The sequence below is a fragment of the Nitrospira sp. Ecomares 2.1 genome, assembly GCF_965152585.1.
Map to the genome: position 1 here is coordinate 2,592,681 of NZ_OZ224219.1, position 57,671 is coordinate 2,650,351.

The following is a 57,671-nucleotide window of genomic DNA, read 5'->3' on the forward strand; positions in this document are numbered from 1 at the left end:
CCAGGTAGATGTGGTGTAATCATCCTAGCTCGATGGTGTAGGCTATCGACAGGCGGCGGTTAGAGCTAAAGCCATAAATATAGATCCAAAACAGAGTATTTCAAGTTTCCCAAAAATTTCCGCTCACAGACATCAGAGAGACGGTGAGATTTTGAGAAACCAGATCATTCACCTTATCTTTCATCCTTTAAGTATGTCAGAATCAGAAAGGGTTCGGTCGCAATCCATCAAAGACTTTTTCATTGATCGGTGAAGTCGTTTTGAGAACGACAAGGAGGACATCATGGAAGTGATCACATTACTCATTGCTGTCGTCGCGTTAGTGATTGCAATTCTGGCGTTTCAGCGAACGGGCGGGGGGATTCGCGATCTCCGTCGTCAAATGGAAGACCTCAGCGAAAAATCCGAACATGCGACAAAAGGAGCTCGCGATATGACCGCCGATGCCCTCAGTCGCCTGGAAACATTTATTCGTGGACAGCAGAAACCGATCCCAACGGAGCAGGAATCCCGGGAAGGGGAACCTCCAAGCACAGAACCGCATACTTCCCCAACGGACCAACAAATCCGGAAAGAGGAACCTCCAAGCACGGAGCAGAAACCATGAAATCATGGGTCATGCCGGCGGCGGTTTTTTTTCTTGGGTTAGGCCTCGGCTTAAGTGGTCCACTGTTAGCCTCCCGGTATCTGGACCCCTATTTTCCAACTTTTTTGAATGAATCCCTGCATCCACTTGAAGGATCGGTGATACACAAACAACGCGAACAGAATCGATTACTGGTCACAATTACCACCCAGAACGGAACCGTTTTAGCAACCTTTCAACAACAGGTTCAGGAAATTGACCTCCTCATCAAAGAGCGTGATTTGGTAACATTGGACGTGAGGCAATATGAACCTTTTGTGAACGACCCCCCGTTGCTTCGGGTCATCAAATACACAGAGATGTCCGCTGCAAATGCCACAAATCCGAATTCGTCCATTCAATCTGACGCTACACAAGAAATCGGCTCAATACATGATCCCATAGGATCTGTCCCTTAAACTAACGAGGCCGGATTAAACGTCAGTTCTCTTTCAAGTTCACTCACGCATTACCGGACCTTATCAAAAAAAGAGGTGAAAGTGGTTAGGTTAACCGAAGGACGTCAGTGGAATAGGTCCATGATCGATATTCTACAAGTTCTCCTGTTAGTGGGAATACTGACCGGCTGCGGCGCCATGAACGCAATTCCACCACCTGCATCGCCAACGGCAGTCCAACAATTTCTCATGGCTCAGGCTGTAGAGCGCAGCCTGCATGGAGAGAACACCATGCCCATTCCCTTAACCTCTGGAGATACAGTAAGTCTCGATATCTCTGGATTGAGCGTTGAACAAGGATTGGCTGTTGCACAAGAGTTTTTCAAGGGTGCGGTTGGGGGTTGGCTGGGAGAAGGAGGGTTGAAAATCGTCATAGATCCAGCTAAAGCAAAGTACCGGATCCACATTCTTGTCCAGGCCTTTGGGACAGAACAACGGTCCTCCTTGTTCGGGTTACCTCCAATACAGAGTTCTCTCGTCCCAATTGCCTTGCCAGAGATAGCGATATACGCTTCCCAAAAAGTGTCAGGATATACCCGATTCCGTCTGGATATTTACGAATCGGCAACGGGACAATTTACTCGCTCTACGCCATGGTTCCAAGGGTCAACCTACTTCAACGAATATACCGTCTTGTTTTTTTTCGACTTCGAGTTTACCGACTTGATCGCTCCATTTTGATCTCTTGCCCTAATTTTCAACCGGGACCCTTCAAACATCTACGGTTGCTTGAAAAATCAGGACGCATCGCTCAAAACGTGTAATCGTCAAACTAAAGCTGTGGTAAAGAATTTGTAGAACGCCGCAAACCCGACTCACACTGGCTCCCTCAGGAGGATTTCACCAGCACATACAAATGACGGGAGGCTCGAACAAGCACAATCAGTACAACCTTTTCGTTCTTCAACCGTTTATACCAGGAGGAATACTCTCTGACGGATTCCACGGGATGCTTATTCAATTCAATAATCACATCGCCTTCTATGATCCCAGCCAATTCAGCAGCACACCCTTCTTCGAGGAATGAGACCACAGCTCCCTTGGTTGCAGGACTCAACTCATACTCCTGAATGGCCGCCTCATCCACATCGGCCACTTCCACACCGGCAAGCGGATGCTCCACCCGAGGCGTTCGAACACGCCGCACCTGAGGGATCGGTGGTTGCTCACGGATGATTATTCTTACCTTACGCTCTTTTCCATTCTCCATAATACCCAATTCGATCTGTTCTCCAATATTGGCACGTGTCACTCCCTCCAATAGCATCTGTCCATCTTTCACGTGTTTCCCCTGGTACTGGAGAATCACCTCTCCTCTGTGTATGCCGGCTTTATCTGCCGGCCCACCAGGAACCACATCGGTTACTAGAGCACCTTCACTGTTTTTCAGGCCAAACCACGGAGCCAACTCCATCGTCATTTCCTGCACCCCCAGACCTAAATATCCTCGGACAATCTTTCCATTAGTAATCAATTCGTCTAACACAGGTCTTGCCAATGAAGAAGGCACAGCGAACCCCACCCCCTGATACCCTCCATTTTGGGAGGCTATTGCCGTATTAATACCAACTAATTCTCCCCGTGTGTTCACCAACGCTCCACCGGAATTTCCAGGGTTAATTGCCGCATCGGTCTGAATGAAATCTTCAAAGCGGGCTAACCCCATGCCTCCTCGATCAAGAGCGCTGACGATACCAAGCGTCACAGTTGAATTCAGACCAAACGGGTTGCCAACAGCCAGTACATATTGGCCAACAGCTAACGAGGAGGAATTTCCCCATGAAATCACTGGAAGGTTTTCAGCCTGAATTTTAATAACCGCCAAATCTGTTTCCGGATCCGCACCAACCACCTTGGCTGAAAATTCACGCGCATCTGGAAGAGTGACAAGGAGATCACGGCTTTCGGCAATTACATGATTATTGGTCACAATATATCCGTCGGAAGACAAGATGACTCCTGACCCTGAACCCTTTTGACGTTTGCGAATACCCGGTGGCGGTTGGCCCTCACCAAAACCTCTAAACGGGAGTGGCACGCCTCCACCCCGAGAATCAACAATATCAATGGTTGCGGTGATATTGACCACAGACGGGGTCACCGCCTGAGCCACGTCTTCGAATCCTCCTTGCTTTACGGTCCTTTCCTCCGTTCGTTCTATGGCCGACTCTGATGGTTCGCCCGCCCACCCCAGAGTTCCCTCCATTCCGATACTCATGGCAAAAACACCGGCACAACCGATCCACATCGCCAAGGCCGGACTAAAGACCTGTCGGAACCAATGACCCCTCACCTTCCTCTTTTTATTGCCCATTTTCATCCCCATGACTAGTTCTAGATGCCTGTACTGCATTCCCGGAATAGAATCTGCGATGGGGAAATTCCCCGAATGTCCCCAATAATCCATCAGGTAATTTATTCTTACACCCTCTTCACTGTATGCCATCCCCATCCTCAAGCTTTTTTTATATGAGCGGATCGAAGATTTTTTCAAATGAGGGTGACGCCCTCCTCAAGGAACACGACGGCAAAAAAGCATGTGTTTCCCCGAATAGGAGAGCATCGCAACCAGAGGTTAGAAGGCGAGGGAGAGTCTCTACTCAAGCAACGATTATTTAACCCCGGAATAATACCGGATAATATCCGAAACGGAGACGACCCCGACGATCCGGTTACTTTCTGTGACCGCAAGATGGCGTGTCGCTTTTTCTTTCATCAGGCGCACAGCTTCCACAATTGGATCACTGGTCTCAATGGTGACTAACGGTTCACGCATGCAGGTCTTCACCGTAGTTGTCACGGGGTCTGTTCCGGATGCAACAACCTCTCGAGTCAATTCTGTTTCAGTGATATATCCCAAGAACTCATCCCCATTTTGAACCAATACGGAACCGATTTTCCATTTTTGCAAGCATTGTCCGACTTCCTGCAAGGTGGCATCAAGCGATACAGATCGAACAGTTTTTGCCATATAGTCCGCAACGTTTGGACCGGAACCTTTCCGTTTCCTGGATTCCTGTGAGAGAGAGGCCCTCCTGGCCTCAAGATCGGCAATACCGCTTTCCAGAACTCGCTGACGTTGCCGGACCGTTTCGCGTTGGGATTGATGGGTGGTGCCTTCCGGCGCTCCTTCTGGAAGATTCATGAGCCCCGCTGCCTCCCCAAGTTGAGCATAGTCATACGTATCTAATAGCGGGGAAGAACTTCCGAATGCATCGGCGAGAATGTCTTCCGTGGTCGAATCAAATTCGTTCAAGGATGCGGGAGAAGGCTCATCTATCAGAAATCTTTTTATGATCTCTAACTGCTTACGAATTCGAGAAATATCTTGATCCAATGTTCCCACTCGATCCGTTTTAGACGTCTTGGATGATTCCATAAAGCCTCCTCTCCTCAATGATTAAGATAAAAATGAGCGAAAAAACGATACTACCCTACCATTAATGAGTAGGCAATCAGAAGTTTTCCTGGAATGAAAAGCCCCTCCCGAGGCGGAATGGGAGTGGTGGAGCAGAGATGAAGCGGACACCGCCCCCAACCGATCAATGATCAAGTTTCCAACAAACTTGAAAGCAAGGTGGCAAGCCCTAAGAAACTAAAAAACCCAACCACATCGGTGATCGTCGTTAACACAATGGAGGAGGATTGCGCCGGATCCTGTTTGAGTGCCTTCAAAGCGATGGGAATGATCGCGCCGGATAACCCGGCAATGACCATCGAAATAATCATGGACAATCCGATGATGAAGACCATGCCCAGCGACCGGCTCCATAAGCCCACGGCGAAACAGGCTGTGGCAGAGACGGCCAGCCCATTTAAAAATGCGACATAGACTTCTTTTCCACTGACCCGGAGCCATTGGGATGGTCGGATATCCCGTAAAGCCAACCCGCGAATGACTACAGCGAGAGATTGAGCCCCGGTATTGCCTGATTGCCCGGCGACAACCGGAAGCAGGACGGCCAGGGCCGTAAATTTGGCAATCGTTCCTTCGAACATTCCCACCACAAAGGCAGCCGCAAATGCCGTTAACAGGTTGAGCTGCAACCACGGCAATCGTTTTCGGACAGAAAACCATACAGGGGAAAGCGCACGCTCATCCTTATTCGCCCCCACCATCGTGAGTAGGTCCGCACTCGCATCTTCCTGACTGGCTTTAATAATGGCTTCGTTTCGGACAACGCCTAACAGCCGTTTGTCCAAATCCACAACGGGAATCGTAAAAAAATGACGTTCACCAAAGAGTTCGACAATCTCTTCACGTGACTCCAAAGGATGAATGGTGGGAAGATCCTGAACCATGACCGACTGCAATTTTTCTTCGGGATCCACCAGCAGTAAGTCACGAACGGAAATCCGGCCCACAAGCTTTTGAGTTCGATCAATGACATAGACATCGTGAACATCCTTTTGCGCCCTGATCCGCACCTGGACCATGGCTTCCCGAACCGTGCTTTCCTCCTGTAACACAAAAAATTTTGGATCCATAATACGACCGACGGATTCCTCCGGGTAAGTCATATAGGACCGGATTTCCTGTGCATACCGTTCAGGGACTCGGAAAAGAATCGCCCGTTGCAAATCGTCGTCCAATCGTTGAAACAAGGAGGCAGCCAATGACGGCGAAAGATGCGGCACAACCTGCTTCAGGAGATCGGTGGGCATGATCGCCAACGTATCCGCGGCGACGGGAGGAGTGATACAGGCTAGTAGATTCGCGGCATTTTTCGGGCTCGTTCCTTGCAAGACTCGCAGAATATCCTCCACCGGATACCCTTCCAGAATACGTGCGGCTTCCTCATGATGGTTCTGAAAAAATGCCTCGTTGAGAAGATGACCTCTTCCCCGAACCTTTGTGCCGCTCTGCGTGGTCAGATCCCTCACCCCATTTTGTTCCGTTCTTGCAGGGTTTCCGCGACATCGGTCATTAAACGAATGCCGGTTAACGAATACACTTCCCAAAGTTGCATGAGCGAATCACTCACCGAACCCAATGGGGCCTTGCCTCCGACATCTTTCTCAATCCTGCGTAACATTCGATATCGCAAGGCGCCAAAAAAGGTTCCCCATCGATCCACCACCGGCAATGTATGAAACCGGCTCCACTCAGAATGTTTGAGAATTTCTTCCAGATTGGCCTCTGCTGATAACGTGGTGATCTGGGTCTCCATTAATGTTCCGACTAAATGATCAGACCGGTCAATGAGCAGTTGCCTCAATGTGAGGACACCTTCCAATTTGCTATCGCGATCGATGACATAGACATAGTACATGGCTTTCTGGCCATAGGTACGAATACGGTCTATAGCCTCCTCGACGGCAATATCAGGTGGAAGCGTGAACACCTGAGGATCCGCTAAGCTTCCGGCCGTGTTGGGTGAATACCGCAAGGCACGGCGAAGGGTAGCCCCCATCGGATTATCCAACCGGTCTAATATGTCCTGGCGAACAGGTTCCTCAAATTGCCGAAGAACCCCGATAGCAGATGTGGCATTCATGGCGCTTAAGACACCCGCTCCGAGATCTTTCGAAAGCTCTTCGATTATTTTGGCAGTGGACACCGGCAAACAATGCTCTAACACACCAGCGATTTCTTCGCCGGGCAAGGCCTCCAGGAGCGAAGCCGATTCATGAGGATCGAGGGATTCCAAATGACGAGCCGCTTCCACGGGATGGGCCTGCAGATACCCAAGAGTCAGCCGATGTTCGAGTTCCATAGGCTAATGCTCAGTATGGGTGATGACGGCTGTTGATTCGGTGACCTGGGTAGCAGGAACAATGACTCGTCCATCCCTGGTTTCTAACACGACCGAGATGGGTGTCACCGCAACCACGGTTCCCTGGTTCTCCCCGATTTTTACGGTCATGCCCACCCGAACCATTGATCCCAAATAATGAGCAGCAATGAGATTGGCCACGGCAGTTCGTGACCCCAACCCAAACGACAACGCTGCACCTCCGATCAATCCCGCCAATAAGATAACAATGGTATTGTTCAATAATTCTGTATTAATCCCGAGTGCATCAATGGCCGTCACCACGATCAACAGGACCACGGCCACATAGACCGCCTGGGCCACCATCGTCCCGTGGGTAATCCCTGCCGAGCTACACGTCATGGTAATCAATTCACGGACAAAGTTCGCGGCGATCAAACCCAAAACCAGCACCAACACGGCAATACCGACTTTGGGAATATAGTAGGCAATACTCGTCAACGCATCCGAGACCATCGTTAAACTCAGAGTGTCAGACGCTTGAATGAGAAAGACCAGGAAAATAATCCAAAAACCAATCATCCCTAATATTTCGGAACTTTTCTGCTTGGTTCCAGATCGTTCCAACAAGGTTTGCACGGCGGTTCGACTCAGCAACCGGTCAAACCCCATCAATTGCAGCAAGCGGGTCACCACGACAGACACCAGCCTGGCCAGCACATAGCCGAGACCCAACAACATACAGGCCAAAATCAAAGTGGGTAGATAGGCAACTATTTGGGCCAGGCTCGCAGTAACCGCCTCGGCTAAGCCATCCACCCATCCGGCCATCGTCAGTTTTTTCTCTTGCATATGAAGGATCGCCCTCTCTTCCTGATCGCCCTACTTAGAGGAAATACCGTGTTTTCCCAACCAGATTCGATGGTCATGGGAATATTTGACAATCGTTGATCATAGTCCCCTCTTAGACATCACGCAACTGACATTCGGGCGAGATACCCCATTTGATTCAATTGGGTATACAACCTGACTGGCCATCCTTAAAAGGGAAGAGTTCATGAAACCGTTTCCCTGGACATCCGATGCGTACCTCCACCCTTCCTTCGCTCGCGTTGCATAGCCCGAGCAAAACGCAGGATGGCCGGATCTTTCAGCCAGGCAGTCAAGTCTCGACCAATCCGAACCCGCCACGAAGGATAGACTGAGTCCGGTGCTCCAGGCAGATTAGGTGTATCAATTTCTGCCAACAGATCTTCAAGCTGCACGATAAGCAGGCGGGAAGGTGTCCTGGCTAAATACCGGTACAGGACTTGAATCATGTCGACCGAAAGGCTAGAGGGCATCGCCTCGGCAGAACAGAGGCCCTCACGATGTAAAGCCTCCCATAACCGTTTCCGATCAGCAGCACGCCCTCGCTGATCTTGCTCGATATCCATTTTCCTGAGGTATACACCCGCTTCCTGCCTAATGAGGATATCTTGTCCAGCCCAAAAACCTTTAAGGGTAGGGAGGTCATGTGTCGTGGCGGCCACAAGCGCCTGCTCAGGATAGGCATGTGGCGGGATCATAGCTCCTCCGTTCTCTCGTTCAAAAAATAGCAGGCGATAGGATAGAAGTCCGGCCGCATCTAATTTTTCTCGAATGGCAGGAGTGACCGCACCAAGATCTTCCCCAACCACCATCACCTTTCGTCGCACACTTTCTAAAGCCAGGATCGCCAAAATTTCATCCACATAGGTTCTGACATAGACGCCATCCTTACCTGTTCCGCCTTGGGGAACCCAGAACATCCGAAACAAGCCCAGAGCATGGTCGATCCGGAGGACTCCTCCATGTCGCATGTTTTGCCGTAAGGTTTCCCTAAAAAATCGATAACCGTCTTGCCGCAATCGAACGGGATTGGGAACGACCAGTCCCCAACTTTGTCCATTGAGATTAAAGGAGTCCGGCGGCGCACCGACGGTGATGTCCGATGCAAGCTGATCTTGAAAGACCCAGGCGTCGGCTCCATCCGGATGAATGCCAACCGGTAGATCGTGATACAGCCGGAGAGACAACGAATGTTTCTTCGCGACATGATCAAGTTGCTGTAATTGCAACTCACACAGCCATTGAACATATTGATAAAATTGTACGCGAGTGGCATAGGATCGTTGAAAAACTTCCACATCAGGAGACTGGGGATGCTGAAAGGCTTTCGGCCAGGTACGCCAAGCCACCGTTTCCAGATGTTCAGTCAAGACCTGAAACGTGCAAAACATTGTCAGATGCGGGTGGAAGCCGGACACAAATCTGGTAAACGCCCTCCCACGTGCCGTGAGGGTTTTAGGCTGGAGATGATGCCGTCGAAAGACTCGAAATAATTCCTCAAGGACTGTCCATTTCAATTTCCCTACGGCTGCATAATCGACCAGTGGACTCTCCCGAAGCTGTTGGAGGGTATTCTGAAATTTTGCACCCTTGGCTTTTTGGCGAAGACCAGTCGAAGTCCGCCATTCGTCCACGCCTTCCAGATTCAAATACATGGGACTCCAGAAAAGGCGGCTGGAAGGGGAATAGGGGCTTGTTAATCCTGACGCCGGGATATGCAGAGGATTAACCCCGATGGTGGCCACCCCCCAACGAGCCCCTGCCACTTTCATGACGTCCCCTAAATCTCGAAAATCTCCAATCCCCCAATTCTTTCGGGATCGTAAGCCATAGAGTTGCAGAGAAATTCCCCAAGGCCGCTTAGGCGAAGATGGAAGATAACATTTCCTGGGTGCCACAATGAGTAGCGTGTGGGCCTCAATTGTTCGTTTAGAATCAAACTTCACACGGACCGACAGACGGAAGTATCCGAGCGGAAATTTTCCCGAAAGAGGGAAATGCACCTGGACATATTTAACTCCTTGGATTGCCTTCTCAGCTTTCACCTCACCACCGGCACCTCGCAGTGTTAGGTGCCGACAGCCCCCCTTCTCATCCGTCACCTGGACAGTGAGGGATACCTTCTCCAAACTGATATCATCAAGAGGAAGAGACAGAGGTAATTCGAACGGGGAATCAGAAGGATACCGCACCACCACTGGGTCAATAACCTGTGTCCAGGATTGTGATTCCGCATGAGAAAGGGAGTCACGAATTTCCTGTTTCGATGAGGCCTTCACCCCCATACTTTCCAGTACTTTCCTGAGATGAGGCACCGTGACCTGTCGCTCAACACCTAATCCATCATGATAAACGGATCCAATGCCATACTGCTGACCTAACTGCCAAATCGGCTTCGTGGCAAATTCATGGTTATTCATCGTTGTTACTCAAAAAATATTTTTTGATGGCTATTAGTGAGAAAATCTCTCTCAACCCTTTGAGTATCTTCCATTCACAAACCTACGTTTTCCTTGCGTTTAACCATTGTAAGGGAAGATCCATCTTGTGTCTTCTACAAACCTCTTTGTTAACTACCAAATAAACAGATCGCATAAATCAAAATTTTGCGCGTTCACCACTCACCTGGGCCTTGGCATGGGAACATTTCCACCCACTCACAGGAAAACTCCTTTTCCTCTTTTCATAACTCTGCAATGGCCATGCAGAATGACTCCATCCAGCCAGGCAGCTTGGACGAAGAGCCCTATATCCGGTACAATAACCTATAATATGAGTCATATTGGGGTTCCTCTAAATTCAGACAAGTATAGGAGCTGAGAACCGAATCATGCCCCCTAAAACACCAGACGAAAAACCAGTCAAGAAGAAAACGTCAACCACAAAAAAAACGCCCACTGCAGGCAAGACGGCCTCAAAAACCAGCGGAAAATCTGTAGCATCACCTACCACCAAAGGCCCAGCGATGTCTCAGACTAAACACCAGAATCCCCAGACCTCCTATCCAGGTCCCTCTATGGCTCTATCCGAAGAATTGCGGGAACGGATTGCCCAACGCGCCTATGAAATTCACCTCCGGCGCGGAGGCCAACATGGCAGTGATTGGGAGGATTGGCTTCAAGCCGAGCGTGAGATCCTCTTACTGCAGACTCCACCAGTTTAGTGGACGATTGGAATATTGATTTTTGACAACCACATACCCATTACTCACTGACCTTCAAACAATGGAGGATATCTTACATGGATAACGACACTCGATATGTCTTACTCGCTGGACTTTCATTAATGGTCGGAGTGGTTCTCGGAACGGGACTGGGTCTGTTAATGGCTCCCCAGTCAGGATCACGAACACGTCGTCAGTTAAAGAACATGATGGAAGATGCCAGCGAACGGGCCGGAGAATTTGCGGATGATGCCAAGGAAGCGGTCACTGGCATTGTTGAGCGCAGCAAAAAATTTGTTGTCTAACGGATTGATGCAAAGGTACTGTCCCGCTAAAACGCTCATGTCTCCGGACATGACCTAAAACTACCTGCCCAGATGAGGGCATGGTGGGTGATTCGGTTCGGCACCATCCTTATTCCTCCATCGGTCCCAGTGATGGGTGGCAATGGAGACTTTGGTCAGGATTTCGGAGTTCGGAACAAGGCAAGCCCACGAGAGATTAAATGGTAGGGTTGGCCTCCTTTCAGCAATTTCGTATGCTTAGGACTTTTCTTGTCAACAGGCACAGCCGTGTCAAATTCCAACTCCCACCGCACCGACTTGGTATGAGCAGGAAGAATAAAATCCACATCCTCATGATGGGCGTTTAATAATACGAGAAACGTCTCATCTACAATGGGCCGCCCCTGACTATCTTTCTCCACAATGGCATCCCCTGCTAACCGGATCCCCAAGGTTCGCAGCCCCATTTGCCAATCTTCATGAGACATTTCTTTTCCATGGGATCCGAACCAGGCAATATCCTTCACTTCTGAGTCCTCGACCCGGCGCCCTTGGAAAAACCTCCGGCGTTGAAACACCGGATGGGTTTTTTTTATGTCAATGAGCAGTTTCACAAAGTCCAGCAATCCGAGTTGGGATCGCGTCAGGTTCCAATTCACCCAACTTAACTCGTTATCCTGGCAATAGGCATTGTTATTGCCCTGCTGTGTGCGACCCAATTCATCTCCACCACAGATCATCGGCACTCCCTGAGATAACAACAGGGTGGCGAAAAAATTCCGGACCTGTCGATCACGTAATTCCTGAATCGCGGGATCATCGGTCGGACCTTCAACGCCACAATTCCAACTATCATTGTCATCGGTCCCATCCCGATTTCCCTCCTGATTGTCTTCATTATGCTTGTGGTCATAAGACACTAAATCCTGGAGGGTAAATCCGTCATGGGCTGTCACAAAATTGATACTGGCATAGGGCTGCCGCCCGCTTTCTCCATAAAGATCGCTGCTACCGGACCAACGATTGGCAACTTCCCCAAGTAATCCACCATCCCCCTTCCAATACCGACGTATAGAATCGCGGTACTTTCCATTCCACTCCGTCCACCCAGGTGGGAAATTTCCCACCTGATAGCCGCCTTCTCCCAGATCCCAGGGTTCCGCGATCAGCTTCACCTGCGACAACACGGGATCCTGGTGAATGATGTCAAAAAAGGCACTGAGTCGATCCACATCATGTAACTCTCGTGCCAGTGCGGATGCCAGATCAAAACGGAAACCATCCACATGCATATCGATCACCCAATACCGCAAGCTGTCCATAATCAGCTGTAAGGTCCGTGGATGTCGGACATTCAGCGTATTTCCACAGCCGGTGTAATCCATGTAATAGCGTGGATTGTCCGGAGACACGCGATAATATGAGGCGTTATCAATACCACGGAATGATAGGGTCGGTCCGAAATGATTTCCTTCTCCCGTATGGTTATAGACCACATCGAGGATGACCTCGATGCCGGCACTATGAAGTTTTCTGACCATGGACTTGAACTCGTCAACCTTTTCTCCTCCCCCGGGAAAAGCCGAATACCGGATGTCCGGGGCAAAATACCCAATGGAGTTGTACCCCCAATAATTGGTGAGACCCTTTTCCTTCAGATAGAGATCATTCACAAAATGTTGGACCGGCAACAATTCCACAGCGGTAATTCCGAGCGATTGCAAATATTCAATAATCGGCGGAGACGCCAAACCCGCATAGGTTCCCCGCAATGATTCAGGAACGTCCGGATGCCGCATCGTCATGCCCTTGACGTGGACTTCATAGATCACAGTCTGCTCCCAGGGAGTATTCAGAAGTTGGTCGCCTCCCCAGCTAAAGGCCTGGTCGACAACTACCCCTTTTGGAATGTTTGCCGCATTGTTGCGATCATCGATGGAGAGATCACCTGCCGGATCTCCAAGACGGTAGCCAAACATGGAATCGGACCATCGCACGACCCCCGTCAAGGACTTCGCATAAGGATCGATGAGAAGCTTGGCAGGATTAAACCGGTGCCCAGCCCCAGGATCATAAGGCCCATGCACCCGGTATCCATAGAGTTGACCGGGACGCACCTCAGGTAAATATACATGCCAGACTTGATCCGTTCGTTCCTCAATAGGAATCAGATGGGTTTCCCGATCCTGAAGTTCATCGTCAAACAGACAAAGATCCACACCAGTCGCATTTTCGGAGAACAGCGCAAAATTGACTCCCTGCCCGTCCCATGTGGCACCAAGCGGGTATGATCGACCTGGCCAAATTCTCATAGATTCTGCTCTCCTGGAAATGTGTTCCTGATTATGACAAATTGCGGAGGACGATAATACAGTATATCTTAAGATGCAGCAAAGGGAATAAGCCGCTGCCGGGGTTCCCCGGTCTCCACCTATTTGTTAAGCTTTCCATTATCAGCAGGCATTTCCCCCACAATTAAAATGATCAAAAAACCAGCAGGGAGGAAGCACGTTTGGAAAAATTAAAGGCCCCACGATGGCAACTAGAATTGGGCGCATCGTGCATCGACGCCTCTTCTGTAGAGTTCAGGGTATGGGCACCCAAGGCTCAGTCGGTGGCCGTCCACATCATGGGAAGTGCTGAGGAACCAACTCCTCTCAGCCAGGAACCCTTTGGATATTGGAAAGGCTCCGTGCAAGACATTTCTCCAGGCACCCGCTATCAATATGTATTAAATCACACCATTGAGCGTCCTGATCCGGCTTCCCGGTCGCAACCGGATGGCGTGCATGGCCCATCAGAAATTATCGATCCCCTTGCATTTTCCTGGACGGATCCGTCCTGGCCTGGCCTGCCTCTGGAGCAATACATTATCTACGAGCTTCATACCGGCACCTTCACAAAGGACGGGACCTTTGACGCCATCATCAATCGTCTGCCCTACTTGCGTGACCAGATTGGTATCACCGCCATTGAACTCTTGCCGGTAGCTCAATGCCCTGGGTCCAGAAACTGGGGATACGACGGAACCTTTCTCTTTGCCCCGCAGCACAACTATGGTGGACCCGACGGCCTCAAGCGATTGGTCAATGCCTGTCATGCAGCCGGTCTTGCGGTGATCATGGATGTGGTCTATAACCACCTGGGTCCAGAGGGAAATTACCTTGGTGATTTTGGCCCCTACTTTACCGATACCTATAAAACTCCATGGGGGAGCGCCCTCAACTACGATGGCTCCGAGAGCGACGCTGTCAGACAGTTCATGATCAGCAATGCGGTTTATTGGATTCATGAGTATCACATTGATGCGTTACGCCTGGATGCGATTCACGGCATCTTCGATTTTAGCGCCAAGCATCTTCTTCAGGATATTGGGGAAGCGGTCCATGCCGCGGGACAACGGCTCAATCGGCAGGTACAAGTGATTGCCGAAAGCGACCTGAATGATGTCCGCATCATTTCACCCATCTCACGAGGGGGGCATGGGCTGGACGGGCAATGGAGTGATGACTTTCATCATGCCCTGCATTCCGTACTCACAAAAGAGCGCAAGGGCTACTATGAAGACTTTGGGCAACTAAAGGATTTGGTTAAGGCCATACGAGAAGGCGTGGTCTATTCCGGACAGTATTCGCCGCATCGACGACGAAAACATGGCAATTCCTTCAAGCCATGCTCACCAACGCAACTTGTGGTGTGTGCTCAAAATCATGATCAAATCGGCAATCGCGCCCAAGGAGATCGCCTCAGTACCCTGGTGAGCTTTGAAGCCCTTAAGGTCGCCAATGCCACGGTGCTCCTCTCACCTTACCTTCCTCTCTTATTTATGGGAGAAGAATACGGCGAAACCGCGCCATTTTTATATTTCATCGACCACGGGGATCCTGCGTTAATTGAAGCCGTCCGACAGGGGAGAACAAGAGAATTCGCCGCGTTCGGATGGACGAACATTCCCGACCCCTATGCTCAGGAGACCTTCGACCGTTCCACCATTCATCCCTGCCTTGAGACCAATCCCCAACACCAGGCCCATGCTCGGTGGTGTCAGGCGTTGATTCACCTGCGCAAGTCTATCCCTGCATTAGGCACCGGAGCGAAAGGCCATAGAATCCAGATTGGGTCCCATGCGAAAAGTCAGTTGCTGATTATTCATCGTCGTGCCAAACAGGGACCCGACGCACTCATGCTTCTAGGATTTCACCCCAAGGCATCATTAGCGTTAGTCAAGCTTCCAAAAGGGAATTGGGAATCGCGACTTGATAGTGGGACCTTCGCCACTGGCGATCAGGAAGAACTTCTGGCTCCCTCCAACCTTCACATTCAGACTGGGGAACAGGTCTCTCTCAAACTTCCGCCCTATCCGGCCTGGGTTTTTCTGAAAGCTGACTAGATTCAACCCACAAAACCATTAATGACGAGGATGAGAATAAAGAATACGCATCTCTACAATTAAAGTATGCCCAGTGAAGAATGGGGGTCGTTGTGGAGTTACAACCCCAATCTACTTGAGTGAGAAGAAGGACATACTTCCTACCGAGATCTTGGGAATCTAGACGGGCTTAAAAAAGACCGCGGCTAAGGGTGGAATCGTGATGAGCACGGAAAATGGTTGCCCATGCCAAGGCAAGTCTTCGGATTGAACCCCACCACCATTCCCCATATTGCTCCCACCGTATGCCTCTGAATCACTGTTCAAGAGCTCTCGATAATATCCGGAGGTCGGCACGCCCATTCGATAGCTTTCTCGAGGAACAGGGGTGAGATTCAGGGCACAGACCACAATATCGGATGGATCTTCGGCGCGCCTGAAGTACGTGAGGGTCGAATTATCACTGTCATGAAGATCAATCCACTGAAACCCTGTCCAATCATAGTCGACTTGATGGAGTGCAGGTTGTGAGGCATATAATCGATTGAGATCAGCGACGTACCGCTGAAGACCCCGGTGCGGATCGTACTCAAGCAAATGCCATTGCAGGCTATCATCATGGTTCCATTCCCACCATTGGCCGATTTCGCAGCCCATAAATAACATTTTTTTCCCAGGATGCCCCCACATGTGTCCATATAACGCCCGCAAATTCGCAAATCGCTGCCATTCGTCCCCGGGCATTTTATCCAGAAGCGATTTTTTGCCATGCACGACTTCATCATGAGAAAGCGGGAGTACAAAATTTTCGGTAAAGGCATAGACTAATCCGAAAGTCACGTTATGTTGATGGTATCTCCGATAGATGGGATCGAGGCTGAAATAATCCAGAGTATCGTGCATCCAGCCCATATTCCATTTAAATGTAAATCCCAAACCTCCGACATAGGTCGGCCTGGAGACCCCAGGCCATGCGGTGGATTCTTCCGCAATCATCACAATGCCGGGATGTTCCTGATGAGCCACGGTGTTCAGCTCTTTCAAAAATTCCACCGCTTCCAGATTTTCTCTGCCCCCGAATTTATTGGGAATCCATTCACCGGATTTTCGCGCATAATCGAGATACAGCATCGACGCGACAGCATCCACGCGAAGACCATCGATGTGGTACCGGTCGAACCAACTCAGTGCGCTATTGATCAGAAAGTTTTTGACTTCAGTCCGGCCGTAATTAAAGATCCGGCTATTCCATTCTGGATGAAACCCCAGCCTCGGGTCGGAATGGTCATATAAATTTGTCCCATCAAACCAGGCCAACCCGTGGGGATCTTCGGGAAAATGCGCCGGAGCCCAATCCATCAGAACCCCAATGTCAGCCTGATGACAGGCATCCACAAATGCCATAAAGTCCACAGGAGTGCCAAACCGGCTTGTTGGTGCAAAATACCCGGTGGCTTGATACCCCCAGGACCCATCAAACGGGTGTTCGGTCACCGGCATCAACTCAATGTGGGTAAACCCCATTTCCTTCACATACGGAATGAGGTTTTGAGCTAATTCGGAGTAGGTCAACCATCGGGATCCTTCCTCTGGAACACGTTTCCATGATCCCAAATGCACCTCATAGATGGACCAAGGCTGAGTGAGGGGATTACATGTTTGCCTGGCGGTCATCCACTGCCCGTCCCGCCATTCATACTCCGAAAGATCACGAACAACAGAGGCCGTTTTTGGTCGCAGTTCAGCGGAAGAGGCATACGGGTCGGCTTTCAAAAACGGCCCATCACCATTTTCCGGTAAAATTTCGAACTTATATACCGCACCATCCTTCATATCCGGAATAAATAACTCCCAGATTCCTCCCCCTCCCCGACTCCTCATCGGATGCCGACGGCCATCCCATTCATTGAAGTCTCCGACCACGCTCACTCGCTTAGCATTTGGAGCCCACACAGCAAAATTCACCCCTTGAATTCCCTGATGGATGCAGACTTGCGCCCCAAGCTGTTCATAAGCTTTATAAAGTTTGCCCTCACCGAACAAATGTAAATCAAAATCTGAGAGGAGCGGTGGAAACGCATAGGGGTCATGGCGTTGGCTGGCTTTCCCCTGACGATCGACGATGCGGAATTGATAATCCGTGCCAAGTGGATGACCCTTCCACCTAGCCTCAAAAACCCCATCAGGGTGGACGAGCTTCATGGGAATAGGGGTGCTCTCAATTATCCCAGGAAGCACCACCACTTCGGAAGCCTCAGGCAGAAATGCCCTGATGCAGATATCAGAAGAATCCGTCGAATCGTCCTGATGAGGACCTAATACCGAAAACGGATTCCATTCGTTGGCAGAAACCAGCCGTTGAAAACGATTTGAGAGTATTGGCATTGCCAATGAATCCTTTCTATGTTAATTAACAATATCCTAACATACCAAAAGGGATTATGTATTCTGCACTGTTGTCGTTGCTGCTTCTACTATTTTTTGCTGTTGCCTTTTCTATACAAAACTCTGAACCCATCATTCTGAATTTTTTTGCCTGGACCTTCCACGGGTCGCGGGCGGTCATGTTACTCTCGGCTTTGGGGTTAGGTGTTAGCCTGACTCTACTGGCTTCATTGCCCTCCTACATTAAAAAAAGCCGGTTGATTGCCAAACAACAAAAAACGATCGCGGCACTGGAACGATCCGTCGCCGAGTTAACCAACCCTCCATCCAACACCTAAACCCATATGAAAAGCTCTTCTGGATCCCGTCGCAAAAAAATCACAGAACGGACGCCACAAAAGATCCTGGCTATGATCATGGCTGGCGGAAAAGGTGAACGGCTTATGCCGTTAACTGAACAAAGAAGTAAGCCATCCGTGCCCTTTGCCGGCACCTATCGCATTGTCGATTTTGTTCTGAGCAATTTCATTAATTCCGGCATCCAATCCATGTATGTTTTGGTGCAATACCGTTCGCAATCCTTAATTGAACATCTCAGAAGGGCCTGGCGTTTTGGTGGCACCAACCGTCAAAACTTTATTACGGTCGTCCCTCCACAAATGAAGGGACGAGGCAAATGGTATGAAGGGACAGCGGATGCCGTCTATCAGAATATTAACCTCATTCAGGACTTCGCGCCGGGATTAGTGGCGGTCTTCGGAGCCGATCATATTTACCGGATGGATGTCCGGCAAATGATCCAATTTCACCTTGACCAGGAAGCGGATGTGACCGTCGCGTCGCTTCCCGTTCCGATTCAGGCCGCAAAAGGGTTTGGAATTGTCGAAGTCAATGCCAACCATCAAATCATCGGGTTTGAGGAAAAGCCAGCCTCGCCGAAACCCATGCCTGAAAATCCTGAGATGGCCTTTAGTTCGATGGGGAATTATATTTTTAACGCCGACATTCTTGTGAAAATCCTTGAACAAGACGCCAGTCAAGCCGGCACTCACGATTTTGGCAGGAACATTATTCCCTCCCTCATCAAATCTCACCGGGTTTTGGCTTATGACTTCATGGACAATGTGGTTCCCGGCATTCATCCTTATGAAGAATGGGGGTACTGGCGCGATGTCGGAACGCTGGAGGCCTATTGGCAAGCCAACATGGACATCTTGGGAGAGTCGCCGATCCTGGACTTACGAAATGTCAAATGGCCTATTCTGACCGATGCGTCGGTTGAACCCGTTGCCAGTCTAGTCCGATCCCACATGGATGATGCCATGGTCGGCCAAGGCAGCCTCGTCGTAGACAGTACGGTGAAACGTTCCATCATCGGACGTAATGTCAGGATTGGAGAAGGCTGTACCATTGAAGAATCGATTATTCTTGATGGGACACTCATCGGCTCCAATTGCCATCTCCATCGTTGTATCATTGATCGATTTAACATTATCTCGTCCGGAACCACCCTAGGCGACAAACACGGACGAGACGGTCGACGATCAACAGCCGGGAAGCTCGGCCTCACCCTTTTCCCTCGTGGGCAATAATATGGCGGACGGGCCATTCACTCCTCACCCTCCTCTTTAACATAAAGGAGGGAGCATGACTCCTCTGTCTCTGCACATTCCGCTCTCGACCTATCGCCTCCAATTTAACTCGTCATTCACATTCCAGGACGCCTCTCGCATTCTTCCCTATCTGTCTCAACTTGGTATCACCGACTGCTACGCCTCGCCCTATCTGAAAGCCGCTCCAGGGAGCACTCATGGATACGACGTGGTTGATCCCACGGAATTAAATCCAGAGATTGGAACGGAAACCGAGTATCAGGCATTTATCCAAGCACTGCACCAGCATGGCATGGGACAGATTCTGGACGTCGTGCCAAATCATATGGGAATAGCCGGATCGACGAATCTTTGGTGGCAGGATGTCTTGGAAAATGGTCCGTCTTCTCATTACGCCACTTTTTTCGATATTGACTGGATACCGGTGAAGCCGGAATTGGAAAACAAAGTCCTTCTTCCCATTCTGGGCGATCAATACGGCATTGTTCTCGAAAACCAGGAAATCATTCTCCACTATGACGACGGGCAATTTTTCCTCACATACTATGAAAATCGGCTGCCTATTGACCCTTGTACGTGGAGTACCATCCTGACCTTTAGGCAAGACACACTCAATCAATGCCTGGAAAATTCCGATCCGCACTTGCACGAATTCCAAAGCATTATCACCGCCCTCTCCCATTTACCAGCCAGAACCGAAACGGAGACCGAGCGGGTTGCCGAACGATACCGGGAGAAAGAGGTAATCCGGCGCCGCCTCTCCACGGTCATTGCAGAAAATTCAACCATTCGCAACTTTCTGCTGGAGAACATTCAGTTACTCAATGGCATCAAGAACTCTCCGCGCACATTCGATATCCTCGACCACCTGGTGAGTCACCAAGCCTATCGTCTGGCCTATTGGCGTGTAGCCGCCGAAGAAATTAATTATCGCCGGTTTTTTGACATCAACCAACTGGCGGCCATTCGCATGGAGCAACCGGAAGTCTTTCAGGCGGCCCATAAAAAAATATTTGAATTATTAACATCCGGTGCGGTAAATGGACTGAGGATTGATCATGTCGATGGACTCTACAACCCAAGAGCTTTTCTGGCTCAATGGCAACAATGGGCGGCTGAACACTTGGAAGTTCAGGCAGACACACAAGGTCGCTCCCTCTATCTCCTCGTTGAAAAAATCCTGGGTACAGAGGAACGTCTCACTCCGGATTGGCTCTGCCATGGCACCACCGGATATGACTACCTGGCCTTAGTCAATCAATTATTCATCCAAGAAACCCATCAACGACAGATCGAACAAATCTACAGCCGATTTACCAAACAGTCTCTCCGATATGACGACCTGATCTACGAATGCAAAAATCTCATCATGACCAGTTCCATGTCAGGAGAAATCAATGCATTGGGACATCAACTCAACGTACTTTCCGAGCGAAACCGGCGCTCACGGGACTTTACGTTGAACAGCCTGATCCATGCCATCCGCGAAATCATTGCCTGTTTCCCCGTGTATCGAACATATATTGGACCGGACCCTCTCGAAGGCCCGCTGGATCGTGATCGTGTGTATATCCGCTTGGCTGTAGCGCGAGCAAAACGGCGCAATCCCGCCATCAGCAATCTGGTGTTCGATTTCATCCGCGATCTTCTCCTGAGAATTCCCCAGGAATCTCCCGATCTTGATTGGGAGACAATTCGCCCTTTTGTCATGAAATTCCAGCAAACGACCAGTCCGGTTACCGCGAAAGGCGTTGAAGATACGGCCTTCTATAGCTACAACCGCCTCACATCACTGAATGAAGTCGGCGGAGAACCGCAACATTTTGGTGTCCCCCTTTCAAAATTTCACCAATACATGCAGGAGCGCGCCACCCAATGGCCAACAAGCCTCTCCACCACCTCCACGCATGACACAAAACGGAGCGAGGATGTCCGGGCACGAATCAATGTGTTGTCGGAAATTCCTACAGAATGGCGGCAGCATCTTAAACTCTGGAGCCGGCTGAACAAAAAAGCGAAACAACCAATCAATGATCAACTGGCACCGAGCTTGAATGAAGAATATTTAATTTACCAGACACTGCTCGGGACCTGGCCATTGGGCGGGCTCTCGGAACCGGCTCAACCTCATTTTTTGACGCGTATACGGGAGTATTTGGTAAAAGCCTTGCGAGAAGCGAAAGTCAACACCAGCTGGTTAAACCCCGATGAAACCTGGGAGAAGGCCGTCGGAGAATTTCTTTCCCGGATTCTTTCTCTCAGGCCCACAAATACTTTTCTCCAAGATTTCATTCCCTTTCAACAACGCATTGCCAAATATGGTATGTATAATTCTCTGAGTCAGGTGCTTATTAAAATTCTTGCTCCGGGTGTCCCCGATTTCTATCAAGGCACAGAGCTTTGGGACTTCAGTCTGGTCGATCCGGACAACCGACAACCCGTGAATTACCTCCTCAGGCAACAACGGCTGTCCGATTTACAGCACATGCGACAAACCACCCCTCCTCTCGACCTTGTCCATACGTTATTACAGGAAGCGGAAAACGGCCTGATTAAAATGTTTTTGACCACAACAGCACTTCATTTACGAAAGAGCCATCCCCACCTGTTTTTGGAAGGATTGTATCTGCCATTGGAATTCAAAGGTGAACAGGCACATCATGTGTGTGGATTCATTCGACAGCATCACTCACATATCTGCATGGTCATATTTCCACGATTTTTAACCAATCTCATCCCGGATCAGACCATCAGTCCGCTCGGCGAATCTATATGGGGACAAACCTCGATGTCGCTCCCTCCGGAATTTGCGACACACTCTGTTCGTAATATTCTGACCCAAGAAATTGTCACTCCACAAAATGGTCCGGGCATGGTAGGATTACCCCTAGGAACGCTTTTCCAACATTTTCCTTTTGCCCTATTGGAGCCTGCTTCATGACTATGAGCAAATTGAACACGGCACATGCTTCAGACCAAGAATCGTACTCTGATCAATCTACGCCGGAGGGTGAATTGGGCTGGGAGGGACACGTCCATTTCTCTGAAGATGTCCCGTTATGGAAACGAATTCTGGATACATGGCCTGAGCTCAGAACGGGCTTATCCTACAGTCTTATTTTTGCCTCCGGGGTCCTCCTGGGAGGAGCCATCATGGCAATGGCCTCATCGAAAGATCATCGGGATGAGGCATAACAAACGAAGAATTACTAAGGAGAAATTTCACGATGGATGACCAGACGACGCAAAACGACTCAGGTTGGGTGAATACTTTTGTCTTCATTGCAGGGTTTCTTTTGGGCGCCGGTACAGCCATACTCCTGACACCGGAGACAGGAACTCACGTGCGTAACCGATTGGCACGAGGGGCAAAGACCGCACAGGACGAATTTTCTGAGATGGCTTCCCAAACGAAAGAGGCCGTACATGCCTGGTCTGAAGAAGCCAGGAAAACCATGAAACAAGCGGCCACTCGAGTCAACTCCGCAGTGGATGCCACCAAACAGGCCGTCAAAACTGATTCTATCGACGAGTAAATTCGCACCCTCCGCATAGAAGGGGGAGGTGCTTCCCCTTCACCATTCTCAACCTCGCAAGTACCGGGATCCCTCCACTCCGTTTATGGGAAGAGTGAAGTAGGCTTGCCTCTTCCCATTGTCCAGGCCCAAGATTCATGCGAGAGTAGATCCTATGACGCATTCAGAATTGACCTCCTCCCCTCTCACGTATCGGCTGAAGCTTGGCCTTGTCATCAATGGCGTTATCATTCTCGCTGAATTCATCGGCGGGTATGTGATCAATAGTCTGGGGTTACTGAGCGATGCCGGACACAATTTGATCGATCAAGGCTCTCTCTTGTTAGCCTTGTATGCACATATTCTGGCCACCCAACCCGCCACGGAACATCGCACGTTTGGCTACCATCGCGCCGGAACCATTGCAGCGTTCATCAATAGCCTTCTGTTAATTTTCACAGGGGCGATTATCGGAATTCTGGCCATCGATCGGATGTTTTCACCGGTTGACGTGCCTGGTTTTTGGGTGATGGTGATCGCTGGGATCAGCCTGATCGCCAACCTTGCCGTCGCCCTGTTACTGCGAAGAGGAGCCGAAGATGACCTGAATATTCGCGGGGCGTTTCTTCATATGGTGATGGATGCCTGGATGTCTCTTGGCGTCATTATCGCGGGGTTGGGTATCGCCCTGACCGGCCTCACCATTTTGGATCCCCTGATCAGTCTCCTTATAGTCGTCATTATCGTAAAAGGGAGTTGGCCACTCTTTCGTGAGTCGCTGGACATTTTACTGGAATCGACTCCCCCCCATCTCAAAACTTCCGATATTGTGGCGACCATTGAAAATATTCCTGGTGTCAATAAAGTTCATGACCTGCATATCTGGTCGGTTGAACCCCGCATTGTGATGTTGACCTGTCACGTGTTGGTGGACAACGCGGCGGTTCCGGATAAAGATCAACTGCTTCAACCCATTCAATCAACACTTTCCTCGAAATTTGGCATTCATCACTTAACCGTCCAACTGGAAAACGAATGCCCTGAGCATGAGGACCTGCATTGCAATCTCAGTTACCTGACAAACGGATCAACCGGCACAGAACCCACACTTCCTCACCTGCACCATCACTAATCCGGAAGAGGCTTCCTTCGAAACACGCGCGTCTTGAGTAAAAATCCAACCCCTCCTCCCAAGAGCGCGCCCAGACCAATCCCGACCAACACATCGGTGACATAATGGGCACCTAGAAATACCCGGGACAATCCGATCAGGCCAAGGAATGGCCACAATATCCACCCTAGAGAGGGATAAAGTATCGCAAGAAAGCTAATAGCCGTACCTGAATTCAACGCGTGATTGGACGGCATACTAAAAGCGCCACCACATCCGACCAATTCATGAATGTGATCGAGGACCTGACAGGGCCGTGGACGGCCAATCAATGTTTTCAGCTGTCCGCCCAGAAAATCACTGAAGCCGATCAGGAGCGCTAAAGAGGGAATGGCGAATTTAGCCTCTCCCCATTTCATCCATCCCCAATACGCCACGAGTAAAAAGCCAGGAATCAACAGGTTAGTTTCCCGTGATACCTGAAGCATGAACCAATCCAATTCAGCAAACCGGCCGGCCCAACCATTAATATAGGCAAACCATAGTTCATCATAGTTCATTATTGTTCCTTAACTCTTTCGTACTTGGACTGAAAAAAAACGAGATTCTGCAAGAAATTGAACGAGTATGATAAGGTAAAGGTTTTAACGAGAAAGGATTTCTCCATGCTGATTGATACCCATGTTCATTTAGACGATCCCCGTTATGATCCGGATCGGGACGATATTTTTCAACGTGCTCACGAAGCCGGTGTTGAGAAATTTGTCACTATTGGATGTGATCTTTCCACAAGTCATGCAGCAGTGCAATTAGCCTCAACCCGACCTAATGTCTATGCCACGATCGGCGTGCACCCACATGAAGTCAAACGCATCGAGCCCAGCTGGTATGCAGAATTGACTCAACTGGCCCAGCAACCAAAAGTCGTCGCCTTCGGCGAAATCGGACTTGATTATCATTATGATCACTCTCCTCGAAAAACCCAACGTCAACGATTTCGTGAACAAATTGCCCTAGCGCAATCACTCGCCCTTCCCCTGGTGATTCACACACGTGAGGCGCAGGAGGATACGATGGCAATCATGCATGAAGAACATGCCGAAAAGGTGGGCGGCGTCTTTCATTGTTTTTCGGAGGATCTGACATTTGCCAAATGGGCCTTGGATCTGGGGTTTTATCTCTCATTTTCAGGAATCATCACCTTTCGCAATGCCTCGCAGTTACATGAAGTGATTCGCACGGTCCCCGATGACCGGTTGCTCATTGAAACCGATGCTCCCTATTTAACTCCCGTCCCGTTTCGAGGAAAACGCAACGAATCGGCCTACGTCGCCTACGTGGCAAAACAGATTGCGGAAATTAAATATGGTGACTCGGAAGCAGGACTAGCTCGTGTGGCCGAACTGACGACCATTAATGCCTGCCAGCTCTTTAAAATTTCTTCATAATCCGATTACGCTGACGTAACTTCTTGGGAAGTTTTCGGGGATTGCCCTTCTTCTCTTTTGATCGAACCGGCTCCTCATCATCCCCCTTGTACAAGCGTCCACCTTGGGATCGACTCACGGCTGATCCTTGAAGACCAGCAGAAGACAGGCGTGTGACAAATTCTTGCGACCTAATCGAAAACGCCCCAAAAGCTTTCGCAACAGCGATCACTTCAAGATCGGATGAGACTACTGCGGTCCCTTTTCCATGGGTTCGGATAAAATCTTGAATTACCCCATCGGCCTTTTCGCCCTGAGCTGTATAAATAACTGTCACACCCTCACGATGAATGACTTGCCGACTCATTCCCGATTGTTGCCAGGCATCAAAAACTAAGGTGATCAGATTGCGGAGTTTATGCCCATAGAGGCCTACACGTACAATAAACTCCTCTCGATTATGCTCTCCCTGTTCAACGACCTTATGGGGGGGAAGCCCCATTGCGCCCAACACATTATATCCATCGATGATCAAATGTTTCGGTGCCACTGTGATTCCCTCATGATGCGAAGCCTGATCCAGCCATAATGACTGAGTCTACCCGCAACAGGACCCGGTTCGAAAGCGCTTCTTCCCTTGACAAGAAGGCTTTCTTCTGCGAAAAAAGAGAGGAATGGTTTAATACCTATGCCTTCCACTCGAATGATACCCCTTTATTCCTGCATCGGTATGTTGGTCCTGTCAACGTCTTTTCCTTTGCCTGGGGGAGCGACAGACACTCGACCTTTTTTGGGGGACGAAACTCCCCCACTGATTCATCTTATCGCACAATCACCACCCTCAACCTCCATCCGCAACATTCGTGCTCATCGCCATAAACAATATACCCGTGTTGTGTTAGATCTGAACCGCCCCGTCCATCCTGCTCCTCAAGAGCATCAAACGGCCACAACATTTCAATTAGAACTTCCCAACACACAATTACCTAAGTCTACTGTCGCCAAATCAACGGCAGATTCATTTCCATTACAATTGGATCTTTCCAGAAATTCTTCTGGATCCATCCTCTTGACCATACCCATTGACGGCTGGAAACACTATAAGTGGTATGTTCTCAAAAATCCTGCTCGCGTCGTTCTTGATTTGTATCCTATAGCTGAGGGGGCGGCTGGCATTAAGGCGCCACCAAGTAACACACCAGCTTCTCCAGTGGTGGCTCCACCCACTCCGCCACCACCTGTCATAAAAAAAGATCTGGTGATCGTGATTGATCCCGGACACGGAGGAAAAGACCCAGGGGCCTTAGGTCGCAAAGGCACAAGGGAAAAGGATGTCGTCTTAACTATCGCAAATCATTTGAGAGACCTGCTCGCCAAAGAAAAATCCACGAAAGTCTTCATGACCCGAGAAACGGATGTCTTCATCGAATTGGAAGACCGGGCCAAATTCGCAAATACACATAAAGCGGATCTCTTTGTCTCGATCCACATTAACTCCCATCCTCAAGCTTCCGTGAAAGGGATGGAACTCTATCACTTTGGTGAAGCCAGTGACCCACGAGCACTTGCCGTCGCTGCCAGAGAAAATGGCACACCGCTTGAAAAAAATGCGGCACCCTGGCAATTTATTCTTGCCGACAAGCTTAACGACAAAAAAATTGATGATTCCCGCGAGTTAGCATGGACAACCAAAAATTCCCTGGTGAAATTTTTGGATGCCTTTTATAAGATCAAAGATCATGGGATCAAAACCGCTCCATTTTTTGTGCTGCGAATGACCACCATGCCTGCCATATTGGCAGAGATTGCCTTTATCTCCAATCCTACGGAGGAAAAGCTATTACAAAGTTCAACCTATCAAAAACGAGTGGCCGAGGGAATATTTAAGGGACTTCAATCCTATATTACCCCGTTACAAACCGCTTCTCGATAGCCAGGACAGCCCCCGGCCTCTTCCATCGGATTCTCCGATCTCCTGTTTATGAAGATTACCCCGCTCATCCCCTGGTAACACAGTAACCCGTGTCCACCATTAAACTGACCATCGAATATGACGGCACGGCTTACGCGGGATGGCAACGCCAACCCAATCAGCCGACGATCCAAGCCGCTTTAGAAACAGCGCTTACCCGCATTACACAACAACACATTTCTATCATCGCCGCGGGACGAACGGATGCCGGGGTCCATGCCCGTGGTCAAGTCGCCAGTTTTCAATCTGACAAATCTATTCCGGCAGATAAATGGAAACTGGCGCTCAACAGCGCTCTTCCACCTGATATTTCGGTGGTGACGAGTGAACGTGTTCCTGAATCGTTTCATGCTCGATATAGCGCAAAAGAAAAACTGTACGAGTATCGAATATCCAACCATCCTGCCCGCCCGGCCATTGATCGCCATCGAGTTTGGCACTTACCCTACGAGTTGGATACCCAGGCCATGCGACAGGCCATGTCTGGATTTATTGGCCGACATGACTTCACCTCGTTCCAAGGCCCACGTGCGAGTACATCGGATCCCATATGCGTCGTGTCCGAAGTCTCCCTCACTTCGGATCTTATGACTCTCACCATTCAGATTCAGGCTAATCGATTCCTGAAGCAAATGGTTCGGACGATTATTGGCACACTGACCGAAGTCGGACGATACAAAAGATCACCGGACTCGATTACAGACATTCTTCAGGCTAAGGACCGACGCGCTGCAGGAGTAACCGCCCCTCCCCAAGGGCTCTACCTCATTCATGTGTTGTATTAATTGGAGTGTTGAAACATGGCCCGACCTGCGTTCCCACTCATTGATCGTTCTCGCCTACTCTTCCGCTCCCCCCGTCAAAAAATCGGCGGCCTCCCCTTCAGCAATACTCAGGGCAGGACATGACGAACATTTTTGAATACCGCAGCATTTTTCTTGCTTTCTTTTCATCCACTCAAATGCCGATGTAAAAAGGAATTATTTAAAATCGCATTCTTGATATACTAAAAAGTAAGATTTAACATTTTCAATTCGCTGGATAACCCCCATGACCAATGACCTTGCTCCAGAGTTCAACCACCCAACGTTTCGCTTGGCAGTGGCCCAGTTCGATGAGGCAGCCCACCATATGAATCTGGACTCAGGTCTGCTTGAGCGACTCAAAGCCCCTCAGCGGTCTCTCTGTGTCAGTATCCCTGTCCGGATGGATAACGGACAGGTTCAAGTCTTTCGTGGCTATCGAGTGCATCATGATGTAGCCCGCGGCCCCACCAAAGGCGGCATTCGTTACCATCCAGACGTCAGCCTTGGCGAAGTCGCAGCCTTGGCAATGTGGATGACCTGGAAAACAGCGCTAGCCGGGTTGCCATTCGGTGGAGCAAAAGGCGGGGTGGCGGTCAATCCATCAATGCTTTCAGCCGCAGAATTGGAAGGTGTGACCCGCCGTTACATCGCAGAAATCTTTCCGTTATTGGGCCCGGACAAAGATATACCCGCCCCGGATATTGGGACCAATCAGCAAGTCATGGGGTGGGTGATGGATACCTACAGTCAGCAGGTAGGATATACCGTCAGGGGAATGGTCACCGGGAAACCAATCTCAATTGGAGGCACCCTTGGCCGGGAGGAGGCGACAGGGCGTGGAGTGGTGGATGTTACGTTGGAAGTCCTACGTAATTTTGGTCTGTCTACTTCAGACACAACTGTGGTCATTCAGGGGTTTGGAAACGTCGGATCCCATACTGCACGAATTCTACATCAGGAAGGCGTAAAAATATTGGCAATCAGCGATCAGTTGGGCGGGTTGTACAACAAAAAAGGTCTGGATATCCCAGGAATTCTTTCTCATCTGGCCACCGAGAAAGCGTCGGTCCCTTCTCTCACGCAATTTGGTGAACCGATTAGTAACGAAGAGTTACTCATGTTACCGTGCCATGTGCTCATTCCAGCTGCCGTGTCCGAACAAATCACGGTTAACAACGCTTCTGGCATTCAATGCCAGTACCTTATCGAGGCAGCCAACGGCCCAACAACTCTGGAGGCCGATGCCATTTTGAGGGAACGAGGAATTTTTGTGGTTCCAGATATTCTCGCCAATGCAGGCGGAGTGATCGTCTCGTATTTTGAATGGGTCCAGGACGCCCAACGTTTTTCGTGGCAGGAATCAGATATTCACAGCCGGCTCAAAAACATCATTACCGTAGCGTTTCACCGTATCCTCAAACATGCTGAGGAGAAAAAACTGACAATGAGAACCGCCGCATTAATCGCAGGAATTCAGGAAGTCGCTCAAGCCCACCAATGTCGAGGATTGTACCCCTAGTTTATACATTCTAAATCCTGGCGAGGGAAATCTCTAAATGAGTTCTTCACCATAGATCTTCATGACGGTTGAGAGAAATTCAAGAGCCTGAGGTCTCGGCCGTTGAAAGGAGTTTCTCCCAATAATGGACCCGAATCCTCCACCATCCCGTATTCCTCTTGCTTCATCAAAAATTTTCTGATCTTCCCCTTTGGCCCCGCCCGAAAAAATGACAATACGCCTTCCCTGAAATGTACTCTGCACCACATGGCGGATACGTTCAGCTGGCGTGCCAATGGGAATTTTTTCGGATTCGTATACTTTTTTAGCAGCCGCTTGCTCTATATGATTCGATGGCACCTTCACTTTGACGATATGGGCTCCTAGTTGGGCGGCAATTTGCGCGGCATAGGCAACAATATCAATTCCCGTCTCCCCTTCTTTGCTCAGTCCAGAACCTCGAGGATATGACCATACAACTACCGCCAATCCATGGGATTTGGCCTCTTGAGCAATTTCCCGCAAATGGTTATACATCTCTTGGCTATGGGCAGACCCGGGATAAATCGTGTATCCCACCGCACAGCATCCTAACCGCAGGGCATCATGGACGCTGCCCGTAATGGCGGAATTAGGATCTTTGCTCTCAAACAGCGAATCATTATTGTTCAATTTCAGTATAAGGGGAATTTGACCGGCATATTCTGCAGCTCCGGCCTCTAGAAATCCGAGAGGGGCCGCGTAGGCATTACATCCGGCATCAATCCCAAGCTGGAAATGGTAGTGAGGATCATACCCTGCAGGATTGACCGCAAAACTTCTGGCTGGACCATGCTCAAAGCCTTGATCCACCGGCAGAATAACTAAGCGACCAGTCCCGGCCAATCGTCCCGTCATCAATAAACGGGCAATATTTGCAAGCACTCCAGGGACATTCCCCTCATAATTTCGTAAGATTTCCTTGACTCGTGGCGTGATTACGTTGGGTTCCTTCACAAAAAATCCCTCCCTTTCAACATAGTACTTTCTCTTCGTTCAGACCCTCGCCTGTGTAGTGTAAAAGACCTCACGGCCTAAGACAATAATAACAATTCTCTCACATCCGTTACGATCGTTTTTCAGATTGTTCCACCTGTTTTCTTAGAGCAATGAGTTCTTGTTCCATCGCATCAAACCGTTCAGCAATCGGATCTGAAATATTAGCATGATCCATGGTCGCTTCTGGCACCCGGTCTCCAATGGTTTTGATAATACGGCCAGGTATCCCAATGACTGTTGAATTCGAAGGGACTGACCGAAGAACAACTGAATTGGCTCCAATTTTTACAAAATCCCCGATCGTAATATTCCCTAGCACTTTTGCTCCGGCTCCGACAACGACATGATTCCCCAATGTTGGATGGCGTTTACCCCGTTCCTTGCCGGTTCCTCCGAGTGTGACGCCTTGAAAGAGGGTGACAGACTCACCAATGACGGCAGTCTCGCCAATCACCACCCCCATTCCATGGTCAATAAAAAATCCGCGTCCAATTTGCGCTCCTGGATGAATTTCTATACCGGTTAGCCACCGGGCCAGTTGCGAAATCAACCGAGGCACAATCGGAACATTTTTCTTCCATAACCAATGCGCCACCCGGTAGGCCAATAACGCATGAAAACCCGAGTAGGCCAGCAACACCTCCCAACGACTGGTTGCCGCCGGATCGCGCTCAAAAACAGCGTGAAGATCTTCAGTAATTCGTTTAACCAACCGCATAGGCCCACCATATGGATATACCCCAAGAAGTAGAAGGTGGTATCATTTCATAACGGCGCGATACTTTCAATGAGACAAATTGCCAACGTGGCAATACCTTCTGCCCGTCCAATCATTCCAATTCCCTCTCCACTTTTAACTTTAACATTTACCTGAGAAGGAGAAACCTGCAGCACGTCTGCAAGACTCTCTTGCATCGAAACCATATACGGGGCTAATTTCGGAGCCTGGGCCAGAATAACCGTATCCAGATTCACCAAATAAAATCCTTTTTCACGAAGGGTTTGAGCGACACTCCGTAGCATCACCAAGCTGGAGAGATTTTTGAATTCCGGATTACTGCTTGGATAGCGTGTTCCAAGATCTCCTTCTCCCATAGCTCCCAGAATGGCGTCGCAGACGGCATGGGTCAGAGCATCAGCATCGGAATGGCCATCCAACCCTTGTGTATGTGGGATAGCCACGCCACCCAGAATCAGTGGACGGCCCTCTTGCAAGGGATGAATGTCATAACCTTGGCCAACTCTCATAGTGAATTAGGAATGAGGAGAGAAAAAAAACACACCTGATGAAGTCTAGCTGGAGGTTTCACCCTCGGCTTCCCAACGTTTTCAAAATAGCTTCCCCCAGAACCAGATCATCCGGTTTGGTCACTTTTATATTAAAACAACTTCCCTCCACTACGGAAACGGGGTATCCCATCCGTTCGATGAGGGCAGCATCATCGGTGACGGCCCATTGATGGAGTTGAGCCTGTTTATGTGCCTCTACGAGCCAGTCATACCGAAACACCTGGGGAGTTTGAATCTGCCAGAGTTCCTCCCTTTTTAATGTCTCTTGAATAATCCCAGAATGATCGACCCGTTTTACGGTATCATGAATTGACATCGCCACCACCGCAGCCCCTGTTTGCCCGGCCCGGTCGATCACATTCCTAACAATGGGCTGGTCGATAAAGGGACGGACACCATCATGGACCAGAACTCCGTCAGGTTGATCGGAAATGGCCTCAAGTCCATTTCTGACAGAATCCTGGCGCCGTAGTCCTCCCGCCACAACTTGAGTGACTTTCTTCAATCCAAAGAGCTGCACTATTTCACGCCGGCAATAATCCAGATCCGAAGCCGGCACGGAAAGAATCACTTCGCGGATACACTCGAGATGTTGAAAAACTTTTAGTGAATATACTAGGAGAGGTATTCCTCCAAGAGAAAGGTATTGTTTGGGAGTGTTTCCCCCCATGCGGATACCAAGACCCGCGGCGGGGACGACCGCCACAACAGAATTAAACACGCGAAAAGCTTAACTCCTCGTGTTCGGTTTCTTCTTTCAGACGGGTAAAGATCATTCGGCCAGCACTTGTTTGCAGGACACTTGTGACAATCACATCCGCATTTTTGCCGATCCATCGTTTGGCGTGGTCAACCACCACCATGGTGCCATCATCTAAATAGGCCACACCTTGCCCTGACTCTTTCCCCTCTTTCAAGACAAAGACTCGAATCGTCTCACCTGGGAGTACCACCGGTTTCAGCGCATTACAGAGGTCATTAATATTGAGCACTCTCACGCCTTGGATCCCAGCTACCTTATTCAGATTGAAATCGTTTGTGAGCACTTTTGCATCCATCTGCTTTGCCAGTTCAATGAGTTTCGTATCCACCTCTTTCACATGAGGAAAATCATCCTCTACCAGTTCCACCTTGACATTGCTCACTTTTTGAAGAACATTCAAAATATCCAACCCTCGCCTTCCACGAGCCCGCTTTAATCCGTCAGAGGAATCGGAAATATGCTGTAACTCCTGAAGAATAAAATGCGGAACAACAAGGGTTCCCTCGATAAAGCCCGTTTCGCACAGATCTGCAATCCGGCCGTCAATAATGACGCTGGTATCCAGAAGTTTTTTGATGCGAACGGAATCCCTATCTCCAGTTGAAATAGTTGGTGTGTCCCATCCTTCAGTGGCAAATCGGACTCCCATGATCAATCCCCAATAGGGAATTCCCAAAAAGAACACCAAGCTCGTCAGAAGATTAAAGACGGAATAAGGAAAGCGTGCGCCGAATCCCGTCACCGACCCAATCAGTCCTGCCACAAGGAGGCCAACGATTAATCCGCCCCCTCCACACAAGACAAACGGGAAAGACATAACCTTCAATCTCTGTTCTACAGCCAGAATTATTACTCCGACTGCGGCCCCTATTCCCGCGCCCAGGAGCAGTAAGACTGTCTGTCCCTCAGTTTCCCCCCATGCCAAGGCCATGCCCAGGACCACAGCAATAACCAGAAATATCATTCGCAACACCATAAGAGATTCTCCTTCCCTAGATCGGTAACTCAGACCGCAGGAACGCTTCAGCTTTGGTCACATCCTCCTGACTGCCAATAAATAGAGGGACTCTCTGGTGAAGGGCTTTGGGAATGAGTTGATTGACAGTCCCGCCTCCCGTACTCCCCAAGCCACCGGCCTGTTCAACCAAAAATGATAGGGGTGCGGCTTCATACATGAGCCTTAATTTCCCCTCGGGGTTTTTCTTTTCTCCCGGATACATATATAAGCCACCTTTGCATAGAACACGATGCACATCAGCCACCAAACACCCGGAATAACGACTGGTGTAGGGTCTGCCTGTCTGGACATCGACTTCTTGCAGATAGTGAAGAAATTTCTGAGTGCCGGTAGACCACTTTTGGTGATTGCCTTCATTCACACTATAAATTTTCCCACGTTTGGGGATTTGAACATTCCTGGCTGAGAGAAAAAATTCACCTGCCTCCTGATCCAAGGTAAATTGGTGAACCCCATGGCCGCAGGTATAGACTAACAGCACACTCGATCCATAGAGGATATATCCAGCCGCAACTTGGTCGCTCCCTTTTTTTCGCAGGGCATCTTCAGAAGTGGGAAACCCCTCAACGGAAAGTCGATGAATAGAAAAAATTGACCCTAAGGACGCGTTCACATCAATGTTAGAGGAGCCATCCAAAGGATCCAAAAAGACCGCATATCGCCCTTGACCATCAGCTTCTTTAATGAGGTAGGGTTTTTCCATTTCCTCTGAAACGAGCGTACTCACCAGTTCCATATGCTCAAACACATCCAGGAATATCTGATTGGCTCGTTCGTCCAACTTTTGGACCTCTTCGCCTTGAACATTAATCAACCCTGTAGAACCCAGAAATTGGCTCAATCCGGCTTTTCTCAGATCCTGGGCAATCAGCTTCCCACCCAGGGCAATTTGCATGATGATGCGAGAAAATTCTCCGGAGGTTCCGGGAATAAGCGCTTGCTCACGAAAGGTATGTGTCGATAAGGAAAAACGCGGAGTCATCAATCACAATCCAAATGGAATTCTAGAGGATTTTCATTATATGCTTTTCCGCATAAAGGAGCAACGCACGTTTGACAGAAATAGGGCTTCGATATTGAAAAAAATCCAATGACGGACTCGGCTGCGTTGTTGAATGACGAGCTTTCATGAGTGATGGACATCACCGATCCTTGATCCGATCGACTATGCCATCACCAGGAATGATTGAGAATTGGCTCAAAAACAAACTGAGATCGAAAAAGTGAAATACCGTGATAAGAGTTAGACCGTGGAGCCGGCTGTGGCTTCAGAAAGTTGTCCTTCCAGATAGGACTGGATTTGAGTGAGATGAGCGTGAGAAGTGGCTTCAAAGCGAAGGACTAGTGCTGGTTGAGTGTTTGAGGCTCGAATCAGACCCCACCCTTCGTCGAATCGGACACGAATGCCATCAATCGTAATGATGTCACGAATGGGTAAAGGTGAGGTCTTCAGATTCTGTGTGCTGGCCGCGTGCTTCAACCGATTTTTGACGATTTCTACCAATGAAAATTTCTGATCATCCGGACAATCTACCCGAATTTCAGGCGTCACCATCGTTTGGGGAATATCCGCCAACAGGGAAGACAATGGCTTTTTCCGCTTCACAAGAATTTCGATTAGCCGACAAGAAGCATAAATAGCATCGTCATACCCATAGTACCGATCAGCAAAGAACAGGTGACCCGACATCTCTCCGGCGAGCAACGCCTTTTCCTCTTTCATCTTGGCCTTAATGATGGAATGTCCGGTCTTCCACATAATACCCCGTCCACCTTGTTTGTGAATATCGTCATACAACCCCTGTGAGGCTTTAACCTCTGAAATAATGGAACACCCTGGATTGGCATCCAGCACATCCCGGGCAAAAAGAAGTAACAACCGATCACCCCACATAATTTGGCCCTGTTCATCAATGACGCCAATTCGATCAGCATCACCATCATACCCGATTCCCACATCTGCTCCGATTTCTCTGACTTTTTCAATCAGGTCCTTAAGATTATCCAGCACAGTGGGGTCTGGATGATGGTTGGGAAAATGACCATCAAGATCGCAATACAATCCGGTCACATCGCATCCCAATTGCTCTAAAGCTTCCTTGGCCACTAGAGAAGCGGCCCCATTCCCACAATCGATTACGACCCGAAGCCCCTGCCCCCTCAGCAAAGAAAAATGGTCTTGTAAAAATTTAAGATATTCGGGAATGATGGTTTGCGTTAAAACCGTTCCTGACCCAGATGCGAACTCGCCACTTTCAAAAATTTTCTGTAATTCTTGTATATCATCTCCGTATAAGGCTTCCTTGCCTATACACATCTTGAACCCGTTATACTCAGCAGAATTGTGGCTGCCGGTAATCATGATGCCCCCGTCAACATCACAGGAAAACAGTGAAAAATACAGTAAGGGGGTCGCACATAAGCCAAGATCCGATACATTCACCCCTGAACTGGTCAGGCCGGCAATAAGATGATTTCGAAGGGTTGGTGATGTTAAGCGACCATCCCGGCCCACCGTAATATTGCGAACACCACGTGCTCTAGCCAAGGTCGCATACGCACGGCCGATTCGCTCAACCACATCTGGACCTAAATCGCATTCAACAATCCCGCGAATATCATACTCTCGAAATATTCCCATCCGGCTTTCTTTCCCTCCGAGTCCTACCCAATCGGTCTCAATCTACCAAAATCGTCCTGAAGTCGAACGATATCATCTTCCCCCAGGTAGGGCCCATTTTGAATTTCAATAATCTCTAAAGGGATCCGCCCAGGATTTTCCAAGCGATGCGGAACTTCCTTGGCTATCCCTGTACTCATGCCAGCCTGCAAATCGTAGACTTCTTCGCCACGGGTCACTCGGGCGGTCCCGGCAATGACCACCCAATGTTCACTACGTTGATGATGGAGTTGAAGGGAAAGCCGTTTTCCAGGCGTAACTTCAATCCGCTTGACCTTGTATCCTTTGCCCTCTTCCATGACGGTATAGGAACCCCAAGGCCGATGCACAGTTCGGTGTTCTAAATGTTCAGGCGCTCCCTGGCGTTTCAACAAATTGACGACGGCTTTGACATCTTGCGTACGCTCTTTAGGACAGACCAGAGTGGCATCAGGCGTGTCCACCACCACCATATTATTGAGGCCAATCGTCGCAACGACCCTTCGATCCGCAAATAGCACGGAGTTGCGGCTTCCCAGATCGATAATGTTCCCATTCCGGACATTTCCATCTTTATCCAGGGGGACCACTTCCTCCAGACTACTCCAACTCCCCACATCCGACCAACCAAAGTCTATTGGTACGACCACGCTTCGAGAAGAATGCTCCATCACCGCATTGTCGATGGAAAGCGATTCGACTTTGGCATATACCTTCCGAAGGTAGGAGGGGAACTCCTCACTTCCCATTCGACGCTTAATACCACTTAACAACTTGGATAACGCCGGTTGATGAATGGCTATTTCTGATAAAATCTGTGAAGCTTTCCAGACAAAAATTCCGCTATTCCAAAAATAGTTTCCAGATTGCAAATAGCGCCTGGCAGTTGTGAGGTTCGGCTTTTCAACAAAGCGGCCAACCGAATAGCCGATAAAATCGCCTTTGGTCCCTACCTTCCGCCGCTTCAAAGGCTGAATATAGCCATAACCTGTCTCGGGACGAGTCGGCTGAATCCCAAACGTCACAAGGTGCCCCTCCACCGCCAATTCACTCGCAAATTGTACGGCTTGCATGAATTTCTTAGAGGCCTTCACAACATGATCAGCTGGAACCACCACCATCACCGCTTCAGGATCTTGATGTATCAATTGTAAGGCGGCTAAAGCGATAGCCGGTGCGGTATTTCTTCCTTCGGGCTCGAGAATTACATTTTCAGCGATGTCATCTTTCCATTGACTGAGTTGGAGCTTGATGGATTCCGCTTGAACCGCGTTGGTGACAATTGCCATCCGATTCGCAGGAATTTTTTGTAATAGACGCTCAAAGGTCTGTTGTAGAAGGGTTCCTTCTCCCAATATTCTCAAAAATTGCTTGGGAAATCGTTCCCGGCTCAATGGCCAAAACCGGGTACCACTTCCTCCGGCTAAAATCACTCCATAGACATGAGCATTCATAGTTTTTTCCTAAAAAGCGTTTCAACTCCTCCAATGGACCAAATAGAAAACCATAAGTATTTTGGTATGGGTGATAAACCCACGCCTCAAATTCTCGAATTATGTCGTTCAAAAAGACAATAAAAACTTGTAAAACTACAAAGGGTTTTTTACAGCCAAAATTGTATCGATAAATTCCCGAACAGCTCCCTCACCTCCATTTTTTTTGCATACATAATGCACAACTTGACGGACCTGCTCCACACAATCTGCAGGCGCTGCGGCATATCCCACAGTTTTCAAAGCCTCCACGTCATTCACATCATCTCCAATATAAGCCATTTGTGCAAAAGGAATTTTGTATTTTTCAGACAAATGACCAAGGACCGCCACCTTATCCTTCGCTCCCTGAAAAACCTCGGGAATGCCAAGCTTTTTTCCTCGCCGAGCGACGATTTTGGTGTTTTCCATTGTAATAATAGCGGTGATCAACCCTTGGGCCTGTAGAAGTTTAATCCCCATGCCATCACGGGTGTGAAACTTTTTCAATTCTTCCCCTGATTCCCCATAATACATTCCGGCATCGGTCAGAACCCCATCCACATCTGTTGCAAACAGTCTCAGCGCCTTTAAAACTTTTTTCGGCTTACTTAACGATCGGGGAGAATCTTTTTTTTTGAGAGATTTTACTGTTTTTACCCCTTTGGACAAAGAAGCAATTGATTGGTTTTTTCTCACCTGTTCATGTCCACCTTTCTATTTCCCATTTAATATCCGTTTAGCCTGATGATACTCCTAAGCTTAAGGCAAGCCTTCCGTTAAGACCAGAGGAGGGATAGAATACAAAGGCAGCCAACCTCAAAAATCAATCGTCCGATTTATTATTGTCGCAACCCAGCTTTGCAAAACCGGTTAAAGAGTACCATTACCTGTGAATATTAAAATCCGATTTCTTATGATCCTGGCTCTTTGTTCCAGTCTTCTTGCCTGCTCATCTCCACAATCTCAGGAAAGACTGGACACCGTATTATGTTGGCTACGCCCCTCTTGCCTTCCCTCTGAACTCCCATCCACCAACGCAAGTACGCCTCAGGCCGATATCCCTTCAAACCCAACCGATTCATTCGTTTCCTCAGAAGAGCCTCAACCCATATCTCCGCCGATCTCTACTTCTGAAATTAAAGCTGCCTTGACCTGTCTCACCTCTGCCAATATCACGGTGACGGGATCCAACCCTGTTGTCAACATTTCATACATCGAACCCACAACAAAAGCCAACGGCGAGACGCTCACAAATCTTGCCAAGACTACCATTTACCAAGATATAGGAAAAGGATTAATCAAATATAAAGAGATGATTGCGACCAATCCAGGAGGGGGGGGGACCATTCAAGAAAAAGTTCTTTTCAACCTTAAACCAGAGGAAACCCTTCATGCCACAATTTGTGTAACCGCCACCGATTCGAATGGCCAAGAGAAATAAAACCTAGCAGATGGGAAATGATTACTTTCTTCAGCCACACGCATCATGAAAGGGTCAAGAGAGAGGTATGTGGATGAGTATTAGGAGATCACTTGCTTAAGATAACTTAATGAAACTTTCTCCTTCTATCACTGCTTGAGCAAAAATCCGCGTCGTTCCATGCACTCACCTATTTCCAACCCCTGAGTGACCGACTTTTTCTTCCAATCGTTCCCCTGCTCTGCGCCAACCTGCGTAACACAGTGTGCATGTGCTTCAGCCGTACCCGTCTCTGCTCTATCGGTGGCAACCCATACCCCTTGCACGCAGTCTCCATAAGGATGGCAAATACGATCAGCACGAGTAGGACCATGGTCGGGGTGGGAATACGATTCCCAAATACTACACCCTCCTATAGACAAAAAACTTAGACACAAAATGAGGGCTCCTCCCCCACATTTTTGCCCAATCATACGTTTACTGATCTCCAAAAAGTCTCAGGTAACATAAGTAAAGAAACCTACCCGATTACATCCATTTCCATCTCTATCGGACAGCCCAAGCTGAGAAATAAGGCCTGCTGTAAACTCCCCCCGCTCAGGGTAGGAGCATCAACCTTCTCAACTAATTTTCCATCCGCATTAAAAGATTAAGATTCAGCGCGTCTCATCACGACTCATTCAATCTGGCCTTGAAACCGAGCCCACAATAATCCCAGATATTCATGATACGCCAATTCGGCAAGGCGCACACCTGTGGAACTGGGAAAAAAGTTCACCAAAGACCAAAACTGGATGGGAGGAACCCAATGTCCTGTTGATGCCGGAATTGGAATTAGACCCTGTTTCTCAAATAACCTGACCGCGCGTGGCATATGGAAGGCACTTGTCACCAGGATAAAAGGCTCATCATGGACGATTTCCCGAACATAGTGAGGATGATCCTTGGTATCACGGGATTCAACCTCCAGAACCATATCTGCTCGACTGACGCCCAATTCCTCGGCCACCCTACTCATTGCAGTCGCTTCAGGGGACCCATCAAATCCAGTCCCCCCTGTCAGGATGATTTTGCTGCCGGGTAGCAGGCGATGAAGCCGAATCCCCTCCATCAGCCGAACACGGGAATGATAGGACACTTGAAGTTGATAAGGTAACGTCGCATCTCCGGCAATGCCGCTGGCCAGGACAACAATCCATTTCACGGAACCTTGGGCATTTGCGACACCCCCAGGAGGCATAACCTGAGAAAGATTAATTGGAGGATATTGTGATTCCAGCGTTTGTATGATTCTCCCCGACACTCCTTCGTAACCGCTGACGACAAGAAGAATAAACCCTAGGGTAATGAAAACTTTCCCAGCATTTTGCTTCCGGGAAAAACACAATAGGAGAAGCCCAAAAGCAATCATCTCGATACAAAGAGAGAGAGGAGAAAAAAATGAGGCTAAAATCTTTTTAAGACTGAGCATCAAAGATCTCTTCCTCCTATCGATGAAAGGAAAGCTTTGCCTGGTTATTCAGTGGCACCGGTCGATGATTACATGAATTTACGTAAACATCACTTCTTGTTTGGCAAAACAACGGTTAGCCCGGGGACAGCATCATTTTCATCGAGCATGAAAGCAAAAACAGTCATGATCTCTGCCCGAGATGAGGGGAGTTTAAACCAATGATTAAAGGCGCCCTCCTCGGGAAGAGATAAAAAACAGCCATGGCATGTTGACGGTTTTAACTCAGACCAAACACTGAAAGCAGGATCGAAGGAGAACCACCCTCCGAGACAGTATTTTGTGGGTGGAGTGGAATAAGAGTGGAGAGAACAGAATACCTGGCTAGGGAGAAGGCATAGAGCAGGATAAACCCAGATCTTTCTGGTATTTTTTAAAATCCTGGATGGAGGCATCAAGGCTTCGTTGAGCAACAAGGATATCTCTCAAAAGATTCCCTTGGGGGGATTGATGAGTCACACAATGAATCTTTCCCCCTTGAAATCCACGACGACTCCGCCTGCACCCATCAAATTCTTTTGGGGCATGCCGGAGACTAAATTTAGCTTCCTGCAATTGGTCATGCTGCCGGACGACCCGGTCCTGAGCGGCCCTCAAAAGAGAGACAGCCTCGGTACAGGAAAAATCCCATACCTCCGGGAGGGCCGACGAGGGAAACAATAGGAGGAACCAGATTATTAGAGACCAAAACCGCATAGACGTCCTCCTCATTTTGAGGAAAAGTGCTAGAATTTCGTTGAGAAACCTGCAATTTTTCTCCCAAGATATCCCGAGGTTTGGACGCCTTCAATAGCCTAAAAGGAGGGACAGCCAAGATGGACTCGATCCCCATGAGTTCTGAACAGTACTCCAACTGAAGAGGAAACGCATTGAGTTCAAGATCTCATGGTTGCTTCAACACAAAGTGGGCTCGCCGATTCTGCCGAAAACACCGAAGTGTGGACTGAAGACAAAAGGGTTCATGTTTTCCTAAACTAAGGACTCGAATAGAGGAAGCGGTTACGCCTAAATCTACAAGGTAATTCTTCACCGCCATCGCGCGTCGCTCACCCAGAACAAGGTTGTATTCCTCGGTTCCCCGTTCATCACAATGCCCTTCAATCAATACTTCACGAGAAGGATATCGTTTCAGGAGTACCTGAGCGTTCTGCTTCAGGGTAGGAACAGCCTCCTTTTCTATGGAATATTGGTCATAGTCAAAAAACACATCTTCCAACTTCAAGGGGAGAAGGGAGTCATCCGCAGATTGGGCAGTAACACCCGAGTTTATTTCGGGTGGAAGATTCTCTGATTTTGTAGGTTGCGAAACTAGGGGAAGAAACGGTTCCGGCTTTGGCACAGAAGTAGATGGGGCAGTCCCCAACGAAGGAGGAGAAGAATCGGAAGAGGAAGATTCACTCCTCAAGTCAGCACCATGACTGACGATTGCCACATGATGCCAGGAACTACACCCACTTAGAAGGGCAACTAAAAACCCAAGGACTGCATAATTTCCCTGAAACAACTTCCTCAATGGTGGCCGTTACTCCAATATCCAAAGGCAAGCTCGAAGTTTTATCCCTCCTACGGCCCAATCATCTCCAAAAGTAAATCTATCATACAACTTTCAACAAAAGAGTCAATCTCGGTCGGCACTGTCCTCATGTTTAAACTTGACGGGTTTTTTTTCACATAGGTATGATCGGACTCCTGTCGAGGCATTGCTGTTTAAAGTCACTTTTCTCACCATCTCACGACACAACTAGCTGGGCATCCGTATGATTGACGTTCAACATGTGACCAAACGCTACGGGAACGCAACCGCGTTGGATGACATCTCTTTCTCCATTAACAAGGGAGAAATCGTGGCATTTCTCGGGCCTAATGGCGCAGGAAAAACCACGACCATGCGTATTCTGACAGGGTTTATGCCCCCAACCCTAGGGACCGTTCGCATTGCAGGGTTTGATTGCCTGGAAACACCATGGGAAGTCAAAAAACATATCGGATACCTCCCTGAAACCCCTCCGCTCTATCTGGAACTGACCGTTAGTGAATATTTAACCTTTGTGGGAAGAATTAAACGACTTTCTGATGACCAATTGACAGAACGGATGGATACCATCATCACCCAAACGGGCCTAGCCGATGTTCGGGGACGAGTCATCGGACATCTATCCCGTGGATATCGACAACGCGTCGGCTTGGCACAAGCCCTTTTGCACAATCCTCCCGTGTTGATTTTGGACGAACCAACGACAGGGTTAGACCCGAATCAAATCATTGAGATTAGGGAACTCATTAAAAGCCTGGCGGGATCCCATACTATTATTTTAAGTACACATCTGCTGGCTGAGGCAACTGCTATTTGCCAACGAGTTATTATCATTCACCATGGCCGAATCGTCGCCGTGGACACGCCGGAACAGCTAGGGGCCAAACTCCGTGAATCGGAAACGCTCAGCCTGACCGTAAAGCAATCTGACCCGGACCTGTTGGAGGCGCTTCACCATATTCCCGGAGTCATCCGAGTCTCTCAAGGGGCAACATCTCACACCTATCTTCTGGACACGCTGATGGGCCGTGATATCCGAGAGGAATTGACCCAATTTATCGTCTCACGCAATGTGGGCCTCCTGGAATTAAAAACCCAACCCCTTACCCTTGAGGATGCGTTTAAGGTGCTCACACAAACCAACACTCCCAGCGCTCCCAACCTCTCGCCTGGTGGTCCACACTAACCGCAGATAGCCGGATTACTTTAATTATGACCCCCGTTCACACGATTGTTGCCAAAGAATTACGAAGTGCATTTGTGTCTCCAGTGGTCTATGTCATCGCAGCTATATTTTTAGCCATCGTGGGCCTGTTGGCCTATTCCGCAGCAGCCAATGCGAGTAACCAGGCCATCCGCCTGATGCAAATTCAAAACACCTACGCACAACTCAATCTCAATGATATGTTGTTCAGGCCACTCTTTCGAAGTATCAACCTCATCCTCATGATTATTCTGCCATTACTCACCATGCGTTTGTTCGCCGAAGAACGCAAACTCCGAACCTTCGAGCTCCTTCTCACGTCTCCCATTGGGGTGAATGAAATCGTTTCCGGAAAGTTCATGAGCGTGATAATCGTCTATAGCGGCCTGTTATCACTGACAAGCCTCATCCCCATAACACTGTCCGCCTATGCAACCTTTGATTGGCGACCGATTTATCTTGGGTATGTCGCCCTGTTCCTCCAGGGAGCCCTTCTCATTTCCATCGGTCTGTTTGCCTCGGCTCTGACCGAGAATCAAATTATTGCGGCTTTTTTAAGCTTTGGCTGCATCTTAGGTCTCTGGATGCTCGGGGCGTTGGGAGGCATTGTTGGGGACACCACGGTCGGACACATTCTGTCCTATCTCTCGTTTAGCGAACATTATGAACGATTGATTCGTGGTCTCTTTAATCTCAAAGATATTCTCTATTACGTCTCCGGTATAGCCTTTATGTGGTTTGCCGCTCACCAAGCCGTCGACGCCTACCGATGGAAGTAACCCGTGTGGCTTCCATTCTCGGAATAGCCGGAACCATATTAGTCCTGATAGGACTTGGTCTCCCCTTGTTCCAGCCTGCTGGAGGGAGCCTCTCCTCAATCCTGCTCGGCCTGGGGACACTGTGCCTCCTGGGCTATTTCGCCTTCCATTTTCGCAGCCTCACCGCGTTAGCGCGAACCCGGTCTACCCGACTCGGAGCACACAGCCTGTTTTCGGTCCTGCTTGCAGGCGTCGTCGTTGCCTTACTCAATTTTCTCGCAGCCAAGCATGCCCCGGAATGGGATTTCTCGGAGACGCAAAATTTCACCCTAAGCCGACAGACCTATCAAGTCCTTCGGACTCTGCCAAGAGAAGTAAAAATGACCGCCTTCACCCATGAAGGGAGCCCGGGTTATGGGGGCTACCAGGATCTCTTGACGACCTATGCGAAGGAGAGTCCTCTCATCACCCTGACCTTCATCGATCCTGAACGCCAACCAGACAAAGCCAAAGAGTATCAAGTGACTCGAATCGATACCGTCGTCGTGGAAAGTGGTCCCCAAAAGGTCTATCTCCAACGGTCTTCTGAAGCCGACATGACCAATGCGCTGCTCCGCGTCACACAGGACAAGAAAAAGCGCATTGCCTTTGTCACGGGCCATGGCGAAAAGAGTCTAACCGATACCGAATCGTCAGGATTATCTCGTGCCGGCGACGCCCTGACCAAGCAAGGCTATGAGGTCGGGACAGTGGATTGGCAAGACACGGCTTCTCACGAAGCAGCAGTGCTCATTGTGGCCTCCTCCACAGAAGCCGTATCCGTCGAGCACCAACACCGGATACGTCAATTTCTGGAAAAAGGAGGACGGGTACTGGTGATGGTTGATCCAGCCAGTGGCGATTCGTTAGATCCCCTGATCACACCTTGGGGCATTCAATTGGGGGCCGGCATCCTGGCTGATGAACAGGACCGCTTGGGACGAGGAAGTCCCACCGCGTTGCTCGTACGCACCTTTACGACCCATGACATCACCGAAGACTTCACCACTCCAATCCTATTTCCTGTGTCCCGCTCAGTGACCTTCGACACGGCACAGGGAAAGACCTGGGAGTATGTTGCCTTAGCACAAACGTCTCCGGAAAGCTGGGAAGAAACGGACCTGAACAGTCCTCAACCTGAATTCACGGCGGGGCAGGACCCCAAAGGCCCCTTTACCGTCGCGGGCCTCTTAATCCGTAAACCGGTCGACCAGTCCCCAACAGCTCAATCTGCCGTTCTCATCGTGGGCAATGCGGCGTTTGCAACCAATGGGTATCTGACCTATCCGGGAAACACGGACTTTTTCCTCAAGGCCATCGCATGGCTTGCCCAAGAGGACGCCTTAGTTTCTTTGACACCAAAAGATCCGGCCTTTCATCCATTCATACCGAATCCCTCGCAGGAACAGGCGCTCGTGTTTTTTCAGGTCCTGTTCCTTCCACTCCTTACTTTATTTATCGGTTTATCCGTTTGGAAAAGGCGGCGAAGTCTTTAACATGATAAATCCCGTTCGAGTGACGCTCATCCTGGCTCTGGTCGTTCTTGGCTTGGGAGGCTATATCCTCCTCATTGATATCCCTCAATCCCGCAAACTGGAAAAACAGGAAACCCAGGAACGACAGATCCTGCCCTTTGATGACCGGGCTATCACGCAGATCACCTGGGCCACTCCCACGGACACCATCCGCCTCGAACGTGACGACCAATGGCGGTGGATGATGACCGAACCTATGCGATCCCCTGCGGATGCGCGTGAAATCCGAAGGATCCTCCGAGCCCTCACGATAGGAAAAATTAAACGGTATATCGAGGATGGTCCAAGCAATTTGTCAGCATACGGATTAGCTCCCCCTTATCTCACCCTTACCCTGACCACTGCGACTGAGACGCAGGAAATAGCTCTAGGGGATGCCGGCCCCTTTGCTCCGTCCCTGTACGTCCAAACGAAACCTGACAATCAGGTCGTGCTCACCACTTTGGATGTGATGACCTTTGCTCAAAAGTCTCTCACAAACTTTCGGCTCAAGGACCTATTATTTTTCGAGCGGGATCGAGTCCTGGAGCTTCATATTCAACTCGGATCTTCCACCATGGTCATGACACGGATGGCAGGAGCCCATAGCTTGACGCCGAATTGGATGTTTCAAAGTCCTGTGAAAGGACCTGCAGATAAAACGGCCGTGGGCACTCTCCTCATGGATTTAGGAGGTTTGGCCGCCACAGGGTTCATTGATACCGAAGAAGAGAAGAAACGGATTCTGGAGCAACCGGCACGCATTCAAGCCACCATCCAAGTAGTAGAAGGCGCACGCACGCACCATCTGGAACTCTATCAATTTGCTGATCCAGAAAAGGCCTATGCCATTACGTCCGCCTCCGGCCCACTCTATGAAATTCCCACGGGGATACTGAAACCCATCACTCAAGGCATGTTTCATTTTCAAGACAAACGTCTCTTTGGCATGGAAGTCGCCGACATTGCTATGCTGACCGTCCACACCCCACAAGATCATTATGTCCTCATCAATCAACACGATGAGTGGATCTTAGAGGACAATCCTTCAGCAGAGTTAAATCAGGAAGTGGTAAAACTTTTTGTCAGTCGGATCGTGGATACTCCAGCGGAAATATTCCACCCCGATTCCTCTCCCGCCTCAAAAGACAATGGGATGGCCTCACCCAACGCTACCATTTCCGGCATGAACCGCAATGGGAAGGAAATCGGACAATTAATTTTGGGAAAGAGGGAACGGGGACTGGTCTTCGCCAAAGGAGCAAGCTTGCCAGGTTTATTCCAGGTCCGATCGGCTATCCTTGATCAAATACCCCCAAAAACCAAACTGATACGGGAAACCAACTCAACTGAATAGCCATCCTCTTCACTCCTTCATCACAACTTCACGCTTTGAGTAGCATATCTGCTTCTTTTGCATGAGCAGCAGAGCAACAGATGGGCACGATAAAAAACGAACCGAGCCTTCCGGAAATTCTCTCTTAACGTGATGGAGTTTGTTGGTTTTCTTCCTGGCTCATCTTTTTAAAGAACCGATCTGAATCCTGTTGAATGTCTTTTTTGGACGGGTCCGATTGAGGTTCGGGTGCGGAAGAACACCCCACCATCATCGTTCCCAACAAGAAAATAACACACATGATGAAGGTCGCCTGGGTTGTTGCATCACTCCAAGTCATAATCGTCTCCTCCCAAATCAATTGAACATGCGATGGATATCCTTAGAACATTGACACGTTCATAGCCTACAGCGCACCCTGGGCATCGATCAACACACAGACTTGAAATAACTAGGATATAGGAATCTGCTACCGTTCTTCGTTCATGAGATCTCACCATTACATCCTTGCATGAGGAATCAACTATGACCATCCACGCAACCCCGGCACCTTTCTCTTTCGTCACACCGCCAATATTGGTCAACTCATTCCCAAACCTTACCCTGGATTGGGAGCCATAAAGACCAGCACCCGGAGCCGGGTGGTCGTATGGTTCACCACGCCATGCTCTTCCCCGGCCGGAGCCATCGTCCCCTGCCCTTCTCCCAGTATCCGGCTTTCACTCCCGACCCGAAACGTGCCTTGCCCTTCCAAAACCAAATAGACTTTATCCTGGTCGGCATGCACATGGCCTTTTTGTTCCTGGCCGGGCTCGAAACCATACACATCACAAAAAAATCTCGGTGATTGAAACACATTCTGTTTCTTCATCTTTTCATTCGAAAACTGGCTGTAGTCTTGGATATTCACCACATTCACGTCAATGCCCTCCTCAATTGAACAATGTCGATACCAACTAGACCCTCTCTGAATAATCCTCAAAAATCTCTTACGCCGACCAATCCCTCACCACCCCGGATCTCCACGAGGCGATTTCATTTTCCAGGAGTGTTGAATAATACTATTTTCCCAGGACCTATTGACCCACAGGCACGTTGCCTATCAGAGGCCTCGGGGCAGTTCAAAAAATCATGCCCTGAGCCTTTCGAAGGGTTCGTCCAGTCCTGCCCTGAGTCATGCCGAAGGGAAGGCCGCAGTCATTTTTGCGCACAGAGCGTACTTCCAGTACGTGAGCACGGAAAAATGGCGAGAACGCCGCTGGCGGCTTTTTTCAACAGCCCATTTTCCAGAAACCTTGAATGACCCTAGGTTCAGTCTGATATGATGGGCTAAAGTAAGAGTGCCTCCAGAAACGTAGCATGTTACCCGAACACGCCCCGGCGATTCGAGAGAAAAATTTCAGGAATAGAAGCGAAATCAAGAAAGGATCAAACATGAAATCAGGACAGACACAAATTGCCCGAATTATTGGAGGAATACTCCTGTTTAGCCTGATGGGATGGGCAAATGTGGCCTTGAGCACGATACAGGGCGAATACGAACTGATGGAGGGGGAACCTTCTCAGCATGAAGCCGGCAAGGTGATTCTGTTTGAATTCGCTGACTTTTACTGCTCCCATTGCCACATGTTCGAACGTGTTGTCGGGACCCAATTGAAAAAAGAATTTGGCGACCAGTTAGAGATTAGAATGGTGGGATTTCCCGTCATACCCGGCAAACTGCCGACGGCCTTTGAGATGTACAATCAGGCCGTGACTATGGGCAAAGGTCCTGAAATGAAAGAACTCCTCTTTCAGGCCATTCACGACAAAGACATTCAAGTCTTCGATAAGACCATGCGCTCACTCCTTCTGAAAGAAATCGGGCTCGATCCCACAGAATTTGAAACAGGACTCGCCAGTGGAAAGCCTTTCAAAACCTTAGCCAAAGGCCGGACCTGGGGAGAACGGATCAAGGTCACGCATACGCCAACCGTACTTTTGGATGGAAACATTCGTGTGGCAAACTTAACTGCCGAAAACCTGAAGACGGTGATCGAAAGCATTCTTAAGCAAGATAGCAAATCTTAATGTATAGCATGAGCTTATCAATCAGACTCGAATCAATAGCAAAGGAAAGACACCATGGGACGAAAAAATTCTGATGACGAAATTTTTCCGGAAATGGCCGCCATGCTCGAAGGGATGCAAGACCTGTTGTGCGATGAAGATGGCAAACCACTCTCTCCCGACCATCCCCAATATCAAAAACTCACGGGGCTCATGGAAAACATCGCCTCTCGAGCCCGGAAACGAGACCAGCAGGATCCTTCTACCTCAGGCCATCAAGGAACCGCATAAATCCAAATATTGGCCCACAGGCTCTATACCTTCGACGATTACCTCGCAGGACTCCCAATTGCAGGTGAACCAGTTCAAACTTCTCATGAGAGGGAAAGACATTTATGGGGACAGACCCTTCCAGCCTACAAAGATTGAAAATATTCATGGAGCTTATCCGGCAAGCGAAGCAACAGAATGCTGAGCCGACGTTTGTGAGCACTCCAACCGAGCATGGCGATAATATTAACGTGGTCGCCTCCATCGAGGGGAAACCGGCCACTGCCGGAATATTATTTTGGGATGTCAGCTTATTACAAAATAACGGATTGGCCGATACCTTGGATGAGGAAGATCTCGCTCTAGGCCTCAACATCACGGACGGCCTGGTCGAGGATGCTGAAAAAATCCTCGCATTCGTCGATACTGAGTTGGCCAAATTGGCTTCCACATAATTACCCGCGCTCTATGCGGCTTGATAGCGCCGCACTCGCAAAAAACCACAATTCTCTAAGCTTCACTAGCTTCAGTTGCTGGGAAATAAAAAGGAGAAAATACTCCGGTAAGATAGCCGTTTTCGATTCAAATACGAGAAATCTGGCTGAGATTTCAAACCACCCAATGCTGAACTGTGCACCTAGGAGGGAAGTTTTGAAATCGCATTGTTTTAGAAATGATAGGGTCGGCCCATTCAGCGTGGGCGACCCGGCGGCTTGAAACTTGATGGCATCCGCCATGACCGTGCCCCCACTTGATTGGCTAAGACCACGCGATGCTCCTGTCCCGGCGTCATCACATAAGTCCCCAATTCATTCCATTGACCAAAGGTTTATTTCGGAAAATCCGCGACCCGACTTCCTATCTCTGCGCCTTATATCATCCTACAAAAAGCTTGTGGAAAATATATCCAAGAACCGTTTGGGCATGGTAGGATCACCAATCTGATGGATAGGGATATATATTTATGGGGAATCGTCGGCACATGGTTTGGGGATTGGATTTTCCAACAAGCGGTTCAACCGCAATCCTGATGCAATCTGCTCTTGAAGTTACCCATGCTGTTACTCTATAAGTAGTCACAATCAATTGACATACACTTGCGCGGAGAGGTGGCCGAGTGGCCGAAGGCAACGGTTTGCTAAACCGTCGTAGGTCAAAAGCCTACCGCGGGTTCAAATCCCGCCCTCTCCGCCATATTTTTCGTCAAATTTTCCAGATCTGCCTTCGTTCCTTAACCTTCACCCCTTCCTCCGGCCATCTCTATCCGATATCGTTGGAACCGAATGATCCACCTGCCCCGCATTTCGCTTTGCTGAATATAACCCATGCGTGAACATCGTTGGGAAACCCAATCGACGCTCTCCTTCGAGGATATTTTATTGGTGGCGAGCAAATTGAGGCAGTTAGGCCTAACCTCCATCCATGAGGACAAGGAGATGATCGGCTATATCGAAGAATGGGAGGTGGGCCATCCACAGCGCATCCAAACGCTCGCGCCATGGCCCACCGAGGATGTCACCTTATTACATCTCCTCGACAACTGGCAGGGCGACTTTTTTCTCTTGGCAGGCCACTATCACTCCATATTCCAAACGCATCAATCGGTCAACACCTACTGCTCGATCGCGCATCCCTGGCGTATGACTCAGCCGCTGACAACACTCCTTCCTGAAGCCTGGCTTTGGCTCGGATTCCGACATACTCATGGATTCATTCGTGTCCGGGTTCATACCACCGACGTCATTACACCAGGCGAAATACTTGCCAAACCACGAGACAGATTTTGGCTCATGGACCGGGAAAATGCCTTTCGGACTGCCATTCAGATCTTGGATCTTCCGATTGAGGTGACGCAAAAAGGCGCACGAGTCCTGCTGCAGACAGACCGAACCGATACCCCGCTCTTTTGCTCATGGCCGGATGCGTTTGGACCCTGCCAATTTGAACTCAACTCGCCCGATCCTTTTGAATTTTTGGTTCCAGCCAGTCAACTGGCTGCGACCTATCAGGGGCAACCTGCCAATTTGCGCGTCTATCTCACAGGATTTCCCGAACCTGCCCTCTTGGATTTCACTGGAATCACACCCAATCCCCGGTTCATGTATCGATGTTCTATTCACTGCACGCTGTCCGATATGCCTGAGTTGCTTCAGCTCTTGGAGCCGCAAGGTCGGGTCTATGGCAGCCTGGCGGAATTCCAGACCGACTATCTCCTTCCTGAAGGTGAGGACGTCGCGGCCATCGTGGGTCTGGTGGGCACGAATGGTGACTTTCGTCTGGAGATTCGACTCAATCAACGACCTCTTTCTCATCAAGCCACGGAACAATGGCTGGAGGAATTGGTTGGCCATCCCCTCATCTATGCACCCTTACCCGCCTTCCCGTAAGGGCATTTGGAGCTGTTGAAAAAAGCCGCCAGCGGCGTTCTCGCCATTTTTCCGTGCTCACGTACTGGAAGTACGCTCTGCGCGCAAAAGTGACTGCGGCCTTCCCTTCGGCATGACTCAGGGCAGGACTGGACGAACCCTTCGAAAGGCTCAGGGCATGCTTTTTTGAACCGCCCCGAGGCCTCTAATTTGCAACGTTCCTGCGGATGAATATGCCATTGGAAAATATAATTATTCAACACTCCCATATTGAACAACACTGACAGGAGCGTTGATGGACACGCCTCTTTAAGACTCCCTCATTGTCCTCAGGTTGGTTTCTGTCATTCATATGCCCATTGGAAAAAACAACATATTTGAAATATTCAACAACTGCCGTCACAGAGTTTTGAGTTCCTGAGTGATCACGAAAACTCAATCCAGGAACAGGTCCGCAACCCGGCAGACTTCCTCGACTGATATTTGCCGCATACACCCTTCTTCTCCCCGGGAACATGCGTCATGAAAACATTCTTCGCAGTCCAGGCCCTTATAAATCACGGAAACCTTTTTCCCTCTTGGACCCCACACATGAGGGTCCGATGGACCGAATAACCCGAGAACAGGACAACCGACGGCTGCCGCCATATGCATCGGGCCCCCATCGTTCCCGATAAATAAGGCGCTTCGCTTCATCACTACCGCCAGTTGACGCAAACCGGTTTGCCCCATCACATTGCGCGGTTTGGACCTGCTCAGATTGACAATCTGTTGTCCTATTAGCATCTCTGACTGGTGCCCGATCAAGGCCACAACCGCTCCCTGATCGGCCAGCCAATCGGCCAAGGCGGCAAATCGCTCAAGAGGCCAGGCTTTTTTGGCGTATCGCGCTGGAGGATGAAGAAGCACCAATGGCGCCCGCCCGATCTGGAGCGAGGCCATCAGGTGATCGCCTTGCTCGTGATCTTCAGGTCGCAGATACCATTCCGGATTGCCGACGGGATCACTGATACCTAAGGCGGGCAAGACCTGGGCATGATAATCCACCATGTGCATGGAGCCATAAGCTGATGGCAGCACATGCGTATACAGTTTTCCACGCCACCGGTCCTCCCGATTAAACCCCAGCTTGATCCTGGCACCACTCCAATATGATAGAAATGCAGAGCGATCCCCGTCTGTTAAATCCACCACACCATCGAAACGAGCCTGACGCACCGCTTGGTAACATGCCAATTGTTTGCCCCATCCCTCACGAGGCAGCACCATGATTTTCTGCAGATGAGGATTGCCGATTAACACACTCTCCGTTCCAGGATTCACCAGAAAGGTGAGTGAGGCCTCCGGAAATCGCTTGCGCAGAATGGGGAGAAGAGGAGTGGATAACACGACATCCCCGATATACCGAAGCTTAATAAGAAGAATACGTTTCATGTGAATTGTGGTCGCATCCAGACTATCCTGGAACCATATTCAGATAGGGAAACCGTTGAGAATACCGTCCGAGAGGAACGTCATTTCAGGAATCTGCATCATGGAAAAGAAGAGCTGCTTGCCAGTAGGGCCATAAGACCGACACGGTATAAATTCCCAGTACATATTCTCCAAATTCTTCCAGCGCCATGAAGAATAGCTGTGCGTCTTCCAACCCAAGAATGGGAAGATAATAGCCATGCACTTTATCCACCACCACACAGAAACTCAGCAGCATGCCTCCCAGGGTCAATTGCCCAATCCAGGGAGCCCGACTATTCCATGCTGCCGCCAGTCGTGACCAGATTCGAAAACAGAGGACTATTCCAATAACCATGACGGGAATAATCATACCCCCAATCACCAACAGTCGTTCCCAAAGCGGAAAGGTCGGGTTCCAATAATTCGCAACCTTATCAATGTTCCATCCAGTCGCCCAGACATGCGCATCTAACTCCCGCAGCCCAAAAAGGAGGCAGAGAGCCGTGAGCCCCAACCACTCAATGCGATGATGGGAATGACTGAGGCCCGCAGTCAGGCTCCACACCATAGCGACAAACCATACGCCCGCACTCATCATCTCAACCGGCCCGTTTTCTGAGGCAATGACGTCCCCCCACGCCGGCAAATTGGTAGACCATTTTGCCAGGAGCGTCATCGTCACACAAAAAAAGAGCGCCTCCACAAAGTTCCTCCAACACAGCCGTGCCTGTCCTTGACGTGTATCATCGAGGAGTGAAGGCTTGTCCGGGGGAATTTGAAGAAATCCAGGTCTCATGTCACTCTGACTGACATCTCCAACAAAAACAGATAGAGCCAATGACAGCTTCCACCAAGAATCAGCGCTGCGCCTCCAAAGAGTACCGCAGAGAGCCTCCTGCTCAGGAACCATTCGGCACCCACAATTCCCATGACGACGAAATAGAGTCCAAGAATGAGAAGCCCAAGTCCTATGAACCAAACCACCAAAGCCATCCCCCCGAGGTCATAGATATATGGAAGTCCCTGCTGATAATACGGAACGCGAGGGAGCCCTACCGTTACCCCTGCCGATAGCAATACCATCCAAACCGGCCAGGATGTTATCCAACCCATTACCATTTTCATAAAGCACCTTTGATTAGCCAAGCACGTCCCTATAGAGATTCAGCGTGTCCTGTGCTGCCCGCTCCCACGTAAATTGCTTGACCCGCTCGAACCCCTTGTTGCGTAATTGCGTTTGTAATTCCCGATCACCCACCAGCCGTTCTATTTCCATTCCCAATTGTTCCGGATCTTGGGGGTCGATATACAGAGCGGCATCCCCTGCCACTTCCGGCAACGCACTTCCCGTCCCGGTAATGATCGGGGCACCACAGGCCATGGCATCAAGAAGTGGAATGCCGAACCCCTCATACAAGGACGGGAACACAAAGGCTTCCGCGTGGGAATACAGTAGCCGTAAATCTTCGCTGGACACATATCCGGGACAACAGATCCCATCCATGATCCCCAACTTTCCCGCCGTATCCGTGAGGCTGGCGCCACGTGATTGAACCTCTCCGATGACGACCAGAGACAACGATTTGGCAAGCCGCGGAGATCGGGCAAACGCGTTAAACACGACGGTATGATTTTTCCGTGGCTCAGCCCCACCCACAAACAGCACAAATGGACGGGAAGGTATGCGCAATCGTGCTTGGACATCCTGAAACTTCTGATGATCCCGTTCAGGAAACATGTCGGGGGAAGCCCCGTGATGAATCACCGCGATACGGTCAGGCGCGAGATGAAACATCTCTTGGAGTTCCCTGGACGTAAACTGTGAGACCGCAACCACTCGAGAGACGTGTCTGGCACGAAAACCCAGTTTCCATGAGGAAAGAGCCTGTCCGAAAAGTTTTTTCGAATACTGTGGATGACGTGGCAACCAGACATCATGAATTGTGAGTATGGTATTACGTTGGCGGTTATCGGGAGCCTTGAAGTTGGTCCCATGAAAGATATCGAGCGGGGTCCGATCTTTCTCCCTTCGGCTAAATCCCCACGATGACTTGGAGCATTTCACGGAGACATGCGAAGGAAAGTGAACGGGTAAGGTTTGGGAAGAACTACTCGAAGAGGCATAGGCCACCCATTCAATATCTTGAGAACAGGTAAACATGGCAGGAAACAGACATCGGACATACTGTCCAATCCCGCTATAGGACGCACGCATGGGCCCGGCATCAAACCCGACCCGCATCAGCTGGCTGAACCGTTTCGGATCATCGGACAATCCCGTACATGAACGGACTTGCTGACCGGCACGCCATCTCTCGTTACTCCCTTTCCTGAGAACATCCCGGGGCTTCGAGCTGTCTCATATGCCAAAGCTTGGCATATTTCACAAAGGTATACATACTGGATAGAGCACTGACTAAAAATCCCGCCATACCATCACGATACGCCTTCCGTGCGAAATAATATTTCGAAAAGGTAAAAATGGGACGAAAGAGAAGATCCGAGGAACGCACATGACGCTTGGTTCGTGCCCTGTCTTGAGCTGCCAATGTCGTGAAGTTCGGAAATTTTTCAAAATAATTGTGAAGCGTGGGTCTCGTGAGGTGCACTAATGGACAGGAGAAATAGGCGGATTCTCCTGAGAATATAAATTTATTGTGTGGCTCGGCATCATCCAAATGGCCGATTCCGCGGCGGAACAGACGCAATTGATAATCGGGGTAACACCCCGCATTCAACACCAGCGAACCAAAATAATAATTATGTCGGGGGACATAATACGCCACTGGCCCATCCTTGGAACCGGAAGACAGCACCGCTTCGATCTCAGTCTGCAGCGCAGAAGGAATTCGTTCATCGGAATCTAAAATAAAGACCCAGTCTGTGGAAGCCTGGTCCATCGCATAATTTTTTTGGTCTCCAAACCCAGGCCAGGGCCGTTGGAAAATTCTGTCGGTAAATGTTCTGGCAATATCCAGAGTGCGATCCGTACTAAATGAATCCACCACGACAATTTCATCCATCCATTTTGCACTTTCCAGGCAAGGCTGAAGGTTCTTCTCTTCGTTGAATGCCACCACGGCACAAGAGACCGTTTCCCGTTTGACCGAAGTGACACTCTTTTGGGCAGGACTATTCTGGTTCTTCATAAGATGTATGATCCGTTATCACTAACCACCAGGGGTAAAATGAAAAGTCTATGCGCACATAGAGTCCCGGGGTTGGCATCATCGTCAATCGGTCGATCCCTGCACATCAGGCATCCCACTCCACCGCTCCTCAACCGGCATATGTCATTTTCCATTCACATTTCCTTCACTGAACTTCAGAAAGCCAAACCGTCCCATACGGCTGGATATATCGACAAAGCTCCTCAAACACCACCATGCCATCGGCAACGTCCATGCACATCGGATGGGCAAGGACCGTCGCGGTTCCTCCTCGCTCGCATATACTCCGTATACTTGCCTTCACCCGATCGGCCCATTCCGTAATAGGCATTCGGTGGGTAAGACGCTCCGGCTTGGTTTTCCCATGTTGATATTTCCCATGTAACACATGTTCGTGATCCGGAAGAACATTCATCGGAACCGAACGATAGCCGGGACGCACCCATTCTGGGGATATTTTCAAATCGGAAACCTCATCGGACACCACATGGATTCCACATGATTCTAACAAGTGATCCGTATCAGCGGTTCGTATATAACTATGGTTTCGCCAGGTCTGAATTCGTTGGCCCGTCACCTGTTGAATGCTGGCAATAGTCCTCTGAATATCACGAAGTTGGTGCGCAGTGGTTCCCCATGGCGTTCCATACACTTTCTTGAATATTCGAGATAACGGATCTCGAAAAGCCGCAAAGTTATGGCCACCAATTTCACAATGCCGCAGACCCGATAGAATTTTCACCGTGTCCGGTTCTTCCTGACAGGCTTTTCCGGTAAAAAACAGCGTGACTTTCACTCCGTATTTCCCGGCAATATCACAATATTTCGCGGCTAATGCGACTTCTGTTTGAGAGGAAAATGGCGTATCGGTTCCACGATACGAGCGTTGGTGGACGTCCCCTGTCAGACAAACCATGTTTAAAAATCCTTTGGGCTTAACCCGCTAAGTCGCTGGCATCCTCCACACCCGTTCAAAACCTCTTTCCGACA

Annotated in this window: 58 protein-coding genes and 1 tRNA gene (1 of these 59 only partly in view); 26 read left to right on the forward strand and 33 right to left on the reverse strand. The window is 49.4% G+C overall.

Annotated features, from left to right (window positions below):
• Positions 1–283: 283 nt before the first annotated feature.
• The 3 genes from ACWHYD_RS11345 (at position 284) to ACWHYD_RS11355 (ending at position 1,764) form a co-directional block, all read left to right on the forward strand.
• The gene (locus tag ACWHYD_RS11345) at positions 284–607 is read left to right on the forward strand and encodes a hypothetical protein (protein WP_447962149.1); all 324 of its coding nucleotides are present in this window, start codon (positions 284–286) and stop codon (positions 605–607) included.
• The gene (locus ACWHYD_RS11350; protein WP_447962150.1) at positions 604–1,044 is read left to right on the forward strand and encodes a hypothetical protein; all 441 of its coding nucleotides are present in this window, start codon (positions 604–606) and stop codon (positions 1,042–1,044) included. Before ACWHYD_RS11345 ends, ACWHYD_RS11350 begins: the two co-directional genes overlap by 4 nt.
• Positions 1,045–1,164: 120 nt before the next feature.
• Positions 1,165–1,764, forward strand: a complete 600-nt coding sequence (locus ACWHYD_RS11355) for a hypothetical protein (protein ID WP_447962151.1) — start codon at positions 1,165–1,167, stop codon at positions 1,762–1,764.
• A 148-nt stretch (positions 1,765–1,912) separates the two neighbouring features.
• On the opposite strand, the gene ACWHYD_RS11360 is transcribed toward ACWHYD_RS11355, so the two are convergent.
• The 6 genes from ACWHYD_RS11360 to malQ form a co-directional block, all read right to left on the reverse strand.
• On the reverse strand, positions 1,913–3,376 hold the full coding sequence (locus tag ACWHYD_RS11360) for a Do family serine endopeptidase (RefSeq protein ID WP_447962152.1): 1,464 nt from the start codon (positions 3,374–3,376) through the stop codon (positions 1,913–1,915).
• Positions 3,377–3,694: 318 nt separating this feature from the next.
• Positions 3,695–4,462, reverse strand: coding sequence for a CBS domain-containing protein (locus ACWHYD_RS11365; RefSeq protein WP_447962153.1), 768 nt, complete (start codon positions 4,460–4,462; stop codon positions 3,695–3,697).
• Between the two features lie 170 nt (positions 4,463–4,632).
• Positions 4,633–5,967, reverse strand: a complete 1,335-nt coding sequence (mgtE, locus tag ACWHYD_RS11370) for a magnesium transporter (protein WP_447962154.1) — start codon at positions 5,965–5,967, stop codon at positions 4,633–4,635.
• Positions 5,964–6,800 carry a magnesium transporter MgtE N-terminal domain-containing protein gene (locus ACWHYD_RS11375; protein ID WP_447962155.1) on the reverse strand — a complete coding sequence of 279 codons (837 nt, stop codon included), beginning with the start codon at positions 6,798–6,800 and terminating at the stop codon, positions 5,964–5,966. The genes mgtE and ACWHYD_RS11375 overlap by 4 nt, the downstream gene beginning before the upstream one ends.
• 3 nt (positions 6,801–6,803) lie before the next feature.
• Positions 6,804–7,652 (reverse strand): mechanosensitive ion channel family protein, encoded by an 849-nt coding sequence (locus tag ACWHYD_RS11380; RefSeq protein ID WP_447962156.1) that lies wholly within the window; start codon positions 7,650–7,652, stop codon positions 6,804–6,806.
• A 203-nt stretch (positions 7,653–7,855) separates the two neighbouring features.
• The gene (malQ, locus tag ACWHYD_RS11385; protein ID WP_447962157.1) at positions 7,856–10,090 is read right to left on the reverse strand and encodes a 4-alpha-glucanotransferase; all 2,235 of its coding nucleotides are present in this window, start codon (positions 10,088–10,090) and stop codon (positions 7,856–7,858) included.
• 410 nt (positions 10,091–10,500) lie between these two features.
• Here malQ and ACWHYD_RS11390 point away from each other — a divergent pair, with 410 nt between their 5' ends.
• On the forward strand, positions 10,501–10,833 hold the full coding sequence (locus ACWHYD_RS11390; protein ID WP_447962158.1) for a DUF2934 domain-containing protein: 333 nt from the start codon (positions 10,501–10,503) through the stop codon (positions 10,831–10,833).
• A 77-nt stretch (positions 10,834–10,910) separates the two neighbouring features.
• A complete protein-coding gene (locus ACWHYD_RS11395; protein ID WP_342347738.1) occupies positions 10,911–11,138 on the forward strand; it encodes a YtxH domain-containing protein in 228 nt (75 codons plus the stop codon).
• Positions 11,139–11,293: 155 nt separating this feature from the next.
• On the opposite strand, the gene glgX is transcribed toward ACWHYD_RS11395, so the two are convergent.
• Positions 11,294–13,429: a glycogen debranching protein GlgX gene (glgX, locus tag ACWHYD_RS11400; RefSeq protein WP_447962159.1), complete on the reverse strand. Its 2,136-nt coding sequence runs from the start codon at positions 13,427–13,429 to the stop codon at positions 11,294–11,296.
• 200 nt (positions 13,430–13,629) lie between these two features.
• Here glgX and treZ point away from each other — a divergent pair, with 200 nt between their 5' ends.
• Positions 13,630–15,507: a malto-oligosyltrehalose trehalohydrolase gene (gene treZ, locus ACWHYD_RS11405; protein WP_447962160.1), complete on the forward strand. Its 1,878-nt coding sequence runs from the start codon at positions 13,630–13,632 to the stop codon at positions 15,505–15,507.
• A 159-nt stretch (positions 15,508–15,666) separates the two neighbouring features.
• Here the strand turns inward: treZ and glgB are convergent, their stop codons facing one another.
• Positions 15,667–17,871, reverse strand: coding sequence for a 1,4-alpha-glucan branching protein GlgB (gene glgB, locus ACWHYD_RS11410; protein ID WP_447962161.1), 2,205 nt, complete (start codon positions 17,869–17,871; stop codon positions 15,667–15,669).
• A 56-nt stretch (positions 17,872–17,927) separates the two neighbouring features.
• Between glgB and ACWHYD_RS11415 the strand changes: the two genes are divergently transcribed.
• The 6 genes from ACWHYD_RS11415 to ACWHYD_RS11440 all read left to right on the forward strand — a co-directional run bounded on the left by ACWHYD_RS11415 (position 17,928) and on the right by ACWHYD_RS11440 (position 24,131).
• Positions 17,928–18,209 carry a LapA family protein gene (locus ACWHYD_RS11415; RefSeq protein ID WP_447962162.1) on the forward strand — a complete coding sequence of 94 codons (282 nt, stop codon included), beginning with the start codon at positions 17,928–17,930 and terminating at the stop codon, positions 18,207–18,209.
• A gap of 6 nt (positions 18,210–18,215) precedes the next feature.
• Positions 18,216–19,463, forward strand: a complete 1,248-nt coding sequence (gene glgC / locus ACWHYD_RS11420; protein WP_447962163.1) for a glucose-1-phosphate adenylyltransferase — start codon at positions 18,216–18,218, stop codon at positions 19,461–19,463.
• A 55-nt stretch (positions 19,464–19,518) separates the two neighbouring features.
• Positions 19,519–22,425 carry a malto-oligosyltrehalose synthase gene (treY, locus tag ACWHYD_RS11425; protein ID WP_447962164.1) on the forward strand — a complete coding sequence of 969 codons (2,907 nt, stop codon included), beginning with the start codon at positions 19,519–19,521 and terminating at the stop codon, positions 22,423–22,425.
• On the forward strand, positions 22,422–22,679 hold the full coding sequence (locus ACWHYD_RS11430) for a hypothetical protein (RefSeq protein ID WP_447962165.1): 258 nt from the start codon (positions 22,422–22,424) through the stop codon (positions 22,677–22,679). Before treY ends, ACWHYD_RS11430 begins: the two co-directional genes overlap by 4 nt.
• A gap of 32 nt (positions 22,680–22,711) precedes the next feature.
• Complete coding sequence (locus tag ACWHYD_RS11435; RefSeq protein WP_447962166.1) at positions 22,712–23,020, forward strand: YtxH domain-containing protein; 309 nt, start codon at positions 22,712–22,714, stop codon at positions 23,018–23,020.
• A 154-nt stretch (positions 23,021–23,174) separates the two neighbouring features.
• A complete protein-coding gene (locus tag ACWHYD_RS11440) occupies positions 23,175–24,131 on the forward strand; it encodes a cation diffusion facilitator family transporter (protein ID WP_447962167.1) in 957 nt (318 codons plus the stop codon).
• On the opposite strand, the gene ACWHYD_RS11445 is transcribed toward ACWHYD_RS11440, so the two are convergent.
• Positions 24,128–24,670 carry a phosphatase PAP2 family protein gene (locus tag ACWHYD_RS11445; RefSeq protein WP_447962168.1) on the reverse strand — a complete coding sequence of 181 codons (543 nt, stop codon included), beginning with the start codon at positions 24,668–24,670 and terminating at the stop codon, positions 24,128–24,130. The two genes, ACWHYD_RS11440 and ACWHYD_RS11445, sit on opposite strands and share 4 nt — an antisense overlap.
• 105 nt (positions 24,671–24,775) lie before the next feature.
• On the opposite strand from ACWHYD_RS11445, the gene ACWHYD_RS11450 reads away from it, so the two are divergent.
• The gene (locus tag ACWHYD_RS11450) at positions 24,776–25,558 is read left to right on the forward strand and encodes a TatD family hydrolase (protein ID WP_447962169.1); all 783 of its coding nucleotides are present in this window, start codon (positions 24,776–24,778) and stop codon (positions 25,556–25,558) included.
• Here the strand turns inward: ACWHYD_RS11450 and ACWHYD_RS11455 are convergent.
• On the reverse strand, positions 25,542–26,087 hold the full coding sequence (locus ACWHYD_RS11455; protein WP_447962170.1) for an NYN domain-containing protein: 546 nt from the start codon (positions 26,085–26,087) through the stop codon (positions 25,542–25,544). The genes ACWHYD_RS11450 and ACWHYD_RS11455 overlap by 17 nt on opposite strands.
• A 138-nt stretch (positions 26,088–26,225) precedes the next feature.
• On the opposite strand from ACWHYD_RS11455, the gene ACWHYD_RS11460 reads away from it, so the two are divergent.
• From ACWHYD_RS11460 to ACWHYD_RS11470, 3 genes are all read left to right on the forward strand, one after another.
• Positions 26,226–27,470: an N-acetylmuramoyl-L-alanine amidase family protein gene (locus ACWHYD_RS11460; RefSeq protein WP_447962171.1), complete on the forward strand. Its 1,245-nt coding sequence runs from the start codon at positions 26,226–26,228 to the stop codon at positions 27,468–27,470.
• Between the two features lie 89 nt (positions 27,471–27,559).
• Complete coding sequence (gene truA, locus ACWHYD_RS11465; protein ID WP_447962172.1) at positions 27,560–28,294, forward strand: tRNA pseudouridine(38-40) synthase TruA; 735 nt, start codon at positions 27,560–27,562, stop codon at positions 28,292–28,294.
• Positions 28,295–28,559: 265 nt separating this feature from the next.
• A complete protein-coding gene (locus ACWHYD_RS11470) occupies positions 28,560–29,834 on the forward strand; it encodes a Glu/Leu/Phe/Val family dehydrogenase (RefSeq protein WP_447962173.1) in 1,275 nt (424 codons plus the stop codon).
• A 33-nt stretch (positions 29,835–29,867) separates the two neighbouring features.
• Here the strand turns inward: ACWHYD_RS11470 and ACWHYD_RS11475 are convergent, their stop codons facing one another.
• The 9 genes from ACWHYD_RS11475 to ACWHYD_RS11515 all read right to left on the reverse strand — a co-directional run bounded on the left by ACWHYD_RS11475 (position 29,868) and on the right by ACWHYD_RS11515 (position 38,752).
• Positions 29,868–30,791 carry a class I fructose-bisphosphate aldolase gene (locus ACWHYD_RS11475; RefSeq protein WP_447965862.1) on the reverse strand — a complete coding sequence of 308 codons (924 nt, stop codon included), beginning with the start codon at positions 30,789–30,791 and terminating at the stop codon, positions 29,868–29,870.
• A gap of 127 nt (positions 30,792–30,918) precedes the next feature.
• Positions 30,919–31,569, reverse strand: a complete 651-nt coding sequence (gene cysE, locus ACWHYD_RS11480; RefSeq protein ID WP_447962174.1) for a serine O-acetyltransferase — start codon at positions 31,567–31,569, stop codon at positions 30,919–30,921.
• A gap of 47 nt (positions 31,570–31,616) precedes the next feature.
• Positions 31,617–32,099 carry a 2-C-methyl-D-erythritol 2,4-cyclodiphosphate synthase gene (gene ispF, locus ACWHYD_RS11485; protein ID WP_447962175.1) on the reverse strand — a complete coding sequence of 161 codons (483 nt, stop codon included), beginning with the start codon at positions 32,097–32,099 and terminating at the stop codon, positions 31,617–31,619.
• Between the two features lie 58 nt (positions 32,100–32,157).
• Positions 32,158–32,862, reverse strand: coding sequence for a 2-C-methyl-D-erythritol 4-phosphate cytidylyltransferase (gene ispD / locus ACWHYD_RS11490; RefSeq protein WP_447962176.1), 705 nt, complete (start codon positions 32,860–32,862; stop codon positions 32,158–32,160).
• Positions 32,855–33,880, reverse strand: coding sequence for a TRAM domain-containing protein (locus tag ACWHYD_RS11495; protein ID WP_447962177.1), 1,026 nt, complete (start codon positions 33,878–33,880; stop codon positions 32,855–32,857). The genes ispD and ACWHYD_RS11495 overlap by 8 nt, the downstream gene beginning before the upstream one ends.
• 16 nt (positions 33,881–33,896) lie before the next feature.
• Positions 33,897–34,904, reverse strand: a complete 1,008-nt coding sequence (gene fbp, locus ACWHYD_RS11500; RefSeq protein WP_447962178.1) for a class 1 fructose-bisphosphatase — start codon at positions 34,902–34,904, stop codon at positions 33,897–33,899.
• Between the two features lie 261 nt (positions 34,905–35,165).
• The gene (locus ACWHYD_RS11505; RefSeq protein WP_447962179.1) at positions 35,166–36,563 is read right to left on the reverse strand and encodes a phosphomannomutase/phosphoglucomutase; all 1,398 of its coding nucleotides are present in this window, start codon (positions 36,561–36,563) and stop codon (positions 35,166–35,168) included.
• A 23-nt stretch (positions 36,564–36,586) separates the two neighbouring features.
• Entirely contained in the window at positions 36,587–38,035 is a 1,449-nt protein-coding gene (locus ACWHYD_RS11510) for a mannose-1-phosphate guanylyltransferase/mannose-6-phosphate isomerase (protein ID WP_447962180.1), read from the reverse strand.
• 135 nt (positions 38,036–38,170) lie between these two features.
• Positions 38,171–38,752, reverse strand: a complete 582-nt coding sequence (locus ACWHYD_RS11515; RefSeq protein WP_447962181.1) for a KdsC family phosphatase — start codon at positions 38,750–38,752, stop codon at positions 38,171–38,173.
• 193 nt (positions 38,753–38,945) lie between these two features.
• Here ACWHYD_RS11515 and ACWHYD_RS11520 point away from each other — a divergent pair, with 193 nt between their 5' ends.
• On the forward strand, positions 38,946–39,497 hold the full coding sequence (locus tag ACWHYD_RS11520) for a hypothetical protein (protein WP_447962182.1): 552 nt from the start codon (positions 38,946–38,948) through the stop codon (positions 39,495–39,497).
• Between the two features lie 128 nt (positions 39,498–39,625).
• On the opposite strand, the gene ACWHYD_RS11525 is transcribed toward ACWHYD_RS11520, so the two are convergent.
• From ACWHYD_RS11525 to ACWHYD_RS11540, 4 genes are all read right to left on the reverse strand, one after another.
• A complete protein-coding gene (locus ACWHYD_RS11525) occupies positions 39,626–39,949 on the reverse strand; it encodes a hypothetical protein (protein WP_447962183.1) in 324 nt (107 codons plus the stop codon).
• A gap of 203 nt (positions 39,950–40,152) precedes the next feature.
• Positions 40,153–40,947, reverse strand: a complete 795-nt coding sequence (locus ACWHYD_RS11530) for an ElyC/SanA/YdcF family protein (RefSeq protein WP_447962184.1) — start codon at positions 40,945–40,947, stop codon at positions 40,153–40,155.
• A gap of 363 nt (positions 40,948–41,310) precedes the next feature.
• Positions 41,311–41,682, reverse strand: coding sequence for a hypothetical protein (locus tag ACWHYD_RS11535; RefSeq protein ID WP_447962185.1), 372 nt, complete (start codon positions 41,680–41,682; stop codon positions 41,311–41,313).
• Between the two features lie 187 nt (positions 41,683–41,869).
• Positions 41,870–42,499 carry an OmpA family protein gene (locus tag ACWHYD_RS11540; protein ID WP_447962186.1) on the reverse strand — a complete coding sequence of 210 codons (630 nt, stop codon included), beginning with the start codon at positions 42,497–42,499 and terminating at the stop codon, positions 41,870–41,872.
• A 244-nt stretch (positions 42,500–42,743) separates the two neighbouring features.
• Here ACWHYD_RS11540 and ACWHYD_RS11545 point away from each other — a divergent pair, with 244 nt between their 5' ends.
• Genes ACWHYD_RS11545 through ACWHYD_RS11560 form a run of 4 tightly spaced genes read left to right on the forward strand, consistent with a single transcriptional unit; the run spans position 42,744 to position 47,392 of the window.
• Positions 42,744–43,706: an ABC transporter ATP-binding protein gene (locus ACWHYD_RS11545; protein ID WP_447962187.1), complete on the forward strand. Its 963-nt coding sequence runs from the start codon at positions 42,744–42,746 to the stop codon at positions 43,704–43,706.
• Between the two features lie 26 nt (positions 43,707–43,732).
• The gene (locus ACWHYD_RS11550; protein WP_447962188.1) at positions 43,733–44,503 is read left to right on the forward strand and encodes an ABC transporter permease; all 771 of its coding nucleotides are present in this window, start codon (positions 43,733–43,735) and stop codon (positions 44,501–44,503) included.
• Between the two features lie 5 nt (positions 44,504–44,508).
• A complete protein-coding gene (locus tag ACWHYD_RS11555) occupies positions 44,509–46,017 on the forward strand; it encodes a GldG family protein (protein WP_447962189.1) in 1,509 nt (502 codons plus the stop codon).
• Between the two features lies 1 nt (position 46,018).
• Positions 46,019–47,392, forward strand: coding sequence for a DUF4340 domain-containing protein (locus tag ACWHYD_RS11560; protein ID WP_447962190.1), 1,374 nt, complete (start codon positions 46,019–46,021; stop codon positions 47,390–47,392).
• Positions 47,393–47,516: 124 nt separating this feature from the next.
• On the opposite strand, the gene ACWHYD_RS11565 is transcribed toward ACWHYD_RS11560, so the two are convergent.
• Both ACWHYD_RS11565 and ACWHYD_RS11570 read right to left on the reverse strand, forming a co-directional pair.
• Positions 47,517–47,711 (reverse strand): hypothetical protein, encoded by a 195-nt coding sequence (locus tag ACWHYD_RS11565; RefSeq protein ID WP_447962191.1) that lies wholly within the window; start codon positions 47,709–47,711, stop codon positions 47,517–47,519.
• Positions 47,712–47,969: 258 nt separating this feature from the next.
• A complete protein-coding gene (locus ACWHYD_RS11570; protein WP_447962192.1) occupies positions 47,970–48,290 on the reverse strand; it encodes a cupin domain-containing protein in 321 nt (106 codons plus the stop codon).
• 515 nt (positions 48,291–48,805) lie between these two features.
• Between ACWHYD_RS11570 and ACWHYD_RS11575 the strand changes: the two genes are divergently transcribed.
• From ACWHYD_RS11575 to ACWHYD_RS11585, 3 genes are all read left to right on the forward strand, one after another.
• A complete protein-coding gene (locus tag ACWHYD_RS11575; protein WP_447962193.1) occupies positions 48,806–49,441 on the forward strand; it encodes a DsbA family protein in 636 nt (211 codons plus the stop codon).
• Positions 49,442–49,495: 54 nt separating this feature from the next.
• Complete coding sequence (locus ACWHYD_RS11580) at positions 49,496–49,711, forward strand: hypothetical protein (protein ID WP_447962194.1); 216 nt, start codon at positions 49,496–49,498, stop codon at positions 49,709–49,711.
• 146 nt (positions 49,712–49,857) lie between these two features.
• Positions 49,858–50,145, forward strand: a complete 288-nt coding sequence (locus ACWHYD_RS11585) for a hypothetical protein (protein ID WP_447962195.1) — start codon at positions 49,858–49,860, stop codon at positions 50,143–50,145.
• On the opposite strand, the gene ACWHYD_RS11590 is transcribed toward ACWHYD_RS11585, so the two are convergent.
• Positions 50,146–50,427, reverse strand: a complete 282-nt coding sequence (locus tag ACWHYD_RS11590; protein ID WP_447962196.1) for a hypothetical protein — start codon at positions 50,425–50,427, stop codon at positions 50,146–50,148.
• A 366-nt stretch (positions 50,428–50,793) separates the two neighbouring features.
• Here ACWHYD_RS11590 and ACWHYD_RS11595 point away from each other — a divergent pair.
• A tRNA-Ser gene (locus ACWHYD_RS11595) sits at positions 50,794–50,884 on the forward strand.
• Between the two features lie 131 nt (positions 50,885–51,015).
• Positions 51,016–52,077 (forward strand): hypothetical protein, encoded by a 1,062-nt coding sequence (locus tag ACWHYD_RS11600; RefSeq protein ID WP_447962197.1) that lies wholly within the window; start codon positions 51,016–51,018, stop codon positions 52,075–52,077.
• A 414-nt stretch (positions 52,078–52,491) separates the two neighbouring features.
• Here the strand turns inward: ACWHYD_RS11600 and rfaQ are convergent, their stop codons facing one another.
• From rfaQ to ACWHYD_RS11635, 7 genes are all read right to left on the reverse strand, one after another.
• A complete protein-coding gene (gene rfaQ / locus ACWHYD_RS11605) occupies positions 52,492–53,490 on the reverse strand; it encodes a putative lipopolysaccharide heptosyltransferase III (RefSeq protein WP_447962198.1) in 999 nt (332 codons plus the stop codon).
• An 85-nt stretch (positions 53,491–53,575) separates the two neighbouring features.
• Positions 53,576–54,307 (reverse strand): hypothetical protein, encoded by a 732-nt coding sequence (locus ACWHYD_RS11610; RefSeq protein WP_447962199.1) that lies wholly within the window; start codon positions 54,305–54,307, stop codon positions 53,576–53,578.
• Positions 54,304–54,624, reverse strand: a complete 321-nt coding sequence (locus ACWHYD_RS11615; protein WP_447962200.1) for a hypothetical protein — start codon at positions 54,622–54,624, stop codon at positions 54,304–54,306. Before ACWHYD_RS11615 ends, ACWHYD_RS11610 begins: the two co-directional genes overlap by 4 nt.
• Before the next feature lie 25 nt (positions 54,625–54,649).
• Positions 54,650–55,726 carry a glycosyltransferase family 4 protein gene (locus ACWHYD_RS11620; RefSeq protein ID WP_447962201.1) on the reverse strand — a complete coding sequence of 359 codons (1,077 nt, stop codon included), beginning with the start codon at positions 55,724–55,726 and terminating at the stop codon, positions 54,650–54,652.
• 103 nt (positions 55,727–55,829) lie between these two features.
• Positions 55,830–56,660 (reverse strand): glycosyltransferase family 2 protein, encoded by an 831-nt coding sequence (locus ACWHYD_RS11625; protein WP_447962202.1) that lies wholly within the window; start codon positions 56,658–56,660, stop codon positions 55,830–55,832.
• A 166-nt stretch (positions 56,661–56,826) separates the two neighbouring features.
• Positions 56,827–57,597: a polysaccharide deacetylase family protein gene (locus ACWHYD_RS11630; protein ID WP_447962203.1), complete on the reverse strand. Its 771-nt coding sequence runs from the start codon at positions 57,595–57,597 to the stop codon at positions 56,827–56,829.
• Positions 57,598–57,652: 55 nt separating this feature from the next.
• On the reverse strand, positions 57,653–57,671 hold the end of the coding sequence (locus ACWHYD_RS11635; RefSeq protein ID WP_447962204.1) for a glycosyltransferase family 4 protein. 1,106 nt of this gene lie beyond the right edge of the window; 19 of the gene's 1,125 nt are visible here — the last part of the coding sequence; the start codon falls outside the window, past its right edge — the gene reads right to left on this strand; its stop codon occupies positions 57,653–57,655.

Coding starts and splice junctions, on each gene's coding strand:
- ACWHYD_RS11345 (WP_447962149.1), top strand. CDS start 284: ATGGAAGTGATCACATTACTCATTGCTGTCGTCGCGTTAGTGATTGCA.
- ACWHYD_RS11350 (WP_447962150.1), top strand. CDS start 604: ATGAAATCATGGGTCATGCCGGCGGCGGTTTTTTTTCTTGGGTTAGGC.
- ACWHYD_RS11355 (WP_447962151.1), top strand. CDS start 1,165: ATGATCGATATTCTACAAGTTCTCCTGTTAGTGGGAATACTGACCGGC.
- ACWHYD_RS11365 (WP_447962153.1), bottom strand. CDS start 4,462: ATGGAATCATCCAAGACGTCTAAAACGGATCGAGTGGGAACATTGGAT.
- ACWHYD_RS11375 (WP_447962155.1), bottom strand. CDS start 6,800: ATGGAACTCGAACATCGGCTGACTCTTGGGTATCTGCAGGCCCATCCC.
- ACWHYD_RS11380 (WP_447962156.1), bottom strand. CDS start 7,652: ATGCAAGAGAAAAAACTGACGATGGCCGGATGGGTGGATGGCTTAGCC.
- malQ (WP_447962157.1), bottom strand. CDS start 10,090: ATGAATAACCATGAATTTGCCACGAAGCCGATTTGGCAGTTAGGTCAG.
- ACWHYD_RS11390 (WP_447962158.1), top strand. CDS start 10,501: ATGCCCCCTAAAACACCAGACGAAAAACCAGTCAAGAAGAAAACGTCA.
- ACWHYD_RS11395 (WP_342347738.1), top strand. CDS start 10,911: ATGGATAACGACACTCGATATGTCTTACTCGCTGGACTTTCATTAATG.
- glgX (WP_447962159.1), bottom strand. CDS start 13,429: ATGAGAATTTGGCCAGGTCGATCATACCCGCTTGGTGCCACATGGGAC.
- glgB (WP_447962161.1), bottom strand. CDS start 17,871: ATGCCAATACTCTCAAATCGTTTTCAACGGCTGGTTTCTGCCAACGAA.
- ACWHYD_RS11415 (WP_447962162.1), top strand. CDS start 17,928: ATGTATTCTGCACTGTTGTCGTTGCTGCTTCTACTATTTTTTGCTGTT.
- glgC (WP_447962163.1), top strand. CDS start 18,216: ATGAAAAGCTCTTCTGGATCCCGTCGCAAAAAAATCACAGAACGGACG.
- treY (WP_447962164.1), top strand. CDS start 19,519: ATGACTCCTCTGTCTCTGCACATTCCGCTCTCGACCTATCGCCTCCAA.
- ACWHYD_RS11430 (WP_447962165.1), top strand. CDS start 22,422: ATGACTATGAGCAAATTGAACACGGCACATGCTTCAGACCAAGAATCG.
- ACWHYD_RS11435 (WP_447962166.1), top strand. CDS start 22,712: ATGGATGACCAGACGACGCAAAACGACTCAGGTTGGGTGAATACTTTT.
- ACWHYD_RS11440 (WP_447962167.1), top strand. CDS start 23,175: ATGACGCATTCAGAATTGACCTCCTCCCCTCTCACGTATCGGCTGAAG.
- ACWHYD_RS11445 (WP_447962168.1), bottom strand. CDS start 24,670: ATGAACTATGATGAACTATGGTTTGCCTATATTAATGGTTGGGCCGGC.
- ACWHYD_RS11450 (WP_447962169.1), top strand. CDS start 24,776: ATGCTGATTGATACCCATGTTCATTTAGACGATCCCCGTTATGATCCG.
- ACWHYD_RS11460 (WP_447962171.1), top strand. CDS start 26,226: ATGCCTTCCACTCGAATGATACCCCTTTATTCCTGCATCGGTATGTTG.
- ACWHYD_RS11470 (WP_447962173.1), top strand. CDS start 28,560: ATGACCAATGACCTTGCTCCAGAGTTCAACCACCCAACGTTTCGCTTG.
- cysE (WP_447962174.1), bottom strand. CDS start 31,569: ATGCGGTTGGTTAAACGAATTACTGAAGATCTTCACGCTGTTTTTGAG.
- ispF (WP_447962175.1), bottom strand. CDS start 32,099: ATGAGAGTTGGCCAAGGTTATGACATTCATCCCTTGCAAGAGGGCCGT.
- ACWHYD_RS11495 (WP_447962177.1), bottom strand. CDS start 33,880: ATGGTGTTGCGAATGATATTTCTGGTTATTGCTGTGGTCCTGGGCATG.
- fbp (WP_447962178.1), bottom strand. CDS start 34,904: ATGACTCCGCGTTTTTCCTTATCGACACATACCTTTCGTGAGCAAGCG.
- ACWHYD_RS11505 (WP_447962179.1), bottom strand. CDS start 36,563: ATGGGAATATTTCGAGAGTATGATATTCGCGGGATTGTTGAATGCGAT.
- ACWHYD_RS11510 (WP_447962180.1), bottom strand. CDS start 38,035: ATGAATGCTCATGTCTATGGAGTGATTTTAGCCGGAGGAAGTGGTACC.
- ACWHYD_RS11525 (WP_447962183.1), bottom strand. CDS start 39,949: ATGATTGGGCAAAAATGTGGGGGAGGAGCCCTCATTTTGTGTCTAAGT.
- ACWHYD_RS11530 (WP_447962184.1), bottom strand. CDS start 40,947: ATGCTCAGTCTTAAAAAGATTTTAGCCTCATTTTTTTCTCCTCTCTCT.
- ACWHYD_RS11535 (WP_447962185.1), bottom strand. CDS start 41,682: ATGCGGTTTTGGTCTCTAATAATCTGGTTCCTCCTATTGTTTCCCTCG.
- ACWHYD_RS11545 (WP_447962187.1), top strand. CDS start 42,744: ATGATTGACGTTCAACATGTGACCAAACGCTACGGGAACGCAACCGCG.
- ACWHYD_RS11550 (WP_447962188.1), top strand. CDS start 43,733: ATGACCCCCGTTCACACGATTGTTGCCAAAGAATTACGAAGTGCATTT.
- ACWHYD_RS11560 (WP_447962190.1), top strand. CDS start 46,019: ATGATAAATCCCGTTCGAGTGACGCTCATCCTGGCTCTGGTCGTTCTT.
- ACWHYD_RS11565 (WP_447962191.1), bottom strand. CDS start 47,711: ATGACTTGGAGTGATGCAACAACCCAGGCGACCTTCATCATGTGTGTT.
- ACWHYD_RS11575 (WP_447962193.1), top strand. CDS start 48,806: ATGAAATCAGGACAGACACAAATTGCCCGAATTATTGGAGGAATACTC.
- ACWHYD_RS11580 (WP_447962194.1), top strand. CDS start 49,496: ATGGGACGAAAAAATTCTGATGACGAAATTTTTCCGGAAATGGCCGCC.
- ACWHYD_RS11585 (WP_447962195.1), top strand. CDS start 49,858: ATGGAGCTTATCCGGCAAGCGAAGCAACAGAATGCTGAGCCGACGTTT.
- ACWHYD_RS11590 (WP_447962196.1), bottom strand. CDS start 50,427: ATGGCGGATGCCATCAAGTTTCAAGCCGCCGGGTCGCCCACGCTGAAT.
- ACWHYD_RS11600 (WP_447962197.1), top strand. CDS start 51,016: ATGCGTGAACATCGTTGGGAAACCCAATCGACGCTCTCCTTCGAGGAT.
- rfaQ (WP_447962198.1), bottom strand. CDS start 53,490: ATGAAACGTATTCTTCTTATTAAGCTTCGGTATATCGGGGATGTCGTG.
- ACWHYD_RS11610 (WP_447962199.1), bottom strand. CDS start 54,307: ATGAGACCTGGATTTCTTCAAATTCCCCCGGACAAGCCTTCACTCCTC.
- ACWHYD_RS11615 (WP_447962200.1), bottom strand. CDS start 54,624: ATGGGTTGGATAACATCCTGGCCGGTTTGGATGGTATTGCTATCGGCA.
- ACWHYD_RS11620 (WP_447962201.1), bottom strand. CDS start 55,726: ATGCGTGCGTCCTATAGCGGGATTGGACAGTATGTCCGATGTCTGTTT.
- ACWHYD_RS11625 (WP_447962202.1), bottom strand. CDS start 56,660: ATGAAGAACCAGAATAGTCCTGCCCAAAAGAGTGTCACTTCGGTCAAA.
- ACWHYD_RS11630 (WP_447962203.1), bottom strand. CDS start 57,597: ATGGTTTGTCTGACAGGGGACGTCCACCAACGCTCGTATCGTGGAACC.